Here is a 57,671-nt window from a genome sequence, read left to right as displayed (position 1 = left end):
GCTCTCCGGCTCGATCGCGTGAATGCCGGCGGCGACGGCGAGTTGGCCGGACTCCAGGAGCCGCATCAGGGCGGACGCGTTCACCGGGACCATGGGCGAGGCCACGCTGACGGCCGTGCGGAGGTGGCGCCGGAGCCGCGCGCGGTCGGCTTCCGGTAGCAGGCGCCACGCGAACGGGCCGACGGTGTGGGCCGCTTGCTGCACCACGCGGCGGCCGATCCGGGGATCGTCGATGGCGGCGATCTGTCGCCCGAGCCGCTGGACCGGGTCCTCGGCCTCGGTGCTCAGCAGTTCGACCGCCAACTCCTCGAAGTCCTCGCCTGCCTCCGCCAGTTCCTCGCGCAGCAGCGCCATGAGGTCGTCGAGCGTGACGGTCCCTCGTGCCCGGTGCAGCTCCGCGACGCGTTCGGCGTTCAGGTGGCGCGGGCGCCGGTCGTCCGGGCGCTGCCAGACGTGGGGCAGCACTCCGCTGCGCGAGAGGAGCGTGATCCGCCCCTGGTGCCCGCGCGCGGCGAGCGAGACGACGACGTCCACGGCGGTCAGGCCGCTGCCGATGATCGCGACATCGGCCCCGGCCGGCACGTGCTCCAGCGTGTCGGCCAGCGGATAGGGGTCGGCGGTGAAGCCCGGTTTGCCGGCGAGGCCGTACAGGTCCGGGGGCGTTCCGCCGCCCACGCACAGCGCCACGTGGGTCGCCTCGTGCTCCGAGGCGTCGTGCGCGCGCAAGCCGAGACGCTCTCCCGAGCGGACCACCTCGGTCACGCGGGCGGCCACGGTCCTTACCCGCCAGCCCTGTTCGCCCAGGGCCGCGATGGCCTTCTCAGCGGTGTGCGCGAGGTAGTCGCCGTAGAGCGCGCGGGGAATCAGCGGCCGGCCCAGCAGTTCGTCCATGTGATCGGCGGCTCGTTCGCCCAGCCAGGCCGCGTAGTGGCCGAAGTCGCCGTGCCGGATCGACATGATGGCGGGGGGCGAGTTCACCAGTACCGAGTCCAGGTCCGGGCCGTAGGGCCGTCCCCGCCACAGCCGTGACGACGGCTCGAAGACCGTGATCGTGCCGGTGTCGCCCTCCGTGGCGGCCAGCGCGTCCAGCAGGCCGACCGCTGCCGAGCCCCCTCCGACGATCGCGATGTCCATGCTCTTTCCTCTCCGGTGGTCGGGTGTTCCCCGACCTTCGCCGACGGCGCCCGCGAGCCCCATCCCCTTCGTTCGGGCGATCCGCGGGGAATGGCCCCCTCAAACGAGGGGTTGGTGCGGTGCGGGGAGGGGTGCAGGCTGAGCGGCGGAGGAGATGCGCATGACCGATCCACGCCGGCCGGTGCTGTCGGCCGCCGAACGGGCCGCCGACGCACTGGAGTTGTTCGGCCGGACCTCGGCCGGGCTGCGGCGGCTGGTGCCGTTCCACTCGGCCGTGTGGACGGCCGCCGATCCGGAGACCGGCCTGATCACGGCGCCGATGCTGGTGGAGAACCTCGGCTCCGGTGAGGGCTGTGCGGCCTACTGGGAGAGCGAGCTCCTGGAGGAGAACGTCGTACCGTTCCGGGAGTTGGCGCGCGCGGCGGTGCCGGCGGCCGGGCTGCGCGCGGCCACCGGCGATCTGCCCGCGCGCAGCGCCCGTTTCCGGCGCCTCCTGCTCGGCCAGGGCGTGCACGACGAACTGCGCGTCGTCCTGCGGATCGGCGACCGGCCCTGGGGGCTGGTGAGCCTGTTCCGCACCACGAACGCGTTCCGCCCGGACGAGGTGACGCTGCTCGCCGACCTGTCCCGCCCGCTGGCCGAGCGGCTGCGCGAGCTGGCCCGGCCGCCGGAGCCGGGGCCGCGCACCGACTCGCCGGCGCCGGGCCTGATCCTCTTCGACGCGGCGGGCGAGGCCATGTCGATCAACGAGGAGGCGCGGCATCACCTCGCGCTGCTGCCGAGAGGGCCCTCGTTCCCCTCACCGCTGGGGGTGCGGCTGCCCATCTGGGTGATCGGCACGGCCCTTCAGGCCCGGGCCATCGCCGGGGGCCGCGACCGGGGCAACGCCCGGGTGCGCATCCGGACCGCCGAGGGCCGCTGGCTGGTCTGCGACGCCTCCAGCCTGACCGGGCCCGGCGGCCGGCCGGGGCCCGTGGCCCTCGTCATCGAGCCCGCGACGCCCGCCGACCTGGCGGTGCTGGTCGCCGAGGCGTACGGCCTGACCTCGCGTGAGCTCCAGGTCACCCAGCTCGTCGCGCGCGGGATGACCACCGGCGAGATCGCCACGACACTGTTCATCTCCCCGCACACGGTCCGCGACCACCTCAAGGCCGTCTTCGCCAAGGCTCGCGTCTCCAGCCGGGGCGAGCTGGTCGCGCGTCTGTTCACCGAGCACTACTGGCCCGCCCTGCCGGAGCCGACGCCGGTCCGGAGCGCCGACGGGTCCTCTGCCCGGGCCCGGATCCCGCGCGGCTGACGCGTACCGACAGACGAACGCTGCCCGTGCGTTCCCGGAGGAAGGCACGGGCAGCGGGGAACGGCCGCGTCAGGCGATCTCGCTGACCTCGAACTGGAGGTCCACCGGGAGCTGTTGGCGACCCCCTATGTTCAGCTTCCGGTAGACGCGGGTGAGATGCTGCTCCACCGTGCTGACCGTGATGTAGAGGCGGGAGGAGATGTCGCGGTTGCTGTAGCCGCAGGCCGCCAGGACGGCCACCTTCTTCTCCGACTCGCTGAGCTTCGCGCCGTGGCCGTCCACGGCGACCGTCTCCGTGGGCACTTCCCAGACCGCCTCGTTGTGCTCCTGCCGCATGCGCGCGCACAACGGCTCGGCGCGGCACTCCCGGGCCAGTTGCCAGGCGCGGCGGGAGGAGCCAGCGGCCTCCGAGGTGTGGCCCAACTTCCGCTGGATCTCGGACAGTTCGTACAGGGCGCGGGCCAGTTCCAGGCGGTCGCCGGCGATCTGCAACTGCCGGACCGCGCGGGTGAGCAGCGTCAGGCGGCGGCCCGAGTCGGCCGCCTCGCCCAGCAGCCGCAGGGAGATGCCGCGCACCCGGGCGTTGCCGCTGCCGGTCATCGCGAGCTGTTCGGACGCCAGCCGCTGAGCCTCCTCGCGGTTGCCCAACTGGAGCCAGGTCTCGGCCGCGTCGCCGCGCCACGGCACCCACCAGGGGCGGTCGATGCCCCAGTTCTCGGTCATGCGCCCGACGGCGAGGAAGTCGTCGAGCGCGGAGTAGGGGCGGTTGGTGACGAGGTTGTAGTGGCCGCGGGCGCGGAGGTACACGATGCCGTGGATGCTGCCGAACAGGGACTCGGGCGCGGGCCTGTTGAGGGCGGTGGCGACCGCCTCGTAGTTGCCCATGGCCGTCTGCGCGAGCACCTGCATGGCCAGCAGGCCGGCGGCCAGGACGCTGCCCTGCCGGTCGGGTATGCGGTTGAGCCCGCTCCGGACGATGGACACGACCTCCGGCAAGTTGCCCTGCTGGAGGGCGACATCGGAGCGCAGCACGGAGAACATGGCGTGCCAGCCACCGGTGTTCCGGCGCAAACTTTCGTCGAGCAGCAGGTCGCTCCAGTGGCGGGCCTTGTCTATCTTCCCGGCGAACTGGAGGCACTTGATGGCACTGAGGATCGGTTCCAGGGTGGCGTCGGTGAGCACGGAGCGCCGCAGCAGCTCCTCGGCCGCGGCGAAGATCCGGTCGTGGTCGCCCTCGGCGAGCGAACTCCAGGGCTGGAGGGCCTTGCGGTACTCGAACTGGGCCAGGGGCCGCAGCGGGCCGGCGGGTGACCGTTCGGCCAGCGGGGGCGCGCCAGCGCCGTGGGCCACCGGCGGCGGGGCGTAGGGGTCGGAGACGACGGTGAGCAGGGTGTCGGAGCGGGAGAGCGCCAACGGGCCGCTGTCGGCGGTCTCTTCCTGCAGCGCGGTGAGGATCTCGCTGACCTCGGTCATCCGGCGGTGCCCGACGAACAGGTCGGCCAGGGCGAGATGGTGCTGCCGGGGCAGCGCGCCGGCGCGCAGGTCGTCGAGCAGTTCCTCGGCGATGCGCTCGGCGGCGGCCGGGTTGCTGCGGCGCAGGATGACGGCGTTCCGCAGGCGGATCTCGGTGCGGCGCTGCGGCTCGGCGCAGAAGCGGTGGGCGAGTTCGAGGTAGTCGGTGGCGAGGCGGTCCTGGTCGTCGGCGAGCACTTCCTCGGCGGCGTCCTGGAGCACGGTGACGCCCCAGGGCTCGTCGACGCCGTCCGCGGCCCGCACATGGGGGGCGATCTCGGCGGCGGGCGCCCCGTCGGCACGCAGCAGCGCGGCGGCCCTGCGGTGCAGTCGCCGCCGGTGGTCGGGGGCCATCCCCTCCAGCACGCCGGCGCCGGTGGCGGGGTGGCGGAAGCGGTCGTCCTCGATGACGGCCGCGGCCTGGAGGGCGCGCAGGCCCTGGGCCGCCGCCATGCGCGTGGTGTCGCACAGCCGGCTGAGCCGGTCCAGGGTGCTCATGTGGCCGAGAATGGCCAGGCCCTCGGCGACCTTGGCGGCCATGGGCCCGCTGCGGTCCACGCAGGTGAGGACGGCCAGCGCGAACGCCTCGCTGGTGACGGGGCGCGGGCCGTCCGGGTGGCGCGGGGCGGGGATCATGGCGCGCTCCTCCTGGAGCGCGCGGAGCAGCAGCGGGTTGCCGCCGGTGACCGCCAAGTACTCGTCGATGGTCGCTTCGTCGGGGTGGGAGTGGCCGTCGGCCGCCAGCAGCCGGGCGATGTCCTGGCGGCCGAGGCTGCCCAGGCGGATGCGCTGGAAGTTGGGCTGCCGCAGGAACTCGGTGCGGTAGGCGGGGTCGCGCTGCTGGTAGTACAGCGTCTCGGTGAAGACCATCAGCAGGCGCGAGGAGCGGCACCGGCCGGCTATGTAGAGGAGGTACTGGAGGGACGCCGCGTCCACGTACTGGAGGTCGTCGACGCCGATGACGACGAGCCGGTCCGCGAGCAGGTCCTGTACGGCGGCGCAGACCTTCTGCATGCGGGCGGTCCGGGCGGAGGTGAGCCAGTCGGCCGAGCCGGGGCCGGCGGCGGCCTGGTCGTCGTCCACCAGCGCGCGCAGCCGGGCGCCTTGCTCGGCGGGCAGCGCCGGGGCGTCGACGAGCTGGCGCATGACGGTCAGCGGGAGGGAGCTCTCGGAGCGCAGGGCGGCGGCGCGCAGGACGATCGCCTGCTCCTCGGTCGCGTGGGTGGCGAGGGCTTCCAGGAGTTCGCTCTTACCGAAGCCCGCCGGCCCTTCTATTACGACTATTCTCGCCTTGCTCAACGCGGATTCAGTGAACGCCGATTTCAATTTCTGGAGGCCTGTTTGCAGCATGCAGAACCTTTATCTCCAGTTTCCCGAACGATGACCAGATCCAAGCACATCCAGCCTCGATATAACCCCCGGGGGACGACCTCTGTCAACTAACCGACGCGGGGCTTGATCACCGCTTAGCGACCATGTGAAGCAAACCCACCATAGTGAATCTTTGGTGCAATCCCCCTCTGGATCGGCCCTGCATGGTAACGCTGGGCACCGGCATGCGAACTGCACGGAATCATAACCCGGGACCGACGAGCCGCACACCCCCTCGTCACAAGGGGACCGTTTCCGGTCGTCAACATCGCGACAAAGGTTCGATCCGTGCGGAGAAATAAGGCGGGCAACAGCCCGGTAACCCGTCGGCAGGGGCGACTAGGGGGGACCCTAGGGGTCACCGCGGAACCCCGCTCGGCAATGCGGGGAGAGGCCGCTATTAATCGCGGGAAGAATACCCTGCGACGGCGTGAAGCCTTCCACACCGACTCCATAATTCCCCACAACCTGAATGCCCCCCTCCGCAATCGGCGCCCGGCCGCCGCGGCGGCTGCACGGTAGGCTAAGTTCACAACTTCCTGAAAATCCAGAAGGAGCAGACGTGACGGACGGTCCCGCCCCCGCCGCCCCGGACGAGGGGGCCGTGCTCCGGTTCGTGGAACGCTTCGCCCAGACGCTGACGGACTACGGCTTCCCCCGCATGCCCGCACGGGTGTTCGTCGCCCTGCTGACCGCCGACACCGGCCGGCGGACCGCGGCGGACCTGGCCGCCGTGCTGCGCGTCAGTCCGGCGGCCGTCTCGGGCGGGGTCACCTATCTGACGCGGCTCGGCCTGGTCGTGCGCGAGCACGTGCCCCGGCAGCGGCGCGCGCACTACCGCGTGCGCGACGACATGTGGTACGAGGCGATCGCCCGGGAGACCGCCATGTTCGCGCGCTGCGAGGAGGCGCTGAAGGAGGGCGTCGCGGCGGCCGGACCGGACACGCCCACCGGCCGTCGGCTGGAGGAGACGCGCCGCTTCTTCGAGTTCATCCGCGCCGAGTTCCCGCTGCTCCTGGACCGGTGGCGCCAGCGGCCGCCCGCCGACCGGCTCGCCGGGCCCCCTATCGCCCCCTAACCGTGTGGCCCGGGCCCCACGGCCGCCGCGCGACCGGTGCGCCCGGGCCCGGCGACCCCGCACAGTGGTGCGGTGAGCCCCGCCTGCCATCTCATCCACCGCCCCCGCGCCGGGGGTTCCCGCCCGGCGTCCGCCCCGCCCGGCCACGGTGCCGACCGGGCGGAACGGTTCTCGCTGGCCGGGGACATGCCGACCCCGCCACCGCCGTTCGACGACCGCCCCGGCCGGCTGTACGACCCGCTCGCCGCCGTCGAACTGATCCGGCAGGCCGCCGAGTTCATCTCCCGGCGCTTCTTCGGCCAGCCCGCCGGGCGGCCCGCGATCTGCTACCGGCTGGACCTGGCCGTCACGGACGTCCCGGCCTGGCGGGTCGGGGAACGCGTCGCGCGGCTCACCGCGTCCCTCACCGCGCGGCCCGCCCTGGAACTCCACCGCGCGCCGCGCGGACTGGCGCTCACCGCGACGCTGCGCATCGACGACCGGCCGTGCGCGACGGTCACCGCGCGCCTGCTCCTCCAGGGCACGGCGGCGCGGCGGGGCGGCCCGGCGCTCGCCCAACTCACCGAGCCCGCCGGGGAACCGGGCGAACCCGTCGCCCCCTACGCCGTGGGCGGCCGTGACCCGGCCGCCGTCCTGGTGCACGACCCGAGCGGCGCCCCCGGCGGGCCGCTGTCGGTGCGCATCGCCGGCCCCCGGTGGCCCTGGGCGGCGGACGGCGCGGCGAGCCAGGCGCTGCTCCTGGAGGCGCTGCGGCAGACCGCCGTGTTCGCCGCGCACCAGGCGCACGCCCTGGCGCCGCCGCGCGCCCTCCTGGCCGGGCTGCGCTGCCGCCTGCCTGGATTCGCCGTGCCGCGCCCGCCGTTGCGCGCCGCCGCCGTGCCGGGCCCGCTCGCCCGGGACGCCGGTGGCCGGGTCCTGGCGCCGGTCGCGCTGGTGGTGACCAGGGGCGGCGAGCCCGTGGCGGAGGCCGAGGTGTCGGTGGCGCAGGACGCCGGGCGGGACAGGACCGGGGTGCGTAGGGGAAATAAAGCGTGGCTCGAGCCGCGTGATTAAGGGTGAGGTTGTCCGAATGAACAGCCAAGCGCCCCCTACCTTGGGAAACGCCGTACTGGCGAAGGAGACGGGAGGAACGACGTGCGCTTCGGAGTCCTGGGTCCGCTGGAAGTGACGGCGACCGGTCACGGCGGGGCCTTGGCGACGCCGCAGGCGCCCAAGATCCGCGTCGTCCTGGGCACGCTGCTGATCCGCGCCAACGCCATCGTGTCCGTGGACACCCTCATCGACGAGCTGTGGAGCGACGATCCGCCGCGCACCGCGCCGACCACCCTCCAGGTCTATGTCTCCCAGTTACGCAAGATGCTGCACGCCGCGGACCCCGAGGCCGGGCGGGCCGCGCTGGCCACCCGTCGGCCCGGATATGTACTGCGGCTGGGGCCGGGCCAGTTGGACCTCACCGAGTTCGAGGAGCTGCACGCCCGGGGCGGGGCCGCGATGCAGAACCGGGACTACGCCGCCGCGGCCGACCTCCAGCGCCGGGCGCTGGCACTGTGGCGCGGGCCGCTGCTCAGCGACACCCCGCACGGCGCGCTGCTGGAGAGCGCCGAGGTGCGGCTGGCGGAGCTGCGCGTCACCGCGCTGGAGCGCCGCATCCGGGCCGAGCTGTGTCTGGGCATGCACCGCGACCTGGTGGGCGAGCTCCAGGAGCTGGCCACCAACTTCCCGATGCGCGAGGAGATTCACGCGCACCTGATGGTCGCCCTGTACCGGACGGGCCGGCAGGCCGACGCGCTGCGGGCGTTCGCCCGGATCCGCGACACCCTGGCCGAGGAGCTGGACATAGAGCCCGGCCGCCATCTGACGCAGTTGCACCGGCGGATACGCGCCGGCGACGCGACGCTGCTGCACGGCACGGGCCGCGCCGCCGCGACGCCCGCCCTCGGCCGGCCACCGGCCGAACTCCCCGCTCCCGACCCGGCGTTCACCGGCCGTGCCGGGGAACTGGCCCGGCTGGTCGACAAGCTGCTGACGGCCGCCCGGGACGGCGGGCCGGTCGTGGTCACCGGCATGGCGGGCGTGGGCAAGACCGCGCTGGCGCTGGCCGCCGCCCGCCGCACGGAGGCGCTCTTCCCGGACGGGCAACTGCTGGTGCGGCTGCGCTCCCCCGCCGGGGAGCCGCTGGGCCCGGCCGAGGCCGTGGACCAGTTGCTGCGCCAGGCGGGGATACGGTCCCCCGGCGCGGGCGGCGCGGCCGAACGCCTCGGGCTGCTGCGGGGGTTGTGGCAGGGCCGGCGCATGCTGCTGGTCCTGGACAACGCCTGCTCCGAGGCCCAGATCCGCGCGCTGCTGCCCACCGCGCCGGGGTGCGTGGCGCTCATCACCTGCCGCCGACCGCTCGCCGGGCTGGCCGACGCCCGGCCGCTCGCGCTGGACGTGCCCGGGCCCGGTGACGCGGCCGGGCTGTTCACCGCGGCCGGGGGCGCCCCGGCCGGGGAACGGGCCGTGGCGGAGATCGCCGAACTCTGCGGGCGGCTGCCGCTGGCCCTGCGCGCGCTCGCCGCCCGGCGGGCCGACCCCGCCGAACTGGCCGCGCGGCTGCGACCGGAGGACGGCCGGCTGCGTGAACTGGGCGAGGGCCGCGGGTCGGTGGGCGCCGTGCTGGTGGCCGCCTACCGGGAGGTGCCGCCCGCCGATCGCCGCGCCTTCCGGCTGCTGGGGCTGCTGCCCCCCGGCCCCTTCGGGCCGGACCGGGCCGCCGCGGTGCTCGGCGTCCGGCCGCCGGCGGCCGGGGCCGCCGCGGAGTCACTGGTGGCGGCCGGGCTGCTGGCGCGGGCCGAACCGGCCCCGGACCGGTCGGCGCGCTATCAACTGCACCCGCTGCTGCGGCTGGTGGCCGCCGAGCGGCTGACCGCCGAGGAGCCACCGGAGGCCGTCACCGAGGCCGTCGCGCGGCTGTGCGCCGAGTCCGCCGCGCCGCCGGAGGCCGATCCGCTGGAGTGGTTCGCCCGGGACCGGGCCGCGCTGGTGGCCCTGGTGACGCGCGCGCACGCGACGGGCCTGTGGCGGGAGACCGTGACGCTGGCGGACGCCCTGACCCCGGCCCTGGAGACGCTGGCCGCGTGGGAGGACTGGGAGCACACGCACACGCTGGCGCTGGACGCGGCCGGCCGGCTCGACGACGACGCGGCCCGGGCCCGGATGCTGCGTTCGCTGGGCGATCTCGCCTGGCAGCGGCGGCGGTTGAGGCAGGCCCAGGATTTCTATGAGCGGGCGCGGCTGACCGCCGACGCCGCCGGTGACCGCGCCGAACTGGCCCGGGCGCTGGCCGGGCTGGCCGATCTGCGGCTGGACGCCGGGGCGCCGGCCGACGCCGCCGGGCTGCTCGCCCGGGTGCCCGCGGAGGCCGAGGCGGGCGCCGAGCGCGCCCGGAGCCGTTTCGAAACGTCCCGCGCCCAGGGCCTGTTGGCGCTGGAGACCGGCCGGGCGGAGGCCGCCGAGCGGTACTTCGGCGACTGCCTGGAACTGGCGGCCGAACTGCGCGACCCCCGGCTGATGGCGTACGCGCGGGCGGCGCTCGGCAGCGCCGGCGAGGCGGGCGAGGACCCCCCGGAGTGGGTCGAGGTCCGCCCCGGCGTGTGGCGCGTGCGCACGGTCGCGTAAGGCCGGTCCTTCGGACGCCAGGTCCTCGGATCCCCCAACGCGCCGCCGCCCCGGTCCTCTTCACGGGACCGGGGCGGCGGCGTGTTGGGTGCCGGCGCGTCAGGCGGTCACCGGCTGGTCGAGGAAGTCGGTCAGGCCCCAGAAGCCGCGGACCTCCTCGATGAGGCCGTCGGTGGTGATCCGGAACATCACCAGGGCGTTGATCGAGACGCGCTCCAGCGCCTTGCCGGGCTCGGCGATGTTGTTGAGCGTGGCGACGACGGGGACGGCCACGCTGTGGCCGTCCTGCGCGGCGATCGGGGTGCCGACGGCGTCCTGGAGCCGGGCCATGGTGGTGTTCACCCCGTAGAACTCGCGCAGCGCCTCCCGCCCCTTGCGTTCGCCGTGCCCGATGGGGTCCTCCAGGACCGCGTCCTCGGTGAACAGGTCGAGCAGCCCGGGCACATCGCCGGCGTTGAGCCGCCGGAAGTACTCCAGGGCGATCTCCTTGCGCCTGTTCTCGTCGGTCATCTGCCGTTCCCTCTCGGTCGCGTAGGACAGCCAGTAGCGCTTGCGCTGGAAGGCGTAGGTCGGAAGGTCCACCTCGCGGGCCGCCGTGTCGCCGAACACCGCCGCCCAGTCCACCGCGGTGCCGGCGACGTGGACGCGGGCGGCGGCGGTCAGGGCGGCCCGGGGCGTCGCGGTGTCCGCGCCGATCGTCACCGGTGTGTCCGTGGGGTCCGCCGCCGGGACGGCCGCCGCCCGTTCGGCGAGCGCGGCCCAGTGCGCGGCCCCGCTCAGCCGCTCGGCGGTGAGGCGTTCGCCGGTGGCGGCGTCCACCAGCGGGACGGCCGCCGGGGCGAAGGTCAACGCGGCCAGGACGCGGGGCAGTTCGCCGTCGCCGCCGGACGGCCGGGCCAGTTCGGCGGCCAGCGCGGTGGCGTCCTCCAGGGTCAGCACCCCGGCCACGTGCGCCGCCGCGACCTCGCCCAGCGCCACGCCCGTCACCCGGTCGGGGGCCACGCCCCAGCTCTCCAGCAGCCGGTACAGCGCCACGTCGCGGGCGAAGCCGTCGGCGAACGGCAGCCGCGCGGCGGCGTCGAGCCGGACGTCGAAGTGCGAACGCACCTCGTCCCACGCCTTGGCGAACGCCGGGAACGTCTCGTACATCTCCCGCGCCGCCGTCTCCTCCGGCGCCTCCCCGGCGGCCGGGCCGTGGAAGGCGATCAGGGTGGTGGCGGTGCCGGGGCTGGGTGCGCCGGTGACGACGCCGTCGGCGGGCTCGCCGCGTTCGAGCGCCGCCAGGGCGGCCAGGGCAGTGGACGAGTCGTCGGCGAGCACGACCGCCCGGTGTTCGAACACGGCGCGCTTCGTCGCCAGCGAGTAGCCGACGTCCAGCGCCTCGGGCGCGGGGCCGGCCGCCAGGGCGGCCCGCAGCCGTCCGGCCTGGCCGCGCAGGGCCGCCGCGCTCCGGCCGGAGAGCACCCAGGGCACGGGGCCGTCGCCGAATCCGGCGCGCGCGGGCCGGTCGGCCGGGCGGTCGTCGGCGGGCGGCTCCTCGACGATGAGGTGCACCTTGGTGCCGCTGGCGCCGAACGAGGACACCCCGGCCCGCCTGGGCCGCCCGGTCCTCGGCCAGGGCCGGGCCTCGGCGAGCACGGCCACGGCGCCGGACGACCAGTCGACCTGGTCGGTCGGCCGGCCCGCGTGCAGGGTGGCGGGCAGCGTGCCGTGGCGCATCGCCAGGATGGCCTTGATGACGCCCAGCACGCCCGAAGCGGCTTGCGGGTGGCCGAAGTTGGACTTACTGGTGCCCACCCACAGCGGCCGTTCCACGTCCCGGTCCCGGCCGTAGGTGGCCAGCAGCGCGCGGGCCTCGATGGCGTCGCCGAACGGGGTGCCGGTGCCGTGCGCCTCGACGGCGTCGATGTCGTCCGGGGCCAGCCCGGCGTTGGCCAGGGACTGGCGGATGACCTGTTCCTGGGAGCGGCCGTTGGGGGCCAGCAGTCCGTTGCCCGAGCCGTTGTGGTTGATGGCGGAGCCCCGGATCACCGCGAGCACGCGGTGGCCGCGGCGGCGGGCGTCGGAGAGGCGTTCCAGCAGGAGCATGCCGCCGCCCTCGCCCCAGCCGGTGCCGTCGGCGTCCGCGGCGAACGGCTTGCAGCGGCCGTCGGGCGCCACGCCGCCGGCGATCTCGGGGAAGCCCAGCGGATTGGCCTGCACGGTGATGCCGCCGGCCAGCGCCATGGTGCAGTCGCGGTTGCGCAGGGCCTGGCAGGCGGTGTGCAGGGAGACGGCCGAGGAGGAGCAGCCGGTGTCGACGGTGAACGCCGGGCCCTCGATGCCGAAGGTGTAGGCGACCCGTCCGGAGGACAGCGCCGGGGAGGAGCCGCCGGCGATATAGGGCCTGCTCTCCCTGGGGACGCGGACGCCGTTGGCGTAGCCCTGGTAGAACGTGCCCAGGTAGGCGCCGACGGTGGTGTCGCCCAGGCGGCGGGGGTCGACGCCGGCCCGTTCGAAGGACTCCCAGCACATCTCCAGCAGCAGCCGCTGCTGAGGGTCCATCACTAGGGCCTCGGCGTCCGGGATGCCGAAGAACGCGGCGTCGAACTCCGAGGCGGAGCGCAGGAATCCGCCTTCGAGGAGCCGCACCATGCCGGGCAGGTCATCGGCGTTGACGCGGGCGAGCGGGTCGTCCTGCCAGCCGCGGTCCTCGGGCGGGCCGGACACCATGTCCCGGCCCTCGATGACGACGCGCCACATCTCCTCGGGGGTGTCGACGCCGCCGGGCAGGCGGCAGGCCATCCCCACGATGGCGATCGGGTCGTCGGTGCCCGGATCGCCGCCGGTGGTGACGGCCACGGCGGGGGTGGACGTGGCCGTCACGGCGTGGTCGCCCAGCAGTTCGGCCCGCAGATGGCGGGCGAGGGCGAGGGGGGTGGGGTGGTCGAAGACCATGGTGGCCGGGAGCTTGAGGCCGGTCGCGGTCTGGAGGGCGTTGCGGAGTTCGACAGAGGTGAGCGAGTCGAAGCCCAGTTCCTTGAACGGCCGGCCGGGCTCCAGCGCCCCGGTGTCCGCGTGGCCGAGCACGGCCCCGGCGAACTCCCGTACCAGGTCGAGCAGTTCGCGGTCCTGTTCGGCGCGGGGGCGGCCGGTGAGCCGCTGCCGCAGCTCGCCGGCGCCGGCCGGTGCCGCGGCGGGACCCGGGGCCGGCTGCCCGGGGCCCCGGAGGGCGCGCCGGGCGTCGGGCACGTCGCTGATCAGCGGGCTGGAACGGTCGGCGGCGAAGACGACGGCGAACCGGTCCCAGGAGATGTCGATGATCAGGGCGCTGGTCTCGTCGTGGTCCAGCGCCTGCTGGAGCGCGGCGGTGGCGAGTTCGGGGTCCATCTCGTGGATGCCGTGGGACTCGGCCCGCTCCCGGCCGCTGCCGTCGCCGATGCCGGGTCCGGCCCATACCCCCCAGGCGAGGGAGGTGGCCGGCAGGCCCTCCTTGCGGCGCTGCTCGGCGAGGGTGTCCAGGAACGCGTTGCCCGGCGCGTAGTTGCCGTGGCCGGGCGGCCCGAACACCGAGGCGGAGGAGGAGAACAGGACGAACGCCGACAGGTCCAGGTCGCGGGTCAGCTCGTGCAGGTGCTGCGCGCCGAGGGCCTTGACCCGCAGCACGCCGCCGACACGGGCGGGGGTGAGGGAGTCCAGGACGCCGTCGTCGAGGACGGCGGCGACATGGACGACGGCGGTCAGCGGTTGCTCGGGGGGCACGGTGGCCAGCAGCGCGGCGACGGCGTCGCGGTCGCCCACGTCGCAGGCCGCGACGGTGACCCGGGCGGCGCCCAATTCGCGGAGTTCGGCTTCCAGTTCGGCGGCGCCGGGGGCGTCGGGGCCGCGCCGCCCGGTGAGCAGCAGGTGGTCGGCGCCCTGCCGGGCCATGCGCCGGGCGACATGGGCGCCGAGCGCGCCGGTGCCACCGGTGATGAGGACGGTGCCGCGGGGCCGCCATTCGCGGGCGGGCGGCACGTCGGCGAGGAGGGCGCGGACCATGCGGCGGCCGAAGACGCCGGAGGCGCGCAGAGCCACCTGATCCTCGCCCTCGCCGGGGGCGAGGATGCCGGCCAGCCGCGCGGCGGCCCGTTCGTCCAGGGTGGGCGGCAGGTCGATGAGGCCGCCCCAGCGATCGTGGTGTTCGAACGCGGCGACGCGGCCGGCGCCCCACACCAGGGCGCCCCAGGGGCTGACCGAGGTGTCGGAGGGGCCGATGGAGACGGCGCCCCGGGTGGCGCACCACAGGGGGGCGGGGATGTCGGCGTCGCCGAGCGCCTGGAGCAGCGCGAGGGTGGCGGCCAGGGCGGCGGGCGCCGCCTCGTGGTCGCGATGCGGGCGGCGTTCTTCGCCCTCGGCGAGGGCCAGCAGGGAGAGCACGCCGCCGATCGGGGCGCCCGCCGTGTCGCCGATGAACTCCCTTAGCTGGGCGGCTAGTTCGGCGCGGTCGGCGGTGGTGGTCTCGACCTCGACGCGCACCGGCTCGGCGCCGTGCCGGGCCAGCGCGGCGGCACAGGCGTCGACCAGGCCGGCCGGGGCGCCGGTGGCGGGGAGGGCGAGCAGCCAGGTGCCGGTCAGCCGGGGGTCGTCGGCGACGGGCACCGGCTTCCAGGTGACGTGATAGCGCCAGGAGTCGAGCGTGGCGGACTCCTTGCGCCGGTGCCGCCAGGCGGTGAGGGCGGGCAGCAGTTCACTCAGGGACGCCTGCTGCTCCTCGCCGAGGTCCAGGGCCTCGGCGAGGTCGGCGAGGTCGGCGCGCTCGACGGCCTCCCAGAACCGGCCCTCCACCGCGGCGCCGGGCGCGGTGCCCGCGTCGTCGGCCGGGGCCGCGCGGGTGCCGGACTCCAGCCAGAACCGCTGGCGCTGGAACGCGTAGGTGGGCAGGTCCAGGGCGCGTCCGCCGCGGCCCTCGTAGGCCGGGCTCCAGTCCACGGGCAGGCCGCGGACGTGTGCCTCGGCGAGCGAGGTGAGGAAGCGCCGGACGCCGCCCTGCTCGCGGCGCAGCGAACCGACGGCGGCGGCCTGGAGTTCGGTGGTCTCGATGGTCTCGCGCACGGCGGACACCAGGACGGGGTGGGCGCTGGACTCGACGAAGAAGTAGTGGCCGGCGGCCAGCAGGGCGCGAACGGCGGCGTGGAAGTCGACGGGCTGCCGCGCGTTGGCGAACCAGTAGTCGGGGCCGAGTTCGGTGCCCTCCAGCACGCCTCCGGTGACGGAGGAATAGAAGGGGACGCGGGTGGCCCGGGGCCGGATCGGCGCCAGCAGGCGCAGCATCTCCTCGCGCAGCGGGTCGACGAGGTCGCAGTGGGAGGCGGCGGTGCCGGAGACCATCTTCACCCGCACGCCGTCGGCCTCGCAGCGGGCGACGAACTCCTCCATGGCCGGGATGGGTCCGGCGACGGCCGCCGTGGCGGGGCCGTTGATCCCGACGACCGTCAGGCCGCTGTCGGCCGCGGCGACCCGTTCCTCGACCTCGGCGAGCGGCAGCAGCACCGAGGCGAGCGCGCCCAGGCCGACGAGCTCGCGGGCGAACAGCCGGCTGCGTTCGACGATCACCCGGGCGGCGTCCTCACGGGTCAGGGCCCCGGCCACATAGGCGGCGGCCACCTCGCCCTGGGAGTGGCCCACCACGGCGGAGGACTCGACGCCGTGCGAGCGCCACAGGGCCGCCAGGGCGGCCATCACCGCGAACAGCACCGGCTGGACGACATCGAGCCGCTCCAGGGAGGGCGCGCCGGGCGCGCCGCGCAGCGCGTCGAGGACCGACCAGTCGGTGAAGGTCTCCACGGCGGCGGCGCAGGCGCGCAGCTCCTCGGCGAACACCGGTGAGGTGTCGAGCAGTTCGAGAGCCATGCCCTGCCACTGGTGGCCCTGGCCGGGGAAGACGAAGGCGATCTTGCCGCGCACGTCGGCGGCGCCGCGGATGACCTCGGGCACGGTGCGGCCCTCGGCGACGGCGGTCAGCCCGGTGCGGCATTCCGCGCGGTCGGCGGCCAGCACGACGGCGCGCTGGTCGAGCAGGGCCCGGGTGTCCAACAGCGAGCGGCCGAGGTCGGCGACGCCCACCGAGGGGTCGCCGTCCAGGAACGCGGCGAGGCGCTTGCCCTGGCCGGCGAGCGCGCCGACGCCGCGCGCCGACAGCGGCAGCGGCAGCGGCAGCGGCAGCACGCCGCCGGGCGCGGTGTCCGGCGCCGGTTCGGGCACGGCCTCCGGTTCGGGGGCCTGTTCGAGGATGACGTGGGCGTTGGTGCCGCTCATGCCGAAGGAGGAGACGCCCGCGCGCCGGGGCCGGTCCAGCTCGGGCCAGGACCGGGACTCGGTCAGCAATTCCACCGCACCCATCGACCAGTTGATATGCGGCGAGGGCTCATCCACATGCAGCGTCCTGGGCAGCACGCCGTGGTGCAGGGCCATCACCATCTTGATGACACCGGCCACCCCCGCCGCCGCCTGGGCATGCCCGATGTTCGACTTCACCGACCCCAGCCACAACGGCTCACCCTCACCCCGATCACGCCCATACGTCGCCAGCAACGCATGCGCCTCAATCGGATCCCCCAACGACGTCCCCGTCCCATGCGCCTCCACCACATCCACATCCCCACCCGACAACCGCGCCCCCGCCAACGCCGCACGAATCACCCGCTCCTGCGACGGACCATTCGGCGCCGTCAACCCATTCGACGCACCGTCCTGATTCACCGCCGAACCCCGCACCACCGCCCACACCCGATGCCCCAACCGCACCGCATCCGACAACCGCTCCACCAACAAAACGCCCACGCCCTCGCCCCACCCGGTGCCGTCCGCCGCCGCGGCGAACGCCTTGCACCGGCCGTCGGCCGAGGTGACGCGCTGCTGGTTGAAGCCGATGAACAGCCCCGGGGAGGGCAGGATCGCCGCCCCGCCGGCCAGCGCGAGCGAGCACTCACGGGCGCGCAGCGCCTGCACCGCCAGGTGCAGCGCCACCAGCGACGACGAACACGCCGTGTCCACCGTCACCGCCGGCCCCTCCAGACCGAACGTGTACGCGATCCGCCCGGAGGTCACGCTGGCCACGCCACCGGTCATCAGGTGGCCGGCCACGCCCTCCGGTATCTCCTCCAGCCCCTCGCCGTAGCCGGGGTGGCTGGCGCCGACGAACACGGCCGTGTCGCTGCCGCGCAGGGTGAGCGGGTCGATGCCCGCGCGTTCGAACGCCTCCCAGGAGGTCTCCAGCAGCAGGCGCTGCTGCGGGTCCATGGCCAGCGCCTCGCGCGGCGAGATGCCGAAGAAGGCGGGGTCGAACTGGTCGGCGTCATGGACGAACGACGCCTCCCGCACATAGGTGGAGCCGGGCCGGTCGGGGTCGGGGTCGTAGAGGCTGTCCAGGTCCCAGCCGCGGTTGCGTGGGAAGTCGGAGGCGGTGTCGGCGCCGTTGGCGATCAGGTCCCACAGCCGTTCGGGGGTGTCGGCGCCGCCGGGGAAGCGGCAGCTCATGCCGACGATGGCGATGGGTTCGTGGGCGGTGGAGACCAGCCGCCGGTTCTCGCGCCGCAGCCGTTCGGTCTCGGTGAGGGAGGCGCGCAGCGCTTCGACGAGCTTGTCGCTGCGGTCGCCGTTGTCTCGTGCAGTGGTCATCCGGGGTCTCCGCTTTCCGAAGCCTGATCAGGATGTGGTCTGGTTGAGGGCCATCGACACGAGATCGTCGACGTCCATCGTCCGGATGGAGCCCGACACGTCCTCGTCCTCCTCGGCGGCGGGGTCCGGGGCGTGGCCGAGGCCCGCGAGGCGCAGCAGCGTCTCCGCGAGGCCGGCCTCGCGGAGCCGGGCGAGCGGGATTGTCGCCAGGGCGCGCCGAATGGCGGCCTCCTCGGCGTCCGCGGTGGCGTCCGGCCCGGATTCGGGGCGGAGTTCGGCTTCGAGGTAGGTGACGAGGTCGGCGGGCGAGGGGTGGTCGAAGATCAGGGTGGCGGGCAGCCGCAGCCCGGTGTCGGCGGTCAGGCGGTTGCGGAGCTCGACCGCGGTGAGCGAGTCGATGCCCAGTTCGCGGAAGCCGCGGTCGATCTCCACCGAGTGCGGTCCGGCGTGGCCGAGTACGACGGCGACATGGGTGCGCACGGCGTCCAGCAGCGTCTCGAAGCGGTCGGTCGGTGAGAGGCCGGCCAGCCGCTGGGGCAGGGCGGGGCCGCCGGCCGCGTCCGGGCCGGCGGCCGCGGCGGAGCGCCGGGCGGGGCCGGTGACCAGGCCGCGGTAGAGCGCGGGCACGCCGCCGTCGCCGAACTGCCGGCGCAGCCGGTCGATGTCGAGCCGCGCGGGGACGAGCAGGGCGTCGTCCATGGCGGTGGCGGCATCGAACAGCGCCATGCCGTGCTCGGGGGTGAGAGGGAGGACGCCGCCGCGGGCCATGCGGGCGCGGTCGGCGTCATCCAGAGCACCGGCCATACCGCCTTCCTGCTCCCACATCCCCCACGCCAACGACACACCCGGCAACCCCAACGACCGCCGATACGCCGCCAACCCATCCAAAAACGCATTCCCCGCCGCATAACCACCCTGACCCGCACCACCCAACACCCCAGCAGCCGAAGAAAACAACACAAACAACCCCAAATCCCACCCAGCCGTCAACTCATGCAACCACCACCCCCCATCCACCTTCGGCCGCAACACCCCCACCAACCGATCCACCGACAACCCCTCCACCACACCGTCATCCACCACCCCCGCCACATGCACCACACCCACCAACGGAAACTCCCCCACCACCCCCTCCAACACCCCAGCCAACGCCCCCCGATCACCCACATCACACCCCACCACCCGAACATCCACCGCACCCAACCCCACCAACTCCTCAACCAACCCACCAGCACCCACACTCCCCAACCCACGACGACCCACCAACACCAAACGACGCACCCCACGCACCCCCACCAACCACCGAGCAACCACCCCACCCAACGAACCCAACCCACCCGACACCAACACCCACCCCGACGACACATCAACCTCTGGACCGGACTCGGCGAGGGCGGCCCGGGCCAGCCGGGGCACCAGGGCGCGGCCGTCGCGCACGGCCACCTGGTGCGCGCCGGTGGCGAGCGCGGTGTCCAGCGCGGCGGGGGTCACCTCGCCCTCCGGGAGGTCCACCAGGATCAGCCGGCCGGGGTGTTCGGTCTGGGCGCTGCGCACCAGGCCCCAGATCGGGGCGCGGGCGATGTCGCCGACGGTGTCCTCGGGGCGGGCCGCCACGGCGCCGCGCGTGAGCACGACGAGCGGGGTGGCGCCCAGGCGTCCGTCGGCCAGGCAGTCCTGGATCGTGCGCAGCAGCCGGGCGGTGTCCTCGCGCGCGGCGGTGGGCACGTCCCGGTCGGCGGGTCCGGGGCCGCAGGGGATCAGCACCGCGCCGGGCACCGGGCCGCCCTCGTCGAGGGAGCTGCTCAGGGCGAACGCGTCGGGGTGGGCGGCCGGTTCGCGAGTGCCGGCCGCCTTCAGCGCCCGGCCGACGCCGAGCGGGTCGGAGCCGAGCACGGCCCAGTCCCCGGCGGGCGGCGCGGCCGACGCGGCCGGCTCGCCCGGCGGCACCCACGCGACGCGGAACAGCCAGTCGGGCCGGCCGGCCGCCGCCGCGCGGAGCTCGGCGGCCGGGACGGGCCGCAGCGTGAGGGCGTCCACGGTGGCGACCGGCTCGCCGGCGGGGTCGCCGAGGGTGAGGGAGACGGTGTCCGGGCCGGTGACGTCGACGTGTATCCGCACGACGGACGCGCCGGTGGCGTGCAGGGTGACGCCGGTCACGGAGGCCGGCAGCAGCACCTCGCCCGGGGCGGGCGCGGGCAGCGCGAGGCGCGCGGCGTGCACGGCGGCGTCCAGCAGGGCGGGGTGCAGGCGGAAGCGGCCGGCGTCGGCCTTCTCGCCGGGGGCGAGCGCGGCCTCGGCGTACAGGCCGGTGCCCGAGCGCCAGGCGGCGGCGAGGGTGCGGAACGCGGGCCCTCCGGGGCCGGGGCGGTCGGGGTCGCCGTGGAGGGCGGCGGCCTCGACGGGTTCGGCGCCGATGGGCGGCCAAGGGCTCGCCAACTCGGCGGCCGGGGCGGGGGCTTCGGGCGCGACGGCCCCCTCGGCGTGGCAGGTCCACGGCATGTCGGCGGGGGCGGCGTCGGGGCGGGCGTAGACGGCGACGGGCCGGTGGCCGGCCGCGTCGGGGGTGCCGACCGTGATCTGGATCAGGACGGCGTCGTCCTCGGGCAGGGCCAGCGGGGCGGTGACGGCCAGGTCGGCGAGGTGGCCGCAGCCGGCCTCGTCGCCGGCGGCTACGGCCCATTCGACGAAGGCGCTGGCGGGGATCGTGGGGACGCCGTGCGGGGCGTGGTCGCGCAGCCAGGGCTGGGCGGCGGCCGACACCCGGCCGGTGAGGAGGAGTTCGTCGGCGGCCGCGGCGCGGACGAGCGCGCCGAGCAGCGGGTGGTCCACCGCGCCCAGGCCCGCCGCGGCGACGTCACCGGCGCCCGCGGGCCCCGATTCGAGCCAGTGGCGGCGGCGTTGGAACGCGTAGGGCGGCAACTCGACGGGGGGAGTGCGGCGTTCGGGGAGCGGCGGGGTCCAGTCCACCGGCAGTCCGGTGGTCCAGGACTCGGCGAGGCAGCCGTGGAACGCCTCGGTCTCGTCGCGGTCCTTGCGGCAGGCGGTGGTGAGCAGGCCGGTGAAGTCGTCGGCCAGGCACTCGCGGGCCAGGGCGGTCAGCACGCCGTCCGGGCCGACCTCGATGAAGTGGGTGACGCCCTGGGCGGCCAGCCATCGCACGCCGTCGGCGAAGCGGACCGGCCGGCGGACGTGGTCCACCCAGTAGGCGGGCGTCAGTTCGCGGATCTGTTCGCCCGTCAGGTTGGACACCAGCGGGGTGGCGGGGGTGGCGTGGGCCAGGCCTTGGGCGGCCTCGCCGAACGCGGCGAGCATGGGCTCCATCAGCGGCGAGTGGAACGCGTGCGAGACCCGGAGCCGGCGCGTCTTGTGGCCCTGTTCGGCCAGCCGGTCGGCGACGCGCCGCACGGCGTCCTCCTCGCCGGAGAGCACCACGGCGTGCGGGCCGTTCACCGCGGCGATCGCGACCGGGCCCGTTTCGCCGGCCAGCGCCTCGCGCACCTGCTCCTCGGTGGCCCGCACGGACACCATCGCACCGCCGGGCGGCAGGGCGCCCATCAGCCGGCCGCGCGCGGCGACGAGCCGGGCCGCGTCGGGCAGGGTCAGCGCCCCGGCGACGTGGGCCGCGGCGATCTCGCCGATGGAGTGCCCCGCGACGAAGTCGGGGCGCAGGCCGAAGGATTCGAGCAGCCGGAAGAGCGCGACCTCGATGGCGAACAGCCCGGTCTGGGTGTACTCGGTGCGGTCCAACAGCTCGCTGTCCGGCGCGAACAGCACGTCCCGCAGGGGGCGTTCCAGTTGGCCGTCCAGCTCGGCGCACACCTCGTCCAGGGCCGCCGCGAACACGGGGTGTGCCGCGTACAGTTCGCGGCCCATGCCCGCACGCTGCGCGCCCTGGCCGGAGAACAGGAAGGCGGTCTTGCCGTGCCGGACGGCGCCGGTGACGGCGTCGCCGGTGGGGGCGCCGGCGGCCAGGGCGTCCAGGCCGGCCAGCAGGGCGTCGCGGTCCGCCGGGAGCACGGCGGCGCGGTGGTCGAGGGCGGCCCGGGTGGTGGCCAGGGCCGAGCCGATGTCGCCGGGCGCCAGTTCGGGCCGTTCGCGGACGAACGCGGCCAGCCGTTCCGCCTCGGCGCGCAGGGCGGCGGCGGTCTTGCCGGAGAGCAGCCAGGGAACGGGCCGCCCGGGCGCCGGGCGGGCGTCCTCGGCGGCCGGCTCAACGGACCGCTCGGGGGCCTGTTCGAGGATGACGTGGGCGTTGGTGCCACTGATGCCGAAGGAGGAGACGCCCGCGCGCCGGGGCCGGTCCAGCTCGGGCCAGGACCGGGACTCGGTCAGCAACTCCACCGCACCCATCGACCAGTTGATATGCGGCGAGGGCTCATCCACATGCAGCGTCCTGGGCAGCACGCCGTGGTGCAGGGCCATCACCATCTTGATGACACCGGCCACCCCCGCCGCCGCCTGGGCATGCCCGATGTTCGACTTCACCGACCCCAGCCACAACGGCTCACCCTCACCCCGATCACGCCCATACGTCGCCAGCAACGCATGCGCCTCAATCGGATCCCCCAACGACGTCCCCGTCCCATGCGCCTCCACCACATCCACATCCCCACCCGACAACCGCGCCCCCGCCAACGCCGCACGAATCACCCGCTCCTGCGACGGACCATTCGGCGCCGTCAACCCATTCGACGCACCGTCCTGATTCACCGCCGAACCCCGCACCACCGCCCACACCCGATGCCCCAACCGCACCGCATCCGACAACCGCTCCACCAACAAAACGCCGACTCCTTCGGCGAAGCCGGTGCCGTCGGCGGCGGATCCGAACGCCTTGCAGCGGCCGTCGCCGGCCAGTCCGCCCTGCTTGCTGAAGTCGATGAACAGGCCGGGGGTGGACATGAGGGTGGCGCCGCCGGCCAGCGCAAGCGAGCACTCGTCGTTCCGCAGGGCCTGCACCGCCAGGTGCAGCGCCACCAGCGACGACGAACACGCCGTGTCCACCGTCACCGCCGGCCCCTCCAGACCGAACGTGTACGCGATCCGCCCGGAGACGACGCTCGGGGCCTTGCCGGTGGCGAGGTAGCCCTCGACGTCGTCGGGCATGACGGCGATGTCCTGCCCGTAGTCGGAGGCGGAGGCGCCGATGAAGACGCCGGTGCGGCTGCCCCGGACGGCGTCGGGGCTGATGCCCGCGCGGGGGAACAGCTCCCAGGTGGCCTCCAGCAGCAGGCGCTGCTGGGGGTCCATGGCCTGGGCCTCGCGCGGCGAGATGCCGAACAGTTCCGCGTCGAACTGCCCGATGTCGCCGAGGAAGCCGCCGAGGTCGGTGCGGGTGGTGCCGGCCCGGCCGCTGTCCGGGTCGTGTATTCCCGCCACGTCCCAGCCGCGGTCGGCCGGGAAGGGCGAGATGGCGTCCCCGCCGGCGCTGATCAGATCCCAGAATCTCTCCGGGGAATCGGCGCCGCCGGGAAACCTGCATGCCATTCCGACGATCGCGATGGGCTCCGGTTCCTCGTGTTCCCGCAAACGCTGGCGGGTCTGGCGGAGATCCACCATGACGCGGTTGAGGTATTCGCGGAGCTTCTGTTCGTCATTCGGCATGCGCGGCACTCCCGATCAGGAAATGAGGGGCGGGTGCGGAACGGGTCAGTGGGTGCCCAATTCCCGGTCGATCAGTTCGAACATCTCGTCGTTGCTCACCGCCGTGAGATCCGTCGCCCCGGAGTCGGCGGGCGTTTCACCGGAGGCGCCGGCACGCCATTTCCGCAGCAGTGTTTCCAGGCGGGGGGTGATGTCCTCGCGCAGCTCGGCGGCGGGGAGGCCGTCGAGGGCGGCTTCGAGCTGCTTGATGACGCCGAGGACCGGCTCGGCGACGTCGGCCGGGTCGGGGCGGAGGCGGCCGTGCAGATGGTCGGCCAGCGCCGCGGGGGTGGGGTGGTCGAAGGCGAGCGTGGTGGGCAGTTCGAGTCCGGTGGCCGCGCCGATGCGGTTGCGGAGCTCGACCGAGCTCAGGGAGTCGAAGCCCAGGTCCTTGAAGGGCCGGGTCGGCTCCACGACGGGGCGTGCGTCGCTGTCGGTGACCCCGTGGGCGAGGACGACGCCGACCTGGGTGGTGACCAGGTCGAGCAGCACCCGGTGCTGCTCGCGGTCGCCCAGGCCGAGCAGTTGCTCGCGCAGGGCCGGGGCGTCCTCCTGCGCCGCCGCGGTCTCGGTCCGGGCCGGGCCCGGAGCGGCGAGCGCCGCGCGGGCCTCGGGGATGTCGCCGATCAGCGGGATTGTGCGGTCGCGGCTGAGGCCCGGGCCCAGCAGATCCCAGCGCAGGTCGGCGATCACGGGTGCGGCCTCGTCGTGCTCGACGGCCTGCCGCATGCCCTCGACGGCCAGTTCGGGGGCCATCTCGAAGATGCCCTGCTTGCGGCCGCGTTCGCCGCCGCCGTCCTCGGCGAGGCCGGGGCCGGCCCAGGTGCCCCAGGCCACGGAGGTGGCGGGGCGGCCCTCGCGGCGCAGCCGTTCGGCCAGGGCGTCCAGGTAGGCGTTGCCGGGCACGTAGTTGCTCAGACCGGGGTAGCCGAATATGCCCGAGCCGGAGGAGAACAGGACGAACGCCGACAGGTTCTTGTCCCGGGTCAGTTCGTGCAGGTGGTCGGCGCCGCGCGCCTTGACCCGCAGGGTGTGGTGCATGCGGTCGGGCGTGAGCGTGTCGATGACGCAGTCGTCGAGCGCGACGGCGGTGTGCACCACCGCGTCCAGCGGGAAGCGCTCGGGCACGGTGGCCAGCAGCTCGGCCAGCGCGTCGCGGTCGCCGACGTCGCAGACGGCGATCGTCACCTCGGCGCCCAGCGCGGTCAGTTCGGCCCTGAGCTCGGCGGCGCCGGGGGCGTCGGGGCCGCGTCGGCTGGTCAGCAGCAGGTGCTCGGCGCCGTTGCGGGCCAGCCAGCGGGCGACCTGCCCGCCGAGGCCGCCGGTGCCGCCGGTGATGAGGGTGGTGCCGCGCGGGCGCCACTCGCGGGCGGGCGGGGTGTCGCCGAGGGGGGCGCGCACCATGCGGCGGGCGAGCACGCCGTAGGAGCGGACGGCCACCTGGTCCTCGGTCGCGTCCTCGGCCAGGGCCCCGGCAAGCCGCATGCCGACGCTGTCGTCGAACGTCTCCGGCAGGTCGATCAGGCCGCCCCACAGCCGGGGGTGTTCCATGGCGGCGACGAGCCCGAGTCCCCAGGTGAGGGCCTGAGTCGGGGAGACGATCCGGTCGGTGGCGCTGACGGAGACTCCGCCGTCGGTGACGCACCACAGGCGGGCGTCGGCGCCGAGGTCGGACAGGGCCTGGAGCAGCGCGACGTTGCCGGCCAGGCCCACCGGGACCGTTTCCCGCCCGGCGAGCGGGCGTTCGTCCAGCGACAGCAGGGAGAGCACCCCGGTGACCGGCAGGTGCGGCCGGAGCTGGTCGGCGAGCCCGGCGCGGCCCGCGTCGGCGGCCGGGACGCGGATCAGCCGGGCGGTGGCGCCGTGCCGGACGAGGGCGGCGGCGATCGCGTCGGCCGGGTCGTCGTCGAGGCCGTCGGGGGCGACGACCAGCCAGGAGCCGGTGAGGTGGACCGGCGCGGCGCCGGTGATCTGGAGGGCGGTGTCGGTGAGGGACCAGATGACGCGGTAGCGCCAGTTCTCCAGGGTGGCGCGCTCGTGGTGGCGGCGGCGCCAGGAGGAGAGGGCGGGCAGGACCGCGCCGAGCGAGGCGCGCTGGGCGTCGTCGTCGAGTTCGAGGGTGGCGCTGAGGGCGGTCAGGTCCTGGCCATGGACGGCCTGCCAGAACCGGACGTCGATGTCGTCCTCGGCGGCGGGGCCGGTGCCGGGCGCGGGCTCGGGCTCGGCGTCCAGCCAGTAACGCCGGTGCTGGAAGGCGTAGGTGGGCAGTTCGACGGTGCGCGCGCCGGGGGCCAGGGCGGGCGCCCAGTCGACGGCGACGCCGCGCACCCACGCCTCGGCGAGCGCGCGGGTGAAGCGGGCGGGGCCGCCGTTGTCCCGACGCAGGGTGCCGGTGACCGCGGCCTCGTCCCCGGTGTCGTCGAGCGTCTCCTGGATGCCGACGGTCAGCACGGGGTGGGCGCTGACCTCGATGAACACCGCGGGGCCGCGCTCCAGCAGGCCGGCGAGGGCGGACTCGAACTGCACGGTGGTGCGCAGGTTGGTGTACCAGTACTCGGCGTCCAGGCCCTCCGTGTCGAACTGGTCGGCGGTGACGGTGGAGTGGAACGGCACCTCGCAGGAGCGCGGGCGGATGCCGTCCAGGGCGCGGACGATGTCCTCGCGGATGGTCTCCACCTGCGGCGAGTGGGAGGCGTAGTCCACGGCGATGCGGCGGGCCCGGACGCCGTCCGCGGCGCAGGCGGCGAGGAGTTCGTCCAGGGCCTCCGGGTCCCCGGAGACGACCGTGGAGCGGGGGCCGTTGACGGAGGCGAGGGAGAGGCGGTCGCCGAAGGGGGCGATCCGGTCCATCACGGCGCCCGCGGTGTCGGCGACGGACACCATGCCGCCCTTGCCGGAGAGCGCCAGCAGCGCCTTGGCGCGCAGCGCGGACACCCGGGCGGCGTCCTCGATGCTGAGGGCGCCGGCCACGCAGGCGGCGGCGATCTCGCCCTGGGAGTGGCCGATGACGGCGGCCGGTTCGACTCCGTGGGAGCGCCACAGGGCGGCCAGGGAGACCATCACGGCCCACAGCGCGGGCTGGACGACGTCCACCCGGTCCAGGGGCGGCGCGCCGTCGGCGCCGCGCAGGACGTCGACGAGCGACCAGTCCACGTGGGGGGCCAGCGCCGTGGCGCAGTCGTCGAGGGCCTTGGCGAACACCGGGGAGGCGTCGAGCAGTTCGACCGCCATGCCGGCCCACTGGGAGCCCTGGCCGGGGAAGACGAACACGGGGCGGTGTGCGCCGCGGATCGCCGCGCCGCTCACCGCGTCGGGGCCCGGGTCGCCGTCGGCGATCGAACGCAGGCCGGCGCGGTACGCGTCGTGGCCGGTGGCCAGGACGGCGCCGCGCCACTCCAGTTCGGCGCGGGTGGCGACCAGGGAGTGGGCGATGTCGGCGGGGGCGGCGGCGTCCTCGCGTTCGGTGAAGTCCGCCAGCGCTCGGGCCTGGGCGCGCAGCACGGGCTCGGTGCGGCCGGAGATCAGCCAGGGCCGGACGGCGAGGGCGGCGTTCTCGGTGTCCTCGGCGATCGGGGCCGGCTCCTCGGGGGCCTCTTCCAGGATCACGTGCGCGTTGGTACCGCTGACGCCGAACGAGGACACCCCGGCCCGGCGCGGCTGGTCCTCGCGCGGCCACGGGCGGGCCTCGGTCAGCAGCTCGACGGCGCCGGACGACCAGTCGATGTGCGGGGAGGGCCGGTCGACGTGCAGGGTCTTGGGCAGCACGCCGTGCCGCATGGCCAGCACCATCTTGATGACGCCCGCGACGCCGGCCGCCGGGCCCGCGTGGCCGAAGTTCGACTTGATGGAGCCGAGCCACACCGGCCGGTCGCGGTCGCGGTCCTTGCCGTAGGTGGCCAGCAGCGCCTGGGCCTCGATGGGGTCGCCCAGCGTGGTGCCCGTGCCGTGCGCCTCGACGGCGTCGACGGTGGCGACCCCGGCGTCGGCGAGGGCGGCGCGGATGACCCGTTCCTGCGCGAGGTCGCTGGGGGCGGCCAGGCCGTTGGAGGCGCCGTCCTGGTTGATGGCGGAACCGCGGACGACGGCGAGCACGCGGCGGCCGGCGCGCCGCGCGTCGGAGAGGCGTTCCAGCAGGAGCAGGCCGACGCCCTCGGACCAGTTGGTGCCGTCGGCGGCGGCGGCGAACGACTTGCAGCGGGCGTCGGCCGCCAGGCCGCGCTGCCTGCTGAAGTCGATGAACGCGGCGGGGCTGGCCATCACCGACACGCCGCCGGCCAGGGCGCGGACGCACTCGCCCTTGCGCAGCGACTGCATCGCCAGGTGCAGCGCCACGAGGGAGGAGGAGCAGGCGGTGTCCACGGTGACGGCCGGGCCTTCGAGTCCGAAGGTGTAGGCGACGCGGCCGGAGATGACGCTCGCCATGCTGCCGGTGCCGATGTAGCCCTCCAGGCCCTCCGGGGTGCGGTTGAGCCGGGTGACGTAGTCGGAGTAGACGGCGCCGACGAAGACGCCGGTGCGGGTGCCCTTCATCGAGTGGGGGTCGATGCCGGACCGCTCGAACAGCTCCCAGGAGGTCTCCAGGAGCTGGCGCTGCTGGGGGTCCATGGCCTGGGCCTCGCGCGGCGAGATGCCGAACAGCTCGGGGTCGAACTCGTCGGCGCTCCGGATGAAGCCGGCCTCGCGGACGTAGCTCTTGCCCTGGGCGTCCGGGTCGGGGTCGTAGAGGTTCGCCGTGTCCCAGCCGCGGCTCGCCGGGAACGGGGACACCGCGTCGGTGCCGTCGGCGAGCACCCGCCACAGCTCCTCGGGGGAGCCGGCGTCGCCGGGGTAGCGACAGGCCATGCCGGTGATCGCGATGGGCTCGTGCGCGGCGGCCTCGGTCTCGTGCAGACGCTGACGAGTCTGGCTGAGCTCCGCGGTGACCCGCTTCAGGTACTCGCGAAGCTTCTCTTCGTTGTTTGCCATCTCCACGCTCCTGTGGAATGTCCGAAGGGAAATGAGGACTCGTCGGAATGAATGTGGGGGTTGAATCGAATGCGAGGATGGATCGAATGCGAGGAGGGGCCAAAGCCGCAGTTGGCACGTGGCAGCGATCGGGAACCAAGGTCGCACGGCGGGCCCTTCGAAAACAAGAAAAAAGGCCCCTAGAAAGCGGCGAGTGACCCCTAAGGGGATACGGGGCGCCCCCAGAGTTCCCCCGTATTGGCGGCTCCCTGACGTGCCGCCACTGATGCGCCCGGGGGAGGACAGCATACGGTCGCCGACACAGCCTTGCTGCCCTGTGGGAAGGAATAAGAACGGATGGACGTCGAGAAGGTCCCGTTGGACAAGAAACATCACATTCTGGTGCCCGGTCCGCGGGCGCGGGCGGAGGACAACCAGTCGCGACGCCCCATCCTGGGCGACAGCACGGCCGAGGCGGTCGTGGCCACCCTTTCGTACGACGCGAAGTCGAAGTACACCAAGGGCGACCGGGTGGGCGTGGCCATTCGCGCCAAGCAACTGGACGGCTGGATCAGGGAGTTCCTCGGCAGAAACCCCGAGGCGACCGTGCTCGACCTGGGCTGCGGGCTGGACGGCCGGGCGCGGCGCATCGCGCCGGGACCCGGCGTCCGCTGGTACGACCTGGACCTGCCCGAGGTGATCGCCATCCGGGAGCGGATCCCGGCCCTGGCGCCGGTGAACGGCGCGCACTCCGTCATCGCGGCCTCGGTGAGCGACCCGGGCTGGCTGGACGACATACCGCGCGACCGGCCGGTGTTCGTGGCCGCCGAGGGGCTGCTGATGACGCTGACGGAGGAGGAGGTGCGGGACCTGTTCGTACGGCTGGTCACGCACTTCCCCGGCGGCGAGCTGGGGTTCAACGCGTTCAACCCGCTGGCGCTGCGGCTCCAGCGCAGCCACCCCGCGGTCCGGGCGCTGGGGGTGACGTTCCAGTGGGGCGTGGACGAGCCGACGGACCTGGAGGCGTGGCATCCGCGGCTGTCGTTCGTGGCGGAGCTGGCGCCCGTCGAGTCGCCGGACATCGACCGGATGGGGCCGACGGAGCGGTTGATCAGCCGGCTGATGCGGCGCTCCCGCCGCCTGCTGCGCCTCGACCGCCTGGTCCGCCTGCGCTTTTAGCCGGCGGAGCCGGCCGGCCCCGGGGCAGGGTCTAACGATCCGCCGGGGCCGGCCGCAGGGTCGCGACGATGTGGGCGTGTACCCGGGGCAGTTGGTCCCGGAAGGCGAAGTGGCCTCCGCTCAGGACGACCTGCTCGCAGGGGCCGGTGGTCAGTTCGGCCCATTCGCGCAGTGCCGCCACGGGGACGAACGGGTCGGCGTCGCCGCCGAAGACGGTCAGCGGCATCGCGAGCGGCGGCCCCGGCCGGTACCGGTACGTGTGGCACAGCTCGAAGTCGGCGCGCACCATGGGCGAGAGCAGGTCCAGCAGCTCCGGGTTGTCGAAGACCTCTGCGGGAGTGCCCCCGGTCTCGTACAGCCAGGCGCGGAACTCGTCCTCCGGCAGCAGGTACATCGGTTTCAGCGTGGTCGCCGCCTGTCCGGGCCGGCCGCTGCCGGAGAGGAACAGGTGGCGGGGCAGCGGCAGTCCCGCGGCGGCGAACCTGCGGGTGAGCTCGAAGGCGACGAGCGTGCCCATGCTGTGCCCGAAGACGGCGTAGGGCTCGCCCAGCAGCGGCGTGAGCCGCTTCTCCAGGAAGTCCAGCAGCGTCTCCAGGCGGCGGGCCGGCGGCTCGTCGAACTCGGCGCCCCGGCCGGGCAGTTCGACGGGGTGCACCTCGAGTCCGGGCACCAGGTGCCGCGGCCAGCCCCGCTGGAACGCGGCGGCCCCGCCGCCGGCCCAGGGCAGGCAGAACAGGCGCGTGGCGGTGTCCGGTCCGGTGCTCATCGGCGTCATGTGGTGGTGAGGGCCGCGGCGGCGTCGCCGTCGAGCCGGGCGCGTTCGGCGACGCTGAACGGAGGCGCGGTGAGGGGCTGGTGCCGGGCGGCGGTGCGCAGGGCCATGACGACCTTGGTGGACTGGAGCAGGCTGACCGGCGCGGCGAGCGCCGTCACGCGCATCGCGGCGGCGCTGACGACCGGGTCGTACAGCGCGGCCGTGCTGACCATGTCGGTGTACTGCTGCTGCTCCGGGGGGCGGGAGGCGATGCGCGGGTCGGTGGAGTCGACGCGGACGCCGGGGTAGCAGATGTCCTGGGTGGTGGCGAGCATCCACGGGTCGTCGACGGCCTCGGCCACGGCGCGCTGGGCGGCGCGCGCGGTGCCGGGGGCCAGCCGGCCCCGGGCGAGCTCCCGGTCCAGGGCGAGCGCGCCGAGCGCGGCGCTGCTCATGCCGTGGCCGTAGATGGGGTTGAACGCGGCGAGCGCGTCGCCGAGCACCAGCAGGCCGTCGGGCCAGTGGGGCATGCGGTCGTAGCGCAGGCGCCGGTTGACGGTGCTGCGGGAGCCGGTGACCGGGCCGAGCGGTTCGGCGCGCTCCAGCAGCTCGGCGATGACGGGGTGTCGCAGCGAGCGGGCGAAGTCGAGGAACGCGTCGTCCTCGGTGGTGGGTTCGGCGCCGCGGGTGCCGGCGAGGGTGACGAGCCAGCGGCCGTCCTCGATGGGGGCGAGCGCGCCGTTGCGGCCGGGCTTGCCGACGCCGGGGGCGGCGGCGACGTTGACCATGGGGAAGCCTCCGGCGGCGGCCGGCGGCGCGCGGAACACGCGGGTCGCGTAGGCGATTCCGGAGTCGACGACGTCCTCCTCGACCGGCGGCAGGCCGAGCGCGCCCAGCCAGCGGCGCATGGCCGAGCCGCGGCCGGCGGTGTCCACGACGAAGTCGGCCGGCAGGTCGGCGGTGTCGCCGTTCGCGCCGCGGACGCGCACGCCGGTGACCCGGTCGGCCGTGCCGGTCAGCTCCACGGCCTCGGTCTCGGCCAGCACGGTGACGCGCTTGTCGTTCAGGGCCTGGTCGCGGACGACCCAGTCGAGCAGCGGACGGCCGCAGGTGAACATGAACTCCGAGCCGGGCAGGCGCCGTTGCCAGCCGTAGGGGGTGAACCACACGATGTCCCGCGGCACGGCCAGGCGGTGGGCGCCCAGGGAGAGCAGCCGCTCGGCGGTGCCGGGCAGCAGGCTCTCGATGGCCCGCGCGCCGCCCGACCACAGCAGATGGGCGTGCCGGGCCTGTGGCACTCCCCTGCGCTGGCGCGGCCCGTCGGGGAGCACGTCGCGCTCCACCACGGTGACGGCGGCCATGTGCCGGGCCAGCACGGTGGCCGCGAGCATTCCCGCCAGTCCGCCCCCGAGTACGACGGCGTGTGTTTCTCCGGACATCTGCACAACCCTTCCGTCAAACTCCTCGCCACGCTATCCAGTGGGCCCGAAACATTTGAACCCCTACCCGCCCCCCTATGTGAATAGGAGTGCGCCCGCCCGAATTTGGGGTTGGTTCGGCCGGGGCTGCCGCGAGAGCGTGTCAGAATCGGAAGGAGACGATTCCATGCTGGACGAGCCGGCCCTGAAGGATCTGATTCTGGAGCACTGTTGGCGCGTCAACGACCGTGATATCGAGGGCCTGCTCCGGTTGTACTCCCCCGATGTCCGGTTCGAGGATCCGGTGGGCAGCGGAATGCGTTACGGCCGCGAGGCGCTGCGGGCCCACGGGAACAGTGCCCTGGCCAGCAACGCCGTGGAGATCCCCGGCACTCCGGTGGCCAACCGCAATTCCCAGCAGGCCATTGTGCCGATCGCCGCGACGATGGACTACCTGCCGCTGGGTCCGTCGCTGACGCGGATGGGGATCCTGCCCACGCCGCGGCGGCCGGTCGGCCAGCGGATGCGCTGCCACTTCATCATGCTGGTCCGGGCCGGCGCGGACGGGCTGATCGAGGAGATGCAGGGCATCTGGGGGCGCACGGACGTCGCCCTCGTGGACGACGCGGCCCCCGGGCCCGCGGTGCGCTAGGAGAAATCCATGCTGGATGCTGTCACGTTGCAGGAACTGGCTCGCGAATACTGCCGCAGAATGACCAGCGGCAATGTGGACGAGATACTGAAGATGTTTACCGAGAACGCACGTTTCGAGGACCCGGTGGGCTCTCCCCCGCTGTTCGGGCTCGATGAGCTGCGCGTGCATCTGGAACGCGCCTGCGCGGCCAAGACCGTGGATATTCCCGGCACTCCGGTCGCCGCCCGCGACGGTCGGCATGTCGCGATTCCGGTGGCCGCCTACATGAACTATCTGCCGCTGGGGCCGACGCTGACCCGGCACGGTTATCTGGGCACGCCGGACGATCCGTACCGGAAACGCATCAAGTTCAGCCTGACGAGCATCATCCGGGTCGGCCCGGACGAGCTGTTCGAGGCCGTCTGGATCTACTGGGGGAAGTCGGACCTGTCACTGCTCGACCCCGGGCAGGAGTGAAGGGATGGACATGACCGCGCCCAACAAGAAGGGCACTGTGCGGGATTTCCCGTTTGTCGATCAGATCGACAAGCTCGAACTGGAGCCCATTCTCGCCGAGTTGCGCCGGGAGGAGCCGATCAGCCGGGTGCGCCTGCCCTACGGGGGCGAGGCATGGCTGCTCACCCGGTACCACGACGTGCGCGCGGCCCTGGCCGACCCGCGGCTGAGCCGCGCGGCAACGGTGCACGCGGACGTGCCGCGCCGGCACGAGATGCTGGTCGGCCCCGAGGGCATCATGTACATGGATCCGCCCAACCACACGAGGCTGCGCAAGCTGATCGGGAAGGCGTTCACCAAGCGCCGGGTGGAGGCGCTGCGTCCCCGGGTGGAGGTCATCGCGGGCGAGCTGGCCGACGAACTGGCCGCGAAGCCCGCCCCGGGCGATGTGGCGGCATCGTTCTCCTGGCCGCTGCCGACGCGCGTCATCTGTGAGCTGCTGGGCGTGCCCTACGCGGACCGGGCGATCTTCCGCGAGGGCGCGGACGCGATGATGCTGGCCGACACCCTGCCGCACGAGGAGTTCGCCAACCGGGCGGGCAAGCTGATCGCCTACATCAGGGACCTGATCGCGCAGCGGCGCGCCAAGCCGACCGAGGACATGCTCACCGCGCTGGTCCACGCGCGGGACAACGAGGACCGGCTGGACGAGAACGAGCTGGTCTCGATCTCGCTGGTGCTGCTGACCGGCGGCCACGAGACGACGGCCACGCAGATCACCAACTCCATCTACACCCTGCTGCGCCACCCCGACCAGTTGGCGCGGCTGCGCGCGGACCGGGGCATGATCCGCGGCGCGGTGGACGAGCTGCTGCGCTTCATGGGCACCGGCAGCGGGCACCACGAGGCGCTGATCGCGATGGAGCCGGTGGAGATCGGCGGGCATGTCTTCGAGAAGGGCGAGGCGATCTTCGTCCATGTCAACTCGGCGAACTACGACGAGGAGGTCTTCGAGAACCCGGAGACCCTGGACATCGGGCGCAAGGCCAGCTCGCACATGAGCTTCGGACACGGCATCCACTACTGCCTGGGCGCGCAGCTCGCGACGATGGAGCTGAACGTGGCGCTGGAGACGCTGCTGGACCGCTTCCCCCGGCTGGCGCTGGCCGGCGACGACGACGCGATCCGCTGGCGGGCCAGCCTGCTGACCCGCGGGCCCGAGACGCTGCCGGTGACATGGTGACGGGCGGCGCGATGGACGAGACGACCGGCCCTCGCTGGCGGGTGACCGTGAACGCGGAACGCTGCTCCGGGACGGGGATGTGCGCGCACGCCGCGCCGGACACGTTCGACCTGGTGGACCATGTCTCGCGGCCGCTCCGGACGGTGATAGCGCCGGACGAGCAGGTGCTGGACGCCAGCGAGAACTGCCCGCTGGAGGCCATCACGATCACCGAGGAGGGCACCGGCCGGCTGCTCGGCCCCCTCCCCTGACCCTGCCCGCCCACCCCTCACGCACCGCGCCCCGCCACCGAGTTCGTCTCGGGGCGGGGCGCGGTGCGTTCGGGAATCAATCCTGGTCGCGGGCGGATCCCGAGAAGACGCGCAGGTTCTCGATCAGCCCGGCCGCGTCGATGGTGAACACGCTGATGGCGTCCAGCACGGCGGCGCCCGTCGTGACGACGACGGGCACGGCGACCTGGCGGCCGTCCTGCCCGGCCGAGGCGTGCAGCGTCCGCACGCGGGCGCCGGACTCCAGCGTGGCGCGCACATAGTCCCGCTGGGCGGCGCGGCCGGCCCGGACCGGTTCGCCGACGGGGTCCTCGATCGCGGCGTTCTCGGTGAACATGGCCAGGACCCGGTCGGTCCCGCCCTCGTTGATCAGGCGGAAGTACTCCGCGACGATCTCCTTGCGCTTGTACTCGTCGAGCATGCGGCCCTCCGGCGGATTGCGGACAACAGGGGTGAACGGTGGGGGTGGCGGCGGGTCAGGACGCGCCGAGCTGCTTGTCGATCAGGGCGAAGAACTCGTCGTCGGAGACGGCGTCCAGGGCAGCGGCGTCCAGGACGTCGGCGGAGCGGTCGCCGCCGTCGCGGGCGGCGCGCAGCAACTCCTCCAGGCGGCCGACGAGTTCGGCGCGGGCCGCCGCGTCCAGCGCGCCACCGGCCAGCGCGTCGCCGACTGCGGCGAGCGCGTCCTCGACGCCGACGCGGCCGGCCCGGGTGCCCGCCGTGCCCAGCAGCTCGCCCAGGTGCCGGGCGAGCGCCAGCGGGGTGGGGTGGCTGAAGACCAGGGTGGCGGGCAGCCGCAGGCCGGTCGCGGTGGCCAGCCGGTTGCGCAGCTCGACGGCCGTGAGGGAGTCGAAACCCAGTTCCTTGAAGGCGCGCCGGCCGTCGACGGCGCCCGCGTCCGTGTGTCCGAGGACCGCCGCGACCCGGTCGCAGACGAGGTCGGTCAGGGCGCGTTCGCGCTTCTCCCCGGAGAGTCCGGCCAGCCGTCGGGTGAACGTCTCGGCCTGCCCGGCGTCCTCGGCCGCGGCGGCCGAACGGCGCTCCGGGCGGCGCGGGCCCGCGTTCTCCCCGTTACTGGGCCCCGTGGTGAACACGTCGGTGAGGTCGGCGAGTTCGGATGCGGGGACGGCGCGGGTGGCGAAGGAGGCGATGGTGGCGACGGGCTGTCCGGCGGCGTCGGCGATGTCCATGGCGACCTCGTCGGGCGCCAGGGGCCGCAGCCGCACCCGCAGCCGGGAGGCGCCGACGGCGTGCAGCCGCAGCCCGCCCCAGGCGCCGGGCAGCCACAGCGTGTTCTCGTCCGTCTCGGCCTGGCCCAGCGCGAGGGTGTGCGCGGCGGCGTCGAGCAGCGCCGGGTGCAAGCCGAACCCGGCCGCCTCGCCCCGGTGCTGCTCGTCCAGGGCGACCTCGGCGAACACTCCCCCGGCGGCGTCGGGCGCCAGCCAGGCGGCGGTGAGTCCGCGGAAGGCGGGCCCATAGGCATACCCGGCGTCCGCCAGTCCGGCGTACAGGCCGTCGAGGTCCACGGGTTCGGCGCCGGGCGGCGGCCACTCGGTCAACTCGGCGCCCGGGTGCGGCTCCTCGGCGGTGGCCAGCCGGCCCTCGGCGTGCCGCCGCCAGGGCTCCTCGGGGTCCGCGCCCTCGGGCCGCGCGTGGACGCTCACCGGGCGGCTGCCGTCCGCCTCGGCCGGGCCCACGGTCACCTGGAGCTGGACGGCGCCGTGTTCGGGCAGCACCAGCGGCTCGCCCAGGGTGAGTTCGGCCAGGACGTCGCAGCCCACCTCGTCGCCGGCGCGCAGGGCCAGTTCGGCGTAGGCGGCGCCGGGCAGCAGCACCGCGCCGCGCACGACGTGGTCGGCCAGCCAGGGATGGGTGCGCGGCGACAGCCGGCCGGTGAGCACGGCCCGGTCGCCGTCGGCGAGCCGGACGGCGGCGCCCAGCAGCGGGTGGCCGGCCGCGCCGAGCCCGGCCGAGGCGACGTCGCCCACCGCGCCGGGGCCGGGCTCCAGCCAGTAGCGCCGCCGCTGGAACGCGTAGGTGGGCAGCTCGGCGGGGGCGGCGCCGCGCCCGGCGAGGACGGCGGCCCAGTCCACGGGCACGCCCCGCGTCCAGCCCTCGGCGAGCGAGGTGAGGAAGCGCCGGGGGCCGCCCTCGTCGCGGCGCAGCGTGCCCAGCACGGCGGCCTGCCCGCCGGCGTCCTCGACGGTCTCCTGCACGCCGGTGGTGAGCACGGGGTGCGGGCTGATCTCGATGAACACCCGGTGTCCGGCGTCGTGCAGGGCACGCACGGCCGGTTGCAGGCTCACCGGTCGGCGGCAGTTCTCGTACCAGTAGGCGGCGTCCAGTTCGGAGCCGTCCAGCACCTCGCCGGTGACCGTGGAGTAGATCGGCACCGAGCCGGCGCGCGGGCGCAGGAACTCCAGCAGCTCCAGCAACCGCTCGCGCAGCGGCTCGACATGGGGCGAGTGCGAGGGCGCGGAGGCGGCCAGCAGCCGGGCGCGGACGTCCTCGGCCACCAACTCCTCGACGAGCCGGGTCAGCGGCTCGACGGCGCCGGCGACGGTCACCGCGCGGGAGCCGTTGACACCGGCGATCGTCAGCGCGTCGCCGTAGGGCGCCAGGCGGGCCTCGGCCTCGTCGCGGGACAGGGCGAGCGAGGCCATGGCGCCGCGGCCGGTCAGCTCGTCGGCGAACAGTTGGGAGCGGAGCACCACCAGGCGGGCCGCGTCCTGAAGCGACAGCGCGCCGGTGACGCAGGCCGCCGCTATCTCGCCCTGGGAGTGCCCGACGACGGCCGCGGGCCGCACGCCGCAGGCGCGCCACAGCTCCGCCAGCGACACCAGCACGGCGAACAGCGCGGGCTGGACCACCTCGATCCGCTCCAGGCCCGGCGCGCCCTCGGCCCCGCGCAGCACGTCGGCGACCGACCAGTCGACGTGTGCCTCGACCGCGGCGGCGCACTCGGCGAACCGGGCGGCGAACACCGGTGACCGGTCCAGCAGGTCCAGGGCCATGCCGGCCCACTGCGAGCCCTGGCCGGGGAAGACGAACGCCACCTTGCCGCCGGTGGCCGGCCCGTCGCCGGCCAGCGCCCCGGCGGCGCTCTCGCCGGCGGCCAGGACGCCGAGCGCGCGTTCGGCGTCGGCGGGGCCGTCGGCGAGGACGACGCCGCGGTGGTCGAAGACGGCGCGGGTGGTGGCCAGGGCGGTGCCGATGGCGTCCGGCGTCAATTCCGGGCGGGCGGCGAGGTGTTCGCGCAGGGCGGCGGCCTGGCCGCGCAGCGCGGCCGGGGTCTTCGCGGACAGTGGCCAGGGCGTGACGCCCTCCAGCGCGGTGAACGCGGGCGGCGCGGCGGGCTGTTCGGCGGCGGACTGTTCGGCGGTGGGTTCCGTCAACGCCTCGGTCCGCTCGGCCGGTTCGGCCGGCTCACCGGGCTCGGCCGCCTCGGGAGCCGGCGGCTCCTCCAGGACGACGTGCGCGTTCGTGCCGCTGACGCCGAACGCGGAGACCCCGGCGCGGCGCGGGTGGCCGGTCTCGGGCCAGGGCCGGGACTCGGTGAGGAGTTCCATCGCGCCGCCGGACCAGTCGATCTTCGGGGTGGGCCGGTCGACGTGCAGCGTCTTGGGCAGCACGCCGTGCCGCATGGCCAGCACGGTCTTCATCACCCCGGCCACGCCGGATGCGGCGGAGGTGTGCCCGATGTTGGACTTGACCGAGCCGAGCAGCAGCGGGCGGCCCTCGGGCCGGTGCTGACCGTAGGTGGCCAGCAGCGCCTGGCCCTCAATGGGGTCGCCGAGCGGGGTGCCGGTGCCGTGCGCCTCGACGACGTCCACCTCGGCGGCCGGGACCCGGGCGTTGGCCAGTGCCTGCCGGATGACGCGGATCTGGGAGGGGCCGTTGGGCGCGGTGAGCCCGTTGGAGGCGCCGTCCTGGTTCACGGCGGAGCCGCGCACCACGGCGAGCACGCGGTGGCCGTTGCGCCGGGCGTCGGAGAGCCGTTCCAGCAGCAGCAGCGCGGCGCCCTCGGCGGGTCCGAAGCCGTCGGCCGCGGCGGCGAACGCCTTGCAACGGCCGTCGGGCGCCAGGGCCCGCTGGCGGCTGTACTCCACGAAGCCGGCCGGGTTGGACATGACGGTGACGCCGCCGGCCAGGGCCAGTGAGCACTCGCCCGAGGTCAGGGCGCGCGCCGCGAGGTGGATGGCGACCAGCGACGAGGAGCAGGCGGTGTCGACCGTGACGGCCGGGCCCTCCAGGCCCAGGGCGTAGGCGACGCGGCCGGAGAGGATGCTGGCCAGGTTGCCGGTGCCGAGGTAGCCCTCCAGCTCGTCGGGCGGCTGGCTGATCCCGGACAGGTAGTCCAGTGCGCTGAACCCGACGAACGTGCCGGTCAGGCTGTTGCGCAGGGAGCTGGGGTCGATGCCGGCGCGTTCCACGGCCTCCCAGGCGGTCTCCAGCATCAGCCGCTGCTGCGGGTCCATCGCCAGTGCCTCGCGCGGCGATATCTCGAAGAACTCCGCGTCGAACCGGTCGACATCGTACAGGAACGCGGCCTCGCGCAGGTAGTTGGTGCCGGGCTTGTCGGGGTCGGGGTCGTAGCGGTCGTCGATGTCCCAGCCGCGGTTGGCGGGGAACGCGCCGACCGCGTCCCGGCCCGCCGCCACGAACTCCCACAGGTCCTCGGGCGAGTCGATGTCGCCGGGGAACCGGCAGGCCATGCCCACGATGGCGATGGGCTCGTGCTGGGCCGTCTCGACGTCGTGCAGCCGCCGCTGGGTCCGGCGCAGGTCCGCGGTGACCCGCTTGAGGTAGTCGAGCAGCTTGTCTTCGTTGGTCGCCATGATCGAATCTCTCCGTGGTCAGGCCGTGCCGAGTTCTTTGTCGATCAGCGCGAACATGTCCTCGGCCGTGGCCTGCCGCAGTTCGCCGTCGTCGGGCTCCGGTCGCGCGCCGTTCGGGGTGTCCGTCCAGGTCCACAGCAGCGCTTCGAGCCGCTTCCTGAGCCGGGTGCGGGTGTCCGCGTCCGGGTTCGCCCCGGCGAGCGCCGTCTCCAGGCGGTCCAGCTCGTCCAGCACGGATCCCACGGGGCCCGCGGCCGAGCCGGGGAGCACCTGGGTCCGCAGATACGCGGCGACCGCCTGGGAGTTGGGGTAGTCGAAGACCAGGGTGGCGGGCAGCTTCAGGCCGGTGCCGGCCACCAGGCGGTTGCGCAGCTCGACGGCGGTCAGCGAGTCGAATCCCATGTCCTTGAACGCCCGGCCGGGCGGGATGTCCTCGCCGGAGGCGTGGCCGAGGACCACCGCGACCTCCTCGCGCACCAGGCCGAGCAGCAGCTCGGTCCGTTCCTCCTCGGAGGCCGCCGCCAGCCGCTCGCCCAGCTTGGACGCGGCGGCGTCCGGGTCACCGCCGGCGCCCTGGGGCTCCTCGGCGGCGCGCAGCGCCGCCCGCGCCTCGGGGACGCCGGTGATCAGCGGGCTGGGCCGGCCGGAGGTGAAGCCGGGCACGAACCGTTCCCAGTCGACGTCCGCCACCGCGCGGAAGACCTCGTCGTGCTCGACGGCCGCGACCATGGCCGCGATCGCCCGCTCGGGGGCCATCTCCAGCACGCCGCGGCGCCGCATGAACTCGCCGACGCCCTCCGCGCCGGCCATGCCGCCGCCGCCCCAGGCGCCCCACGCCACCGAGGTGGCGGCGCGCCCGCGCACCCGGCGCCGTTCGGCGAGCGCGTCGAGGAACGCGTTGCCCGCCGCGTAGGCGGTGTGGTGACCGCTGCCCCACACGCCGGAGTTGGAGGAGAACAGGACGAACGCGTCCAGCGGGCGGTCGCCGAGCAGCTCGTCGAGGTTGCGGGCGCCGGTGACCTTGCCCTCGTTGATGCGGGCGAAGTCCTCGGCGGTGGTGTCCTCCAGCCGCGTCGTCTGGGCCGCGCCCGCGGCATGCAGGACGGCGGTGAGGGGCTGGTCGCCGGGGATCGCGTCGAGCGCGGCGGCGAGTTGGGCGCGGTCGGCGATGTCGCACGCGGTGATGGTCGCCCGGGCCCCGAGGGCGGTCAGCTCGGCGGCCAGCTCCTCCGCGCCGGGCGCCGCCGGGCCCCGGCGGCCGAGCAGCACCACGTGGCCGGCGCCCTGTCGCGCGACCCACCGGGCGAGGTGTGCGCCGACGCCACCGGTGCCGCCGGTGATCAGCACGGTGCCGGAGGGGCGCCAGCGCCGGACCGGCTCGGTGTCGGGCAGCGGGGCCCGGACCAGGCGGCGTCCGAACACGCCGCCGTCGCGCACGGCGACCTGGTCCTCGACGCCCGCCGCGTCCGGGGCGGGGAGCCCGGCCAGCACGCGGGCGAGCCGCCCGGCGGCCCGGCCGTCGTCCAACGCGCCCGGTGCGGACGGGAGATCGATCAGCCCGCCCCAGGCCCGGGGCCGCTCCAGGCCCACCACCCGGCCCAGGCCCCAGATCTGGGCCTGGTCGGGGTCGGCCGGGCCGTCGGCCGCGGACACGGACACCGCGCCCCGGGTCGCGCACCACAGGGGCGCCTCGCCGTCGGCGTCGGCCAGGGCCTGGGCGAGCACGAGGGTGCCGGTGGCGCTGGCGGCGCGGTCCAGGCCGAGCAGCGACAGCACGCCCGCCGCCGGTGTCTCGCCGAGCCGGGCGGCCCAGTCGGCGCGGTCGGGCGCGGCGGGGTCGAGGTCCAGGCGGCGCACGTCCGCGCCGTGCGCGGTGAGCGCGTCGGTGAGGGACGCGGCCCAGTCCTGGGCGGTCTCGGCGTCCGGGCCGGTGGGCACGGCCAGCAGCCAGGTGCCGGCCAGGCGCGGGGGCTCGGCGGCGTCGGGCAGCGGAGTCCAGGAGATGCCGTATCGCCAGGAGTCGAGGGTGCGGCGTTCGCGGTGGCCGCGCCGCCAGGAGGCGAGGGCGGGCAGCACTTCGCTCAGCGGCCGGTCGGCGCCGACGTTCAGCGTGTCCGCGACCGAGGTCAGATCGTCGCGTTCCACGGCGTCCCAGAACCCCTCGTCCACCGCGTCGGCGGCGGCCGGGGGCGCGGAACTCGCCCCGGCCGGGCCGGATTTCAGCCAGTAGTCGCGGCGCTGGAACGCGTAGGTGGGCAGGTGCACGCGGGCGCCGCCGGGGTCGGGCAGCACGGCCGTCCAGTCGATGGGGGCGCCCCGGGTCCAGGCCTCGGCGAGCGAGGTCAGGAAACGCTCCGGGCCGCCCTCGCCGCGCCGCAGCGAACCGACGGTGACGGCCGGGGCGTCGGCGGCGTCGATGGCCTCCTGCACGGCGATGGTGAGGACGGGGTGGGCGCTGGTCTCGACGAACACGCCGTGCCCGCTGTCGAGAAGGGCGCGGACGCCGTCCCCGAAGCGGACGGTCTCCCGCAGGTTGGTGTACCAGTACTCGGCGTCCAGCTCGGTGCCGGTGACGAACGCGCCGGTCACGGTGGACCAGAACGGCACGGTGGCGGCGCGGGGTTCGATGCCCTCCAGCGCGGTGAGGATGTCGTCGCGGATCTCCTCGACCTGCGGGGAGTGCGAGGCGTAGTCCACCGCGATCCGCCGGGCCCGGACGCCGTCCGCCTCGCAGGCGGCCAACAGCTCGTCCAGCGCGGCCGGTTCACCCGACACCACGGTGGAGCCGGGCCCGTTGACGGCGGCGAGCGCGAGGCGTTCGCCCCACCGCGCCAGCCGCTCGCGCACCTCGTCGGCGGGCTCGGCGACCGAGACCATGCCGCCCCGGCCGGACAGCGCCAGCAACGCCCGTGCGCGCAGGGCCGATACGCGCGCGGCGTCCTCCAGGGACAACGCACCCGCCACGGCGGCGGCGGCGATCTCGCCCTGGGAGTGCCCGATCACGGCGGCTGGCTCCACGCCATGCGAGTGCCACTGCGCGGCGAGCGAGACCATCACCGCCCACAGCGCGGGCTGGACGACATCGACGCGCTCCAGCGCGGCGGCGTCGCCGAGTACTTCGAGCAGCGACCAGTCCACGTGCGGCGCCAGCGCCGCCGCGCACTCCTCCAGCCGCGCCGCGAACACCGGGGAGGTGCCGTGGAGTTCCAGTGCCATCCCGGCCCACTGGGAGCCCTGGCCGGGGAACACGAACACGGTCCTGCCCTCGACGTCCGCGAGTCCCTGGACGGCGGGGCCGCGTTCGAGGCCGGCCAGCAGGCCGGCCCGGTCGCCGCCGATCACGACGGCGCGGTGGGCCAGCCGCGCGCGGGTGGTGGCCAGGGAGTGGGCGAGGTGCCCGGCCGGGAGGTCGGGGTGCTCGGCGACGTGGGCACGCAGCCGTTCGACCTGGCCGGTCAGTGCCTCGGCGCTGCCGGCGGAGAGGATCCAGGCGAGCGGGCCGCCGCTCGTCTCCGGGGCGGCGGGCGCGGCGGGTGCCGCCGACTCGTCGGCGGCCGGGGGCTGTTCGAGGATGACGTGCGCGTTGGTGCCGCTGATGCCGAACGAGGAGACGCCCGCCCGGCGGGGGCGGCCCGCGTCGGGCCAGGGCCGGGGCTCGGTGAGGAGTTCGACGGCTCCGGTGGACCACTCGACGTGCGGCGAGGGCGTGTCCACGTGCAGCGTGCGGGGCAGTTCGTCGCGCTGGAGGGCCATCACCATCTTGATCACGCCCGCGACGCCGGAGGCGGCCTGGGTGTGGCCGATGTTGGACTTGACCGAGCCGAGCAGCAGCGGGCGGTCCTCGGGCCGGTGCTGACCGTAGGTGGCCAGCAGCGCGTGGGCCTCGATGGGGTCGCCGAGGGTGGTACCGGTGCCGTGCGCCTCGACGACGTCGATGTCCTCGGGCGTCAACCGGGCGTTGGCCAGGGCGCGTTGGATGACGCGCCGCTGCGAGGGGCCGTTGGGGGCGGTGAGGCCGTTGCTCGCGCCGTCCTGGTTGGTCGCGGAGCCGCGCACCACGGCGAGCACCGGATGCCCGTTGCGGCGCGCGTCGGAGAGGCGTTCCAGGAGCAGCACGCCGAACCCCTCGGAGAACGACGTGCCATCGGCGGCGCCGGCGAACGCCTTGCAGCGGCCGTCGGGCGCCAGGGCCCGCTGGCGGCTGAACTCCAGGAACTCGCCGGGTGTGGCCATCACCGCGACCCCGGCGGCCAGCGCCATGGTCGACTCGCCGTCGCGCAGCGCCTGGCACGCGAGGTGGAGCGCGACCAGCGAGGAGGAGCAGGCGGTGTCGACCGTGACGGCCGGGCCCTCCAGGCCGAAGGTGTAGGCGACGCGGCCGGAGATGACGCTGTTGGACAGCCCGGTGGTGAAGTAGCCCTCCACGCCGTCCGGTATCTCGGCGAGATCGGTGGCGTAGCCGGAGGGCACGGCGCCGACGAAGACGCCGGTGCGGCTGCCTTTGAGCGTGCCGGGGTCGATGCCGGCCCGTTCGAACACCTGCCAGGTGCCCTCCAGCATCAGCCGTTGCTGGGGGTCCATGGCCAGCGCCTCGCGCGGCGAGATGCCGAACAGGGCGGGGTCGAAGCGGCCCGCGTCGTGGAGGAAGCCGCCCTCCATCACATAGGTCTTGCCCGGGACGCCGATCTCCGGGTCGTAGATCCCGTCCAGGTCCCAGCCCCGGTCGGCGGGGAAGCCGGAGATGGCGTCGCGGCCCTCGGCGACCAGCTCCCACAGGTCCTCGGGCGATGCCACGCCGCCGGGGAACCGGCAGGCCATGCCGACGATGGCGATCGGATCGTCATCGGCGCCGGTCGCCGGAGCGGCCGTGGCGGGCAGGTGCGGATCGGTGCCGGTGCCGACGAGTTCGTCGCGCAGATGGCGGGCGAGGTCGGCGGGGGTGGGGTGGTCGAAGACGATGGTGGCGGTCAGCCGCAGCCCGGTGGCGCCGGACAGCCGGTTGCGCAGTTCCACGGCGGTGAGGGAGTCGAAGCCGAGGTCCTTGAAGGCGCGGCCGGGTTCGACGGCACCGGCCCCGGCGTGGCCGAGCACGGTGGCGGCGTGGCCGCGCACGGTGTCCAGCAGGGTGCGCAGTTGCTCGTCCGGGCTGAGGCCGGCCAACTGCCGGGCCAGCGCGGAGGCGGCGGCCCCGCCGGCGGCCTCCGCCGTGCGGCGGCCCGGCACCCGGACCAGGCCCCGGGCGAGGGCGGGGAGTTCACCGGTGGCGGCCTGCGCGCGCAGGGCGGCGAGGTCCAGGTGCACGGGTGCGAGCAGCGGCTCGTCCACGGCCTGGGCGGCGTCGAAGAGCGCCATGCCCTGCTCGACGGGGAACGCCACCATGCCCGAGCGCGCCATGCGGGCCATGTCCTCGTTCTGGAGGTGGCCGGTCATCCCGCTGGGCTGCTCCCACAGGCCCCAGGCGAGGGATGCGGCGGGCAGGCCGTGGGCGCGGCGGTGCTGGGCGAGGGCGTCGAGGAACGCGTTGGCCGCAGCGTAGTTGCCCTGCGCGGGTCCGCCGATGACGCCCGAGGCGGAGGAGAAGAGGATGAACGCGGTGAGGTCGAGCTCGCGCGTCAGCTCGTGGAGGTGCCAGGCGGCGTCGGCCTTGGGCCGCAGCACCCGCGCCAACTGCTCGGGCGTCAGCGAGGGGATGACCCCGTCGTCGAGAACGCCCGCGGTGTGGACGACGGCGCGCAGCGGGTGCTCGGCGGGGATCCCGGCCAACGCGGCGGCGAGCTGGTCGCGGTCGGCGGCGTCACAGGCCACCACGCTCGCCTTGGCCCCCAACTCCGCCAGATCGGCGGCGAGTTCGCTCGCGCCGGGGGCGTCGGGTCCCCGGCGGCTGGTCAGCAGCAGATGCCGCACCCCATGCGTGGTCACCAGGTGGCGGGCCAGCGCGGCACCGAGCGTGCCGGTGCCACCGCTGATCAGCACCGTCCCTTCCGGATCCCACGACTGCGGAACGGTCAGCACCAGCTTGCCGACATGCCGCGCCTGACTCATAAGGCGGAACGGGTCGGGCGCCCGACGGATGTCCCACGCCCGCACCGGCAACGGCTCCAACACCCCTGAGGTAAAGAGGTCGTTCAGCTCGGCGAGGATTCCGGCGATGCGGTCGGGCCCGGCCTCCTTGACGTCGAAGGCGCGGTAGGCGACGCCCGGGTGGGCCCGGGCGACGTCGTCCGGGTCGCGGACATCGGTCTTGCCCATCTCGATGAACCGCCCGCCCCCGGACAGCAGCCGCAGCGACGCGTCCACCAACTCCCCGGCCAGCGAATCGAGTACGACATCCACGCCACCGCCGAAGCGCTCCTCGAACGAGGCATCCCGCGAGGAGGCGATATGCGCGTCGTCCAGCCCGGCCGCCCGCAGCACGCCCCACTTGGACTCACTCGCCGTGGCGAAGACCTCCGCGCCCAGATGCCGCGCCAGCCGTACCGCCGCCGTGCCCACGCCGCCAGCGGCCGCGTGAATCAGCACCCGCTCCCCCGACCGCAACCCCGCCAGATCCACCAGCGCGTAATAGGCGGTGAGATAGGCCGTGGAGACGGAGGCGGCCTGCTCGAAGGTCCAGCCGTCCGGGATACGGGTCACCATGCGCCGGTCGACGGCGGTGGACGGGCCGAAGGCTCCGGGGATCTGGCCCAGCACGCGGTCGCCGACGGCCAAGTCGATGACGTCCGGGCCGACTTCGGTGACCACGCCCGCGGCCTCGTTGCCCATCGTCGCCTCGCCCGGGTACATGCCCAGGGCGATCAGCACATCGCGGAAGTTCAGCCCGGCCGCCCGCACCGCGACCCGCACCTCGCCGGGCGCGAGGGGCGCCTCGCTCTCCGGGGACGGTGTCAGGGCGAGGCCGTCCAGGGTGCCCGGGTGGGCGGCGGCGAGCTGCCAGGAGCGTTCGCCGTGGGGCGGCAGCAGCGCCTCGCCGGTGGCGGCGCGCGCCAGCCGTGGCACCAGCACCCGGCCGTCCCGGACGGCGACTTGCGGCTCGCCGGCGTCCGCCGCGAGGGAGAGCGCCGCGCGCAGCGCGTCCGGCGCTCCCGCCACCTCGTCGAGGTCGACGAGCAGCACGCGGCCGGGGTTCTCCGCCTGGGCGGAGCGGGTCAGGCCCCACAGCGCGGCCCCGGCGAGGTCACTGACGTCCTCGCCGGGCCGCGTGGACACGGCACCGCGCGTGACGACCACGAGCCGTGCGTCCTGAAGCCGTTCGTCGGCGAGCCAGTCCCGCAGGGTCGTCAGCAGGCGGCGGCTCGCGCGGTGCACCTCCCGGGCGAGCGCGCCGTCGTCGGCGGAGCCGCCGCAGGGCAGCACCAGCACGTCGGGCGCGGGCACACCCGCTTCGACGGACTCGCTCAGCGGCGCGACCTCGTCGTAGTGCTGGGGGAAGGCGCCGGCGCGCTGGAACTCGGGCGCCAGGCGCAGCACGTCGTCGCCCAGCAGCGCCCAGCCGTCCAGGTCCGCGTCCGCCGCCTCCGGGACGGGCGGTGCCGGGGCCCACTCCATGCGGAACAGGGCGTCGTGCGCCCGCGCCGCCGCCGCGTCCACCTGGCTGGCGGCGAGCGGACGGGACACCAGGGCGCCGACGGTGGCCACCAACTGCCCGGCGGCGTCGGCCAGTTCAAGCGTGACCGCGCCGTCCGTCGAAGCGGGGGCGATCCGGACGCGCAGCGCGGTGGCGCCGGTCGCGTGGAGGGTGACATCGGTCCAGGCGAACGGCAGGCGCACCTCGGCCGGGCCGCCGTCGGCGGCGGAGGCTAGGCCCGCGTGCAGGGCGGCGTCCAGCAGCGCGGGGTGGATGCCGAAGCCCTCGGTGCTCTGGTCCTCGGGGAGCGCCACCTCGGCGTAGAGGTCGTCGCCGTCCGGTGCCCGCCAGAGCGCGGTCAGCCCCTGGAACGCCGGGCCATAGCCGTAGCCGGCGGCGGCCAACCGCTCGTAGAGGCCGGTGAGTTCGACGGGTTCGGCGCCGGCGGGCGGCCAGGCGCCGAGGCCGGCCGCCGGGGGCGCGGCGGGCGCGGTGCTGAGCACGCCGCTGGCGTGCCGGGTCCAGGGGGCGTCCGCGTCGGCCCCCTCCGGACGGGAGTGGATGCCGAGGGTGCGGCGGCGGTGGCCGGTGGCGTCGTTCTCGGGCGGGCCGACGACGATCTGGAGCTGGAGCGCGTCGCCCTTGGCGAGGGGCAGCGGGGCCTCCAGGGTCAGTTCGTCCAGCGTCTGGCAGCCGACCTCGTCGCCGGCGCGGACGGCGAGTTCGACCAGGGCCGCGCCGGGGAGCAGCACGGTGCCGTTGACAGCGTGGTCGGCGAGCCAGGGGTGGGTGCGGAGCGACAGCCGGCCGGTGAGCACGGCCAGGTCGCCGTCGGCGAGCCGGACGGTGGCGCCGAGCAGCGGGTGATCGGCGGCGCCGAGTCCGGCGGCGGCGACGTCCGCCGGGCCGGTGGCCGTGGCCCGCAGCCAGTAGTTGGTGCGCTGGAACGCGTAGGTGGGCAGGTCGACGCGGGCGCCGCCCTGGGCGGGCAGCAACGTCGTCCAGTCGACGGGGGCGCCCCGGGTCCAGGCGTCGGCGAGCGAGGTCAGGAAACGCTCCGGCCCGCCCTCGTCCCGCCGCAGCGAGCCGAGCGCCGCCGCGCGAAGACCGGCGTCCTCGATCGTTTCCTGGACGCCGATGGTCAGCACCGGGTGGGCGCTCGCCTCGATGAACACCCCATGCCCGCGCGCCAGTAGTGCCCTGATGCCGTCCTCGAAACGAACGGTCTCCCGCAGGTTGGTGTACCAGTACTCCGCGTCCAGCTCGGTGCCGGTGACCAACTCCCCGGTCACCGTGGACCAGAACGGCACGGTGGCGGCGCGGGGTTCGATCCCCTCCAGCGCGGTGAGGATGTCGTCGCGGATCTCCGCCACCTGCGGCGAGTGCGACGCATAGTCCACCGCGATCCGCCGAGCCCGCACCCCGCCCGCCTCGCAGGAGGCCAACAACTCATCCAAAGCCACCGGCTCACCCGACACCACCGTGGAGCCGGGCCCGTTCACCGACGCCACCGACAACCGCTCACCCCACCGCGCCAACCGTCCCCGCACGTTCTCCGCAGGCTCGGCGACGGACACCATCCCGCCCCGCCCGGACAGCGCCAGCAACGCCCGCGCCCGCAACGCCGACACCCGCGCCGCGTCCTCCAACGACAGCACACCCGCCACCGCAGCAGCCGCGATCTCCCCCTGCGAATGCCCGATCACAGCCGCCGGCTCCACACCACAGGAACGCCACAGCTCCGCCAGCGACACCATCACCGCCCACAACGCCGGCTGCACCACATCCACCCGCTCCAACGCAGCGGCATCACCCAGCACATCCAGCAACGACCACCCCACATGCGGCGCCAACGCCACCGCACACTCCTCCAACCGCACCGCGAACACCGGCGAGGACGCGTGCAGTTCCAACGCCATCCCCACCCACTGCGACCCCTGACCCGGAAACACAAACACCGGACGATCAGCGCCGCGCACGGTCTGGCCGCTGACCACGTTGGGTTCTGGGGTGTTGTCGGCCAGGGCGGTCAGGCCGGTGAGGAACGCGGGCCGTTCGTCCGCCAGCACCACGCCCCGGCTCTCCAGTCCGGCGCGGGTGGCGATCAGCGCGGCGGCGATGTCGGCGGGGCGCGCGCCGGTCTCGTTCTCGGCGTGGGCGCGCAGCCGGGCCGCCTGGCCGGCCAGCGCCTCGGGGGTCTTGCCGGAGAGCGCCCAGGGCACCAGGGGGCTGGTCAACGCCGAGGTCCCCGAAGGCTGTTCGGCGGGCGCGGGCTCCAAGGGCGCGGGCTGTTCGAGGATGACGTGCGCGTTGGTGCCGCTGACGCCGAAGGAGGAGACGGCGGCGCGGCGCGGGCGGTCGTCGGTGGTCCACTCGCGGGCCTCGGTCAGCACCTCGACGGCGCCGGCCGTCCAGTCCACGTGCGGGGAGAGCTCGTCCACGTGCAGGGTGTGGGGCAGCACGCCGTGGTTCATGGCGAGCACCATCTTGATGACCCCGGCCATGCCCGCCGCGGCCTGGGTGTGGCCGATGTTGGACTTCACGGAGCCGAGCCACAACGGCTTTTCCGCGGGCCGCCCTTGACCGTAGGTCGCCAGCAGCGCCTGCGCCTCGATCGGGTCGCCGAGGGCGGTCCCCGTGCCGTGCGCCTCCACCGCGTCGATGTCCCCCGGGGCGAGCCGGGCGTCGGCCAGGGCCTGTTGGATGACGCGCTGCTGGGAGGGGCCGTTGGGCGCGGTGAGGCCGTTGGAGGCGCCGTCCTGGTTGGTCGCCGAGCCGCGCAGCACGGCGAGCACCCGGTGTCCGTTGCGGCGCGCGTCGGACAGCTTCTCGACGAGCAGCAGGCCGACGCCCTCGGAGAGGGCCATGCCGTCGGCGGCGGCGGAGAACGCCTTGCAGCGGGCGTCCGCCGCCATGCCGCGCTGTTCGCTGTAGCCGATGAACTCCAGCGGCGTGGACATCACGGTGACGCCGCCCACCAGCGCCAGGGAGCACTCGTCCTGCCGCAGCGCCTGCGCGGCCAGGTGCAGCGCGACCAGCGAGGAGGAGCAGGCCGTGTCCACGCTGACGGCCGGGCCCTCCAGGCCGAAGGTGTAGGCGATGCGGCCGGACACGACGCTGGCGGCGCCGCCGGTGGTGAGGTGGCCCTCGTAGCCCTCGGGGATCTCGGGGAGTGACCAGCAGTAGTCCAGGTTGTAGCAGCCGATGAACGTTCCGACGCGGCTGCCGCGCAGCGCGGTGGGGGCCAGCCCGGCGCGTTCGAACGTCTCCCAGGCGGCCTCCAGGACAAGCCGCTGCTGGGGGTCCATGGCCAGCGCCTCGCGCGGCGATATCCCGAACAAGGCGGGGTCGAACTCGCCCGCGTCGTAGAGGAATCCGCCCTCGCGGACGTAGGTGCGCCCGGGGGTCTCGGGGTCCGGGTCGTAGATGGCGTCGAGGTCCCAGCCCCGGTCGGTGGGGAACGCGGAGATGGCGTCGCCGCCCTCGGCGACCAGCCGCCACAGGTCCTCGGGGGAGGTGACGCCGCCGGGGTAGCGGCAGGCCATGCCGACGATCGCGATGGGCTCGTGTCCGGCTTCCTCGACCTCACGCAGCCGCTGCCGGGTCTCGTGCAGATCGGCCGTGACCCACTTGAGGTAGTCGCGGAGCGTGTCTTCCTTAGCCACGGGTGCTCCCTTGGAGATGGCTGGACATGGCTCGGTTACTCCGGCCTGCCGAATTCCTGGTGGATGAATGCGAAGAGTTCCTCGTCGGACGCCGCGCCGAGCCGTCCGCCGACGGACTCGGCGTCCTGCGCCGCCTGTGCGTCCTTCCAGCGGGACAGCAGGGCCTCCAGGCGGCGGGTGAGCCGCTTGCGGTCGTCCCGGTCGGCGGCCAGCGACAGCAGGTCGGCCTCCAGCCGGTCGAGCCCGGTGGTCACGGTGGCGACGGTGGCCGTTCCGGCCGGGGCGTCGAGGAGCTGTGCCCGGAGGTAGCCGGCGAGCGCGCGTGGCGTCGGGTGGTCGAAGACGGCGGTGGCGGGCAGGGGCACTCCGGTGGCGGCGTTGAGGCCGTTGCGCATGGCGACGGCCATCAGCGAGTCGAACCCGAGGTCCTTGAAGGCGCGTTCGGTCTCCACCGCGTCGGCGGAGGCGTGGCCGAGCGCGGTCGCGGCGTGGGCGCAGACCATGTCGGCGAGCAGACGCTCCTGTTCGGCGGGCGACAGTGGGGCGAGGCGTTGCCGCAGCGCGTCGGCCGCGCCCTCGTCGGCCGGGCCGGCGGCGCCCGCTGTGGCGGGCCGTTCGCGGGCCTCCGGCACGCCGTCGGTGAGCCGGCCGGGGCGGGTGGCGGTGAGCAGCGGCAGGAACCGCGCCCAGTCCACGTCGGCGACGGCGACGGCCGCCTCGTCGTGGTCGAGCGCGCCGCGCAGCGCCTGCCAGGCCAACTCCGGTGGCAGCAGCGGGAGTCCCCGGTCGGTGGAGCGCTCGCGGAGCTCCCGGGCCTGCTCGGGGTGGGTCTCGGCGTCGAAGAGGTCCCACACGCCCCAGGCGACGGCGGTCGCGGGCCGGCCGTGGGCGCGGCGGCGGGCGGCGAGGGCGTCGAGGTGCGCGCTGACGGCGGCGAACGCGGCGTGGTCGCCGCCGCCCCAGTAGGCGGTGACGGAGGTGAACACGACGAACGCGTCGAGGTCGTGGCCGGCCAGGGCCTCGTCCAGGCGGTGCACGGGGGTCACCGCGGCGGCGAGGGTGGCGGCCAGGTCGTCACCGCTGAGGGCGGTCAGGGGGGCGAGGTCGATGGGCGTGCCCGCGTGGATGACCGTGCGAACCGGGCGGCCGGCGCGGTGCGCGTCGGCGAGGAGGGCGGTCAGGGCGGCGGTGTCCTGGCCGTCCCAGGCGGCGAGCGTGAGGCCGGGGCCGGGGTCGGGCAGGTGCTCGGCGGCGCCGGGTGGGGCGGCGAGGAGGATGTGTTCGGCGCCGGATTCGGTCAGCATGCGGACGACCGCGGCGGCGAGCGGCTGGCCGCCGCCGGTGACCAGGACGGTGCCCTCCGGCCGCCAGGTGCGTGCCGGGGGCCGGTCGGGCAGTGGCGCGCGGGTGAGGCGGCGGGCGAGGAGGCCGGTGTCGCGCAGGGCGATCTGGTCCTCGTCCGCGCGGGCGGTGAGCGCGGTGGCGAGCCGAGTGCGGGCGGTGGCGTCCCAGGTCTCCGGCAGGTCGATCAACCCGCCCCAGCCGAGCGGCTGTTCGAGGGCGGCGACGAGGCCGAGTCCCCAGACGGCGGCCTGCCCGGGGTCGGGCGGGGTGTCCTCGGGCCTGGCGCCGACCGCGCCCCGCGTGGCGGCCCACACGGGTGCCTCGATCCCCGCGTCGGCGAGCTCGCGCAGCAGGGCGAGGGTGTCGGTCGCCGCGTTGTCGCCGCTCAGTGGGAGCAGCGACAACACCCCGGCGGGCGGGCCGTGTTGGGCCACGGCGTCGGCGAGCCCGCCCGGGGCCGCCCGGTGGATGTCGGCGCCGTGGTCGGCCAGGGCGCGGGCGCAGGCGTCCGTGTGCCCGGGGTGCGGGTCGTCCGTCGGCGCGACGAGGAGCCAGGTGCCGGTGAGGGCGGGCGGTTCGGTGTCGGCGAGCGGCTGCCAGGTGATGCGGTAGCGCCAGGAGTCGATCGCGGACTTCTGCCGGCTGCGGTCGCGCCAGGACGACAGCGCGGGCAGTACCTCGGCGAGGGGCCGGGGGTCGGTGACGCCGAGGGTGTCGGAGAGCGCGGCGAGGTCGGCGTTCTCCACGAGTGTCCAGAACGCGTCGTCGGGCCGGGCCGCGTCGGGCGCGGCCTGCGGCCGGTGCTCCAGCCAGTAGTGGCGGCGCCGGAACGCGTGGGTGGGCAGGTCGACGCGGTGGGTCTCGCGGGCCGGGAACACGGTGGTCCAGTCGACGGGGGCGCCCCGGGTCCAGGCGTCGGCGAGCGAGGTCAGGAAACGCTCCGGGCCGCCCTCGCCGCGGCGCAGCGAGCCGAGCGCCGCCGCGCGCAGACCGGCGTCCTCGATCGTTTCCTGGACGCCGATGGTGAGGACGGGGTGGGCGCTGACCTCGATGAACAGCCCGTGTCCGCGCGCCAGGAGGGCGCGGACGCCGTCCTCGAAGCGGACGGTCTCCCGCAGGTTGGTGTACCAGTAGTCCGCGTCCAACTCGGTGCCGGAGACAAACTCCCCGGTGACGGTGGACCAGAACGGCACCACGGCCACCTGTGGCTGGAGCCCGTCCAGGGCGGTGCGGATGTCGTCGCGGATCTCCTCGACCTGCGGGGAGTGCGAGGCGTAGTCCACCGCGATCCGGCGCGCCCGCACCCCGTCCGCCTCGCAGGCGGCCAACAGCTCATCCAAAGCCGCCGGTTCACCCGACACCACCGTGGAGCCGGGCCCGTTCACCGACGCCACCGACAACCGCTCACCCCACCGCGCCAACCGTCCCCGCACGTTCTCCGCAGGCTCGGCGACGGACACCATCCCGCCCCGCCCGGACAGCGCCAGCAACGCCCGCGCCCGCAACGCCGACACCCGCGCCGCGTCCTCCAACGACAGCACACCCGCCACCGCAGCAGCCGCGATCTCCCCCTGCGAATGGCCGATCACCGCAGCGGGCTCGACACCGCTGGAACGCCACAGCTCCGCGAGCGAGACCATCACCGCCCACAGCGCGGGCTGCACGACCTCCACGCGCTCCAGCGCCGCCGTGTCGCGCAGGACATCGGCCAGTGACCAGTCCACGTGCGGAGCCAGGGCCGCCGCGCACTCGTCCAGCCGCGCCGCGAACACAGGGGAGGACGCGTAGAGTTCCACGGCCATCCCCACCCACTGCGCCCCCTGGCCCGGGAAGACCAGCACGGGGCGGTCGGCGCCGGGCACGACGGCGCCCTCGACGGCGCCCGGGCTTGGCAGGCCCTCGCTCAGCGCGTCGAGCTGGGCGAGCAGCCCGTCGCGTTCGCCCGCGAGCGCCACGCCGCGCCACTCCAGGGCGGGCCGGGTGGCGATCAGCGAGGCGGCGATGTCGGCGGGGTCGGTGTCGGCGGCCGCGGTGGCGAACTCGCGCAGCCGCCGGGCCTGGGCGCGCAGGCCGGCCGTGGTGCGGCCGGAGACGGCCCAGGGGAGGACCGGCGTCTCGGGCGCGAGGTCGCTGCCGGTGCCCGGGAGCGGCGGCCGGTCGGCGGCGTCCGGGGCGGCCTGGAGAATGACGTGCGCGTTGGTGCCGCTGGCGCCGAACGAGGAGACGGCGGCGCTGCGCGGCTCGTCGCCGGTCGGCCAGGGGCGTTCCTCGGTGAGCAGTTCGACGGCGCCGTCGGTCCAGTCGACCTCGGGGGTGGGCTTGTCCACGTGCAGGGTGCGCGGCAGCACGCCGTCGCGCAGGGCCATGACCGTCTTGATGACGCCCGCGACGCCCGCCGCGGCGGCGGCGTGGCCGATGTTGGACTTGACCGAGCCGAGCCACAACGGCCGCTCAGAGGGCCGCCCTTGGCCGTAGGTGGCGAGCAGGGCCTGCGCCTCGATGGGGTCGCCGAGCGTGGTGCCGGTGCCGTGGGCCTCGACGAGGTCGATCTGCGCGGGCGTGAGCCGTGCCTCGGCGAGGGCCTGTTCGATGACGCGCTGCTGGGAGGGGCCGTTGGGGGCGGTGAGGCCGTTGCTCGCGCCGTCCTGGTTGACGGCGGAGCCGCTGATCATGGCGAGCACGGGGTGTCCGTTGCGCCGGGCGCTGGAGAGCCGTTCCAGCAGCAGGACGCCGACGCCCTCGGACCAGCCGGTGCCGTCGGCGGCGGCGGCGAACGGCTTGCAGCGGCCGTCGGGGGCCAGGCCGCGCTGGCGGCTGAACTCGACGTAGACGTCCGGGGTGGACATGATCTGCGCGCCGCCCGCGAGCGCGAGGGCGCATTCGTCGGCGCGCAGGGCGCGGACGGCGAGGTGGAGCGCGACCAGTGAGGAGGAGCACATGGTGTCCACGGACACCGCGGGCCCTTCGAGGCCGAAGGTGTAGGCGAGGCGGCCGGAGGACACGGCGGTGGCGATGCCGGTCATGATGTGGCCCTCGACGTTCTCCGCCGCCCGGTCCCGGTCCGTGCCGTAGCCGGTGTAGGTGGTGCCGACGTAGACGCCGGTGCGGCTGCCGCCCAGGGCCGTGGGGTCGACGCCCGCGCGTTCGAACGCCTCCCAGGACGTTTCGAGCAGCAGGCGCTGCTGCGGGTCCATCGCCAGGGCCTCGCGCGGCGAGATGCCGAAGAACTCGGCGTCGAACTCGCCCGCGTCGTGGACGAATCCGCCCTCCCGGACATAGGTGGTGCCGAGGTGGTCGGGGTCCGGGTGGTAGAGCGCGTCCAGGTCCCAGCCGCGGTCGGCGGGGAAGCCGGTGATGGCGTCGCGCCCGTCGCGGACGAGCCGCCACAGGTCCTCGGGTGAGCGGACGCCGCCGGGGTAGCGGCAGGCCATGCCGATGACGGCGATGGGCTCGGGGGTGGCCGTCTCGTGTTCGCGCAGCCGCTGCCGGGCCTGCCGCAGCTCAGCGGTCACCCACTTGAGGTGGTCGAGAAGCTTGGTTTCGTTGTCCATCTGGCCATGGCTCCTGGGCTTGGCTAGGGCTGGGACTTGCCGAGTTCGTCGTTGATGAGCGCGAAGATCTCCTCGGCCGTGGCCGATTCCAGCTCGTCGTGCGCGCCATTGCCGTCCGGGGTGGCCGGGCCGCTTTCGGTGCCCCATTTGCCCAGCAGGACCTGGAGCCGGCCGGCGATGCGGCGGCGGGCGGCGTCGTCCGGGGCGAGCCGGGTCAACGCGGCGTCGAGCCGGTCGAGTTCGGCGATGACAGTGGCATCGGTGACGGCGTCGTCGTCGGTGATCAGGTGCTCCCGCAGGTACTGGGCGAGCGGGGCCGGCGCGGGGTGGTCGAAGAGGAGGGTGGCGGACAGCTTGAGGCCGGTCTCGGCGGCGAGGCGGTTGCGCAGCTCCACAGCGCCGAGGGAGTCGAAGCCGAGCTCCTTGAACGGGCGGCTTTCGGGAACGGCGTCGGTACCGGGGTAGCCGAGCACGGCGGCGGCGTGGGAGCGGACCAACTCGACGAGTATGTGCTGCTGTTCGGCCTCGTCGGCGGCGGTGAGGCGGGTCACCAGCGCCGTGGCGGCGCCGGCCTCGGCGGGCGCCGCCACGGCGCCGGCGGCCTCGGCGAGCGCGGCCTTGACCTCGGGCAGGCCGGCGATGAGCGGGCTGGGCCGCAGCGCGGTGAACGACGGCGCGAAGCGGGACCAGTCGACGTCGGCGACGCCCACGCACGTGTCGTCGAGGTCGAGCGCCTGCTGGAGCGCGGCGATGCCGAACTCCGGGGCGAGGGCGATGACGCCGCGGCGCCGCAGGTGCTCGTCCACCTCCTCGTCGGCGGCCATGCCGGATTCGGCCCAGGGCCCCCAGGCGACGGCGGTCGCGGCGAGGCCGAGGGCGCGGCGGTGTTCGGCCAGGGCGTCGAGGTGGGCGTTGGCGGCGGCGTAGGCGGCCTGGCCGCCACTGCCCCACATGGCGGCGCTGGAGGTGAACATCACGAACGCGGACAGGTCGAGGTCGGCGGTGAGTTCGTGGAGGAGGTCGGCGGCGGTGGCCTTGGGCCGCAGGACGTGGGCGAGGTGTTCGGGGGTGACGTCGGCGAGGTAGCCGTGGTCGCCGACGCCCGCGGCGTGCACGACGGCGGTGAGCGGCGTTTCCGCCGGGATGGCGTCGAGCAGCGCGGAGAGCTGGGCGCGGTCGGCGGCGTCGCAGGCCGCCAGGGTCACGGCGGTGCCGGCGGCGGTGAGTTCGGCGGCCAGCTCCGCCGCGCCGGGCGCGTCGGGGCCGCGGCGGCTGGCCAGCACCAGGTGTTCGGCCCCGGCGTCCGCCAGCCAGTGGGCGAGGCGGCGGCCGAGCGCGCCGGTGCCGCCGGTGACGAGGACGGTGCCGCTGGGGCGCCAGGGCGCTCCGGCGCGGTCGGCGGGCACGGGGGCGTGGCGCAGTCGCCGGGCGAAGATCCCGCCGGGGCGCAGGGCGAGTTGGTCCTCGCCGTCCTCGGGGACGCCGGTGCCCGCGCCGTTCGCGCCGCTCAGCGCGGCGGCGAGGCGGTCCCGGGCCCGGTCGTCGAGCCGGGCGGGCACATCTATCAACCCGCCCCAGCGGTCGGGGTATTCGAGTGCGGCGACCCGGCCGAGCGCCCAGCTCTGGTTCTGCGCGGCGGCGCCCACGGCGAGCGGATCGGCGGGGCCGGTGGAGACGGCGCCGCTGGTGACGTTCCACAGCGTGGCGTCCAGGTCGGCCTCGCCGAGCGCCTGGATGAGCGCCGCGGTGCCGGCCAGGCCGGCGACCAGGCTGGGGTGCTGGGCGTGCGGGCGGGTGTCGAGCGGCAGCAGGGAGAGCAGCCGGTCGGGCGCGCCGGTGCGCAGCAGTTCGGCGTACGCGTCGGGGTCGGCGGTGGTGGGGTCGAGGTGGGCGAGGTCGGCCCGGGCGCCGTGCGCGGTGAGCGCGTCGAGGCACTGCTTGGTCAGGTGCTCGGCGGCCTCCGTGGGCGGGGCGATGACGAGCCAGTGCCCGGTGAGGCGGGGCGTGGCGGCGTCGGGGAGGGCCTGCCAGGTGACGCGGTAGCGCCAGGCGTCGAGGGTGCGTTCCTCGCGCCGGGCGAGGTGCCAGGTGGCGAGGGCGGGCAGCACCTCGCGCAGGGGTTGGGCGTCCGGGAGGCCGATGGTGCCGGCGAGGCCGGTGGCGTCCTGGCGTTCGACGGCGTCCCAGAACGGGCCGTCGTCCTCGCGGGCCGGCTCGGCGACGGCGCTGAGCCAGTACCGTTCGCGCTGGAAGGGGTAGGTGGGGAGGTCGGTGGGCGGGGTGGTGGTGTCGGGGAACAGGGGCTGCCACGCCACGGGCAGGCCATGGGTCCAGGCCGCGCCCAGCGCGGTCAGGAACGCCCGGACGTCCTCGTCCTTCTTCCGCAACACTGGCGCCAGCAGACCGCCGAAGTCCTCCGGCAGGCTCTCCCGCGCCATCGCCGACAGCACACCATCCGGACCGATTTCCAGGAAATGCCCCA

19 protein-coding genes and 3 pseudogenes (1 of these 22 running past the window's edge) are annotated in these 57,671 nt (G+C 74.8%); 9 read left to right on the top strand and 13 right to left on the bottom strand.

What is annotated here, in order from left to right; genetic code table 11:
* Positions 1-1,134 carry the 5' portion of an FAD/NAD(P)-binding protein gene (locus tag RM590_RS12695; RefSeq protein ID WP_311704605.1) on the bottom strand. 285 nt of this gene lie to the left of the window's left edge, so only the first 1,134 of its 1,419 coding nucleotides appear in the window; its start codon is at positions 1,132-1,134; its stop codon lies beyond the left edge, outside the window.
* A 160-nt stretch (positions 1,135-1,294) separates the two neighbouring features.
* Between RM590_RS12695 and RM590_RS12690 the strand changes: the two genes are divergently transcribed.
* Positions 1,295-2,431: a helix-turn-helix transcriptional regulator gene (locus RM590_RS12690; protein ID WP_311704604.1), complete on the top strand. Its 1,137-nt coding sequence runs from the start codon at positions 1,295-1,297 to the stop codon at positions 2,429-2,431.
* Positions 2,432-2,500: 69 nt separating this feature from the next.
* Here RM590_RS12690 and RM590_RS12685 read toward each other — a convergent pair whose 3' ends face one another.
* On the bottom strand, positions 2,501-5,293 hold the full coding sequence (locus tag RM590_RS12685; protein WP_311704603.1) for a helix-turn-helix transcriptional regulator: 2,793 nt from the start codon (positions 5,291-5,293) through the stop codon (positions 2,501-2,503).
* A 583-nt stretch (positions 5,294-5,876) separates the two neighbouring features.
* On the opposite strand from RM590_RS12685, the gene RM590_RS12680 reads away from it, so the two are divergent.
* The 3 genes from RM590_RS12680 (at position 5,877) to RM590_RS12670 (ending at position 10,049) form a co-directional block, all read left to right on the top strand.
* Complete coding sequence (locus RM590_RS12680; RefSeq protein ID WP_311704602.1) at positions 5,877-6,392, top strand: GbsR/MarR family transcriptional regulator; 516 nt, start codon at positions 5,877-5,879, stop codon at positions 6,390-6,392.
* A 72-nt stretch (positions 6,393-6,464) separates the two neighbouring features.
* Positions 6,465-7,445: an AfsA-related hotdog domain-containing protein gene (locus RM590_RS12675; protein ID WP_311704601.1), complete on the top strand. Its 981-nt coding sequence runs from the start codon at positions 6,465-6,467 to the stop codon at positions 7,443-7,445.
* An 81-nt stretch (positions 7,446-7,526) separates the two neighbouring features.
* Positions 7,527-10,049, top strand: a complete 2,523-nt coding sequence (locus tag RM590_RS12670; protein WP_311704600.1) for an AfsR/SARP family transcriptional regulator — start codon at positions 7,527-7,529, stop codon at positions 10,047-10,049.
* Between the two features lie 165 nt (positions 10,050-10,214).
* Here the strand turns inward: RM590_RS12670 and RM590_RS12665 are convergent.
* The 4 genes and pseudogenes from RM590_RS12665 to RM590_RS12655 form a co-directional block, all read right to left on the bottom strand.
* Positions 10,215-17,648, bottom strand: a pseudogene (locus tag RM590_RS12665) (type I polyketide synthase); the annotation flags it as partial.
* Positions 17,649-17,714: 66 nt separating this feature from the next.
* Positions 17,715-19,586, bottom strand: a pseudogene (locus tag RM590_RS36235) (type I polyketide synthase); the annotation flags it as partial.
* A gap of 105 nt (positions 19,587-19,691) precedes the next feature.
* Positions 19,692-23,300: pseudogene (locus RM590_RS36230) on the bottom strand (type I polyketide synthase); the annotation flags it as partial.
* A gap of 36 nt (positions 23,301-23,336) precedes the next feature.
* Positions 23,337-28,295: a type I polyketide synthase gene (locus RM590_RS12655; protein WP_311704597.1), complete on the bottom strand. Its 4,959-nt coding sequence runs from the start codon at positions 28,293-28,295 to the stop codon at positions 23,337-23,339.
* A 336-nt stretch (positions 28,296-28,631) separates the two neighbouring features.
* Between RM590_RS12655 and RM590_RS12650 the strand changes: the two genes are divergently transcribed.
* Entirely contained in the window at positions 28,632-29,453 is an 822-nt protein-coding gene (locus tag RM590_RS12650; protein WP_311704596.1) for a class I SAM-dependent methyltransferase, read from the top strand.
* Between the two features lie 31 nt (positions 29,454-29,484).
* Here the strand turns inward: RM590_RS12650 and RM590_RS12645 are convergent, their stop codons facing one another.
* Both RM590_RS12645 and RM590_RS12640 read right to left on the bottom strand, forming a co-directional pair.
* Positions 29,485-30,219 carry a thioesterase II family protein gene (locus tag RM590_RS12645; protein WP_311704595.1) on the bottom strand — a complete coding sequence of 245 codons (735 nt, stop codon included), beginning with the start codon at positions 30,217-30,219 and terminating at the stop codon, positions 29,485-29,487.
* 5 nt (positions 30,220-30,224) lie between these two features.
* Entirely contained in the window at positions 30,225-31,646 is a 1,422-nt protein-coding gene (locus RM590_RS12640; RefSeq protein ID WP_311704594.1) for an FAD-dependent oxidoreductase, read from the bottom strand.
* Between the two features lie 166 nt (positions 31,647-31,812).
* Between RM590_RS12640 and RM590_RS12635 the strand changes: the two genes are divergently transcribed.
* The 4 genes from RM590_RS12635 to RM590_RS12620 are packed head-to-tail and all read left to right on the top strand — an operon-like array spanning position 31,813 to position 34,209.
* Complete coding sequence (locus RM590_RS12635) at positions 31,813-32,277, top strand: nuclear transport factor 2 family protein (RefSeq protein WP_311704593.1); 465 nt, start codon at positions 31,813-31,815, stop codon at positions 32,275-32,277.
* Positions 32,278-32,286: 9 nt separating this feature from the next.
* Positions 32,287-32,736, top strand: coding sequence for a nuclear transport factor 2 family protein (locus tag RM590_RS12630; protein ID WP_311704592.1), 450 nt, complete (start codon positions 32,287-32,289; stop codon positions 32,734-32,736).
* 4 nt (positions 32,737-32,740) lie between these two features.
* Positions 32,741-33,958, top strand: a complete 1,218-nt coding sequence (locus tag RM590_RS12625) for a cytochrome P450 (protein ID WP_311704591.1) — start codon at positions 32,741-32,743, stop codon at positions 33,956-33,958.
* 11 nt (positions 33,959-33,969) lie between these two features.
* Positions 33,970-34,209: a ferredoxin gene (locus tag RM590_RS12620; RefSeq protein ID WP_311704590.1), complete on the top strand. Its 240-nt coding sequence runs from the start codon at positions 33,970-33,972 to the stop codon at positions 34,207-34,209.
* 76 nt (positions 34,210-34,285) lie between these two features.
* Here RM590_RS12620 and RM590_RS12615 read toward each other — a convergent pair whose 3' ends face one another.
* From RM590_RS12615 to RM590_RS12595, 5 genes are all read right to left on the bottom strand, one after another.
* Positions 34,286-34,648, bottom strand: a complete 363-nt coding sequence (locus RM590_RS12615; RefSeq protein WP_311704589.1) for a nuclear transport factor 2 family protein — start codon at positions 34,646-34,648, stop codon at positions 34,286-34,288.
* Positions 34,649-34,703: 55 nt separating this feature from the next.
* Positions 34,704-39,065, bottom strand: coding sequence for a type I polyketide synthase (locus RM590_RS12610; RefSeq protein ID WP_311704588.1), 4,362 nt, complete (start codon positions 39,063-39,065; stop codon positions 34,704-34,706).
* 18 nt (positions 39,066-39,083) lie between these two features.
* Positions 39,084-50,294, bottom strand: a complete 11,211-nt coding sequence (locus tag RM590_RS12605; RefSeq protein ID WP_311704587.1) for a type I polyketide synthase — start codon at positions 50,292-50,294, stop codon at positions 39,084-39,086.
* A gap of 35 nt (positions 50,295-50,329) precedes the next feature.
* Complete coding sequence (locus tag RM590_RS12600; protein ID WP_311704586.1) at positions 50,330-55,189, bottom strand: type I polyketide synthase; 4,860 nt, start codon at positions 55,187-55,189, stop codon at positions 50,330-50,332.
* A gap of 23 nt (positions 55,190-55,212) precedes the next feature.
* A partial coding sequence (locus RM590_RS12595) for an SDR family NAD(P)-dependent oxidoreductase (protein WP_311704585.1) occupies positions 55,213-57,671 on the bottom strand: 2,459 nt, incomplete at its 5' end.

It is taken from the genome of Streptomyces litchfieldiae (genome assembly GCF_031845365.1).
Classification (GTDB): domain Bacteria; phylum Actinomycetota; class Actinomycetes; order Streptomycetales; family Streptomycetaceae; genus Streptomyces; species Streptomyces litchfieldiae.
This window is presented reverse-complemented; position numbering and strand designations above follow the sequence as displayed.

Bases quoted from the DNA above. Each gene is read 5' to 3' on its own strand.
- RM590_RS12655 (WP_311704597.1), bottom strand. From the start codon at position 28,295: ATGGCAAACAACGAAGAGAAGCTTCGCGAGTACCTGAAGCGGGTCACC.
- RM590_RS12650 (WP_311704596.1), top strand. From the start codon at position 28,632: ATGGACGTCGAGAAGGTCCCGTTGGACAAGAAACATCACATTCTGGTG.
- RM590_RS12640 (WP_311704594.1), bottom strand. From the start codon at position 31,646: ATGTCCGGAGAAACACACGCCGTCGTACTCGGGGGCGGACTGGCGGGA.
- RM590_RS12685 (WP_311704603.1), bottom strand. From the start codon at position 5,293: ATGCTGCAAACAGGCCTCCAGAAATTGAAATCGGCGTTCACTGAATCC.
- RM590_RS12625 (WP_311704591.1), top strand. From the start codon at position 32,741: ATGGACATGACCGCGCCCAACAAGAAGGGCACTGTGCGGGATTTCCCG.
- RM590_RS12615 (WP_311704589.1), bottom strand. From the start codon at position 34,648: ATGCTCGACGAGTACAAGCGCAAGGAGATCGTCGCGGAGTACTTCCGC.
- RM590_RS12630 (WP_311704592.1), top strand. From the start codon at position 32,287: ATGCTGGATGCTGTCACGTTGCAGGAACTGGCTCGCGAATACTGCCGC.
- RM590_RS12645 (WP_311704595.1), bottom strand. From the start codon at position 30,219: ATGAGCACCGGACCGGACACCGCCACGCGCCTGTTCTGCCTGCCCTGG.
- RM590_RS12610 (WP_311704588.1), bottom strand. From the start codon at position 39,065: ATGGCGACCAACGAAGACAAGCTGCTCGACTACCTCAAGCGGGTCACC.
- RM590_RS12690 (WP_311704604.1), top strand. From the start codon at position 1,295: ATGACCGATCCACGCCGGCCGGTGCTGTCGGCCGCCGAACGGGCCGCC.
- RM590_RS12620 (WP_311704590.1), top strand. From the start codon at position 33,970: ATGGACGAGACGACCGGCCCTCGCTGGCGGGTGACCGTGAACGCGGAA.
- RM590_RS12635 (WP_311704593.1), top strand. From the start codon at position 31,813: ATGCTGGACGAGCCGGCCCTGAAGGATCTGATTCTGGAGCACTGTTGG.
- RM590_RS12600 (WP_311704586.1), bottom strand. From the start codon at position 55,189: ATGGACAACGAAACCAAGCTTCTCGACCACCTCAAGTGGGTGACCGCT.